This is a genomic window from Stieleria tagensis, from assembly GCF_024129865.1.
Taxonomy (GTDB): domain Bacteria; phylum Planctomycetota; class Planctomycetia; order Pirellulales; family Pirellulaceae; genus Stieleria; species Stieleria tagensis.
This window is the reverse complement of sequence record NZ_JAMYFE010000030.1, coordinates 115,343-173,013: the sequence shown is the minus strand read 5'-3', so window position 1 is coordinate 173,013 and position 57,671 is coordinate 115,343. Positions and strand designations below refer to the sequence as shown.

Here is a 57,671-nt window from a genome sequence, read left to right as displayed (position 1 = left end):
AGATCCACTGAGTAGGGAAACGTCACCGCCGCGTCTTCGCCTTTCTCGTCGACATTCAAATACGGGTCCCGCGAATGAACCGCCGAGTCGCCAGCGCAGGCGGCATAGTTGGTTCGGCCGAGCGCTGGCAAGCCGACACCCGGGTCACTGGGGCAGCGCAGCATCGGGATCTCCGTCGTGTACGGCGGATATTGAATCTGGTCTGGGTGTGGCCCCATCGCTTGCCACGGCGGAGTCTTGACCGATCCATCGGCATTAAACCCATGGGGATTGGAAATCTGGTCCCATAAACCTTGTTGCTCCAGAAACGGCATCAAGCCCACAAGGAACGACAGGCGACGGTTCGCAGAAATAGTACGGCCGGGTTCCGCGTCCCAAATGTCGCGTCCGCCCGGCATGTAAGTTCCTGTCCCGTGGGTCGGCAACTGTTTGAATCCAGAATGATAGTTGTGGATCCCTAGCCCCAACTGTTTGAAGTTGTTACTGCAGCTCATTCGCCGCGCGGCTTCGCGAGCCGCCTGGACCGCTGGTAGCAGCAGCCCGACCAGAATGCCGATGATGGCAATCACCACCAGCAATTCGACCAGCGTGAACGCTCGTCGGTTCTGGTTGTATGCAACAGCTCGCATTTCAATTTCCTAACGTAAGAGACCTAGACCTTTTGCCAAAACAGCAAAACGGTAATGCATTAACAATGGTGATCAATTGAACCGTTCGGCCGATCTCGGGTATCGAAAAATCCCGCTCGCCTTGACAAATTAAGCCTGCATCACCGATCGCCGGCGAGACGAATCCGGCTGTAAGAAAGAGTGCCGAAAAAACGACCGCCGAGAAGCAACTTTGCGAGGAATTTTTCTCTCCAAGTTGTCTCGCCGTACTGGCAAGTCAGCGCCACCTTTGTTGAGCAGCGCAATACCATCTCGCAAGTCTCCAATCATCCGGCACGCGCTAGCGTCCGGTTCCTCGGACCTGAATCAACAAAGCCGGTGTGCGAGGGATTTAGAGTGTTAACGAGATCCTTCGCTGGCGCAGCGGGTTGCCAACAGCCAATGCCCCACGCGACAGCTCCACTTCAACACTCACGCGATCGGTTGTGATCAGAACACACGAATAACAAACGTGCTGTTCCTGCCATTGAACCTGCCGTCGGCTGCACGCTTGGAGTGCAGTTCATGACGACGCTGCTACGAATGGGAGCGTCATCCATGCAGATCGATTCAGCCCTGGGCCGCCGATGAAAACCGCCCAGAAAATTTTCAAACATTGCAGGGGTTTTCACAGCGATCACTAAGGTTGCTCGCGTCATCGTTAGCCAACAACAGGGCCATCGTGTTGTTCCGTTGATGATGCTTTGGACTCGGGCGCCACTGACCGTTGCCGCTAAATCACGGCGGGTGGAATGCTCCCCTCCCCGGCGTTCGGAACAAGCGTTGCTTCAGGGACTCGGCGAGCGATCGAGAGCGATTCGTCTTTCTTCGGCTGACGGCGATGACTGCGTCAACGCGGTCCGCCGCACAGGAACGACTCCACTCTCATCGTCGACTTAACAAACAGACCCATTCGGATGACCCAATCCCTTAGGAATCAAGTGTGAAACGTTCAGACGCGAGAAATGGCTTTACGCTAGTTGAACTGTTGGTTGTGATCGCCATTATCGGCATCATGGTGGGACTGTTGTTGCCGGCCGTTCAAGCCGCACGCGAAGCGGCTCGCCGGATGCAATGCTCCAACAACATGAAACAGCTAGGCCTGGCACTGCAAAATTACCATAGCGCCTATAAACAGTTCCCGGCCGGTGCCGTTTGGTTCGAAGGCTACTCCGGAGGGGCGCCCAACGGCACCCGCACCGTTAGTGCCGCGATTTTCCTGATGCCATTTATGGAAATGACAGCTCTGTACGAAGGGTTCGTGAACGACGCAAAACAAGCGCCTCCTGGTTCATCGCCTTGGGAAAGCGAGACCCTTCGAAATGCGGGGCCCCAGTCGTCTTTTATCTGCCCGTCGGCGGCAAATGCAGACACCCCGGAATACAACAACATTTCGAAAAACACCTATGTGTTCTCGGTCGGTGACGAAATGTGGCACAACGCCCGCACCAACTCGCAAGAGGCGAGCACAATCGCTAGGGGAGACTATCGCAGCATTTTTCTCCCCGCGCTGCCAGAGAAGTTCAACGAAACCAGACGTCGTTTCCGCGACATCCTGGATGGAACCGCTAATACGATCGCAATGAGCGAAGTCGCTGCGACGCCGCGCGGATTTGCGACGGTCAAAGGCGACGTGGCGGCATTCAATGGCATTTACAACGGCGGCACCGGCAAACCAGGACCCTGTTTAACAGTGCCGCTCAATGCAAATAACCCCTACGAATATGAAACCGGCGCCGATTGCTGGCGTGGTTTGATCCTGGGGGATGGTCGCACGATCAATAACAAGTTCACGACGACGCTGCCGCCCAACGCACCGTCTTGCGCCTACGGTGGAAACAACAACAGTTGGGGAACGTACTCGCCATCCAGCCAACACCAGGGCGGGGTGCAAACGCTGATGTTTGACGGCTCGGTTCGATTCATCACGGACTCGATTGACAGCGGTGACGTCAATGCCGCGCAAGTCACCACCGGCAACAGCCCCTATGGCATCTGGGGCGCCATGGGTTCGCCACAGGGCAAGGAAGTCACCGAACTGGAATAGCCTGCCGTCAAAAAACGACTTCGAGGGTCACAAGTTGTCACCGCGGTGACATTTCATCACTTCACCAATTAGTTCACATGCCCATCAGAGGCAATTACAGGCATCAGAATGAGTAACAGCAAGCGTTCAACATTTCGACTTTCACTTGCCCTTGGAATCTTGGGAGCCGCGCTGGCAGGGTGTGGATCTGGCGGCACCCCGGATGGTTTACCAGAACTACATCCCCTGACACTGTCGGTCAATCAGGGCGGAGCGCCGATCGAAGGAGTCAGCGTTCAAATGATTCCAGAAAACCCCTCCAACAGCCGCTGGGCTTGTGGCGGCGCAACAGACGCCACGGGCAAAGTCATTGTCAAGACACTGGGGAGATTCGAAGGAGCACCCGCGGGAAATTACAAAGTCACGTTTTTCAAAACGTTTGTTGAAGACATGAATCCCGGGGTGGCAGCTGACGACCCCAGCAGTTCAAAAGTTTACAACTCGTACTTGCTAATCGATCCGAAATTTGGATCGACTGAAACAACGCCAATCGAAGTCAACGTGGCTGGCGGCGAGACAACAGTGCCGCCGATCGAATTGGGGCCGGCCGTCAAAATTAAGCAAGCAAACATGTAGCATCTCGCTCTCGCAAAAGAGAACTCAGATCCAATCGACCAAGCCCGCCGCTCCTGGGAGACGCAATGTTTCCGACGATCGGGGGCGCGCGTGCTGTCGTGTTGACGCTTGCCAAACTGTAACCTCGGCGCCACTAGCGAAAATTCCTGCGTCGACTTCGGCCTGCTGATCACAGGTAGGTGTCGATCAAATCGATTGGATTCCAGAAAATCGCGTCCTAGCGTGATGCACCGTGTCGCCGGCTCTTTTCTTTGCAACACAACGAGCGATCCGCTGGCGGTTCATGATCGCTATCCACGCCAGCGGATAGCCCTTCATCGCCAAGCACTCTAAAGAGCGCCACACACACTCTCTCTGGCCGCTTAAACGTCTGCTGCTCCCGCAAGATCAGATCGTTGATTCAGTCAACGCGCGTCAACTTGGGTTGTCGCCGCGCAAACTGGGGTTGACGCTTCACGCACGAAAGCTGGCGGATCGATGGCGAATTCGTTGCTTTGGGTGTTTGGTCTGGGCATTGCATGATTGAGATTCAGCGCATTCACCCTGGCGCAATTCCAATTCGCGATCGATGGACGGACGAAACGCTCGCTATCAACGTTGCTTCCACGCCCAACGGAGACTCGTGCCATGATTCAACACCTAATCTCCCAGCCGAATTCGGTCAAGACTCACATCAATCGAAGTTCGCCATCATCCAGTGAACGACACGCCTTGTCGCAAAATTCGATTCGCCGCAACGACAAACTGTGCGACGACGAGGAATGGCAGATTCTAAAGCTTGCGTTGATCATGTTCGCGTGTCTGATCCTGCCTGGGTTTGCGATATTGCTGTATCTCGTTTTCAACTTTTGGCAAATGACCTGATTGAAGGATTGGATGAATCACTTAGAAACACCAAATACCGAGCGTTCTCTTCTGCTGCCAATGCGTCCGATTGACAGATGGATGCGCCCGATCGCTCGCTTCCTGCACATCGAAGCGACAAGTGGTCTGGTATTGGTCGTTTGTACGATGATTGCGTTGATCGCGGCAAGCTCACGCTGGGCTGGTCCATACATAGCGTTCTGGCAAACCTCAATCACGATCGGTTTTGGTGATTTTCAATTTGATCATTCGCTACGTCATGTCATCAACGATGGTTTGATGGCGATCTTCTTTTTTGTGATTGGACTGGAGGTCAAACGCGAGCTCGTCCATGGATCGCTGTCAAATCTGCGGCAAGCCTCGCTGCCGATCGCCGCCGCGATCGGCGGCATGATCGTTCCCGCAGGTTTGTACCTGTCAATACAATATGGCCAGCCAGGGATGCGTGGCTGGGGAATCCCGATGGCGACCGACATCGCGTTTGTCGTCGGTTCGTTGGCATTACTCGGTTCACGGGTACCGCATAGTTTGCGAATATTGTTGCTGTCGCTAGCGATTGTCGATGACATCGGCGCGATCCTCGTCATCGCGATCGGTTACACCGAATCGCTGGACGGGCGATACCTGATGCTTGCAGCGGGCGCGATTGCGGTCGTGCATCTTTTTTCGCAAATCGGTGTTCGCAGATTTCCGCCGTACATTGTGATCGGCGCGATTGCCTGGCTGGCCCTCCACGAATCCGGTGTTCACGCCACGTTGATCGGTGTCGTCTTGGGTTTGATGACTCCGGCGAGACCGGTGTTGGTGCCGGAGCGGTTTCGTGAGTATCTGCACGAGAAGCAGGAGGTGTTCAGCGAACAACATTGGGATCGGCGCAGCCATCGTGCCGGCGTAGTACAAGAGGTTCAACGACTCACGCGCGAAACGGTTTCGCCGCTGGAGTATCTGGAGATGAGGCTTCATCCGTGGACGGCGTATGTCATCATGCCACTTTTCGCGCTTGCCAACGCAGGTGTGCTGATTGAACCTGCAAACCTGAGCGATTCAGTCGCAGTCGCCGTCGTTTTGGGGTTGGTTGTCGGCAAACCGGTCGGAATTGTTTTATTCAGTTGGTTGGTCGTCCGTACGGGCATTGCTAAATTGCCCCAAGGGGTTAGCTGGCCGGTGCTGATGGCAGGGAGCTGCTTAGCCGGAATAGGGTTCACGATGGCATTGTTCATTGACGGACTCGCGTTCGGAACCGAAGGACTTGACACTGCCAAGACGGGGATTCTGGTCGGCTCGGCAATCAGCGCTGTCGCCGGGATCAGTCTGTTGCTATGGGCGCTACCAAATCGGACAGTGATACATTCACCAAAGTGAGCGTTCGCAGGAGGTTGGCGATCACGACCTAACCCGCAATCAAGCGGCAGCGGAACTCACGGGAATTTTTTCGAGAGCGGGGGCTGGCGGTGGTATCATGCAGGCGTCTCGCTGATGCATCACCCCTCTGTGAAGAAAGATCGAATCCCTTATGAATCAAATTTTGGTCGGAAGCCAACTCTCTTATACGGTTAAGTCGCCGACGACGTTTTTGTTCAACATTTCCGTCGCGCAAAATCGACACCAATCAACGACCAGCGAATCGATCGAAATCCTTCCGTTTCACAAGATCGACGAGTGCGCCGTTGGGGCACTGGGGAATCGCCTGTTTCGAGTGTCCGCAATGCCCGGTGAGATGACGGTTCAGTACCGTGCCACAGTGGAACTGCATGCCGAAGAAGTCAATGCAGCTGATTTGAATGAAGTCGACTACCAAGACTTACCCGCGGATGTCTTGGCATACCTCAACCCAAGCCGCTACTGCGAATCAGATAAATTGTATCGATTTGCTGGCGAAGAATTTGGCGACTTGGTCCCCGGCTATTCTCGCGTGACGGCGATTTGCAATTGGGTATTCGACCAAATCACGTACGTTCCTGGTACGACCGGTCCGACGACCACCGCCTGCGATGTCTTGTTACAGCGGACCGGCGTTTGTCGTGACTATGCGCACGTTGCGATCAGCCTGTGTCGAGCGATGGGCATCCCGGCACGCTACGTTTCCGGTTATGCAGCAAATCTTCAGCCAGCTGACTTTCATGGTTTTTTCGAAGCCTACTTTGATGGCCGCTGGTTTCTATTCGACGCCACGCGGCTGGCGCCGATCGGAGGTTTTGTCCGCATCGGAACCGGTCGCGATGCAGCGGATGTCGCATTTGCAACGATCCGCGGTGACGTCGAAAGCACTGAGGTTGGCGTGTGGGCCAACCAGCAACAAGGCGGTGATCCATTGCTTGACTCGGACAACGTGCAAACGGCAATCAGTTCCTCTTAGGGCTTTGATTGATCAACCCGCCGAATGGCTCGGCATCGAACCGATTGTTGGCCACGTGCGTCTACGAATCAGAACACTCACGCTCAACGCCTGCGTTCGAAAATCCATCCCTTTCGCCAGAAGAACAGCAGCATCCCCACCGTGACGACCAGCATTGCGATCCACAGAATTGCATAGGAGTACTGGTACTTTAATTCTGGCATGTGCTCGAAATTCATTCCGTAGATGCCAGCCATAAAGGTCAGCGGAATGAAGATGCTCGCCATGATCGTCAGCACTTTCATCACTTCGTTGGTCCGGTTGGCGACCGACGACAAATAAGTGTTCATCAGTCCGGTGACCATTTCGCGATACATTTCCGCCACTTCCGAAGTCTGGATGCAATGGTCATAGGTGTCACGAAGGTAGACGCCGACCTCTTCGGAAATCAACTTGTGATCGCCGCGAACGAGTTCGTTGATGGCTTCGCGCTGCGGCCAAATCGCGCGACGCAAATTGATCAATTGATTCTTCAGCCGGTTGAGTTCCCCCAGCACGGCCGGTGACGGGTTGTCGATCACGGAACTCTCAAGCGCCTCCAAGCGATCTCCCACGACTTCCAGAACCGGGTAGTAGGCGTCGATGATCGTGTCTGCGATCACATAGGCCAAGTAGTCGGCGCCACGCTTGCGAATCAGCCCCTTGTTGGCAACCAGTCGCTTGCGAACCGGGTCCAGGATGTCACCATATTTTTCCTGAAACGTGATCAAGTAATCCTTGGCGATCACCATGCTGACTTGTTCCATATCAACCGTTGGCTCGCCTCGATCGTCATCCTCGCCCATCCGCACCATCCGTACGATGACCAGCAATTGATCGTCGTAGGGCTCGCTCTTGGGACGCTGTGGGACGTTGACGATGTCTTCCAGCAGCAAGGGATGTAAGTTGAAGATCGTTCCCAGTTTTCGCATGATCGTTCGATCGCCAAAGCCTTGAATATCGACCCAAGTCATTTCCTGGTCGTTGAAGGCCTCGGTCAATTCATCGACCGTGTCGACGGTCGCGGTCCGGTGCGTTGTCCCGGAATAATGGATCGATGAAATCCTGGGCGGCGGTGCTTCTTTTGGAATGACCAACGTGCCCGGGCGCGCACCGACTTTGGTGTGCTTCTTGAAAAATTGTTTCGCGTTCAATCGTCTGCCCGTTGTTTCGAGGGATAAGATTGGCCAAGGATGCGAGATTCTGGAATCTTAGGGCTGTACTTCACCAAAATAGGTTGCCAGAACATCATCCCATTTTGGGGCGGATGTTTGCCGCAATAAGACTTGATTGATTGGCTCGCGCAACGGACTGTCGCTTGGCAGGGCAAACGCATAGTGTTGCCGCTCGAACGAGCCTGGCAACACAAACGCTTCCCCGGAATGGTTCTGATAGGTTTGGTATTTCAGGATCGCCGCATCGTAGACAACCGCGTCGCAGTTGTTCGCCACCAAACTAGCCAACGCGGAATCCACGTCAGGATGCTTGGCGAACCGGATGTGTCGAGAACGCAGGTAGTCCGCCGAGGTGGATCCGTCCACTGTCGCGACTTTTGCCCGGGATAAATCCGAGGGGCCGCTGATTCTGGCTCGCAACTCGGTCAGCGTCAGAGCAGACGTCACCGCTGCGGTGAACCCGGCGATGATAAACAATCCCGCGAACATCCATATCAACCCAATCGTGCGGCCCCCAAGTGTCCGTGGGACTTTGTCGCCGTAGCCGACCGTGGTCAGCGTCACAGCAGCCCACCACATTCCGGCGGCGATTCCTTTCACCCACCCCTTGTCGAACTGTTCACGGTTGTATTTTCGTTCAAACAGATAAATCCCGACTGCACTGACCAGCATCGCCAGCAGCAAACCAGCCACGATCCGCAAGAAGGTCTTGGACAGAACGGCGTCGATGATTCCCGACCAACCTGATCGCCGTTGTTTCGCTGCGACGGCGATCCCAAGCCCTGACGTATGAAACGAATGTGTAAAGTCCATTCGTTTCTCGCGGTCATAATTCATCGTGATTGCGGCAGCGGCGAGGGTCACCTCGGAGTGCTCGACGGCATCGAGCATTTCGGTCAGCGACATTTCTTTGAACTCGAGGTTGATCTGCTGATCGGATTCGCGCTCGAGTTCGGCCTTCACTTCCCGGAGCAGGTCGATACTGATTCCGATCCACTGGCCGTTCTCGTTGCGCATCGCAAACGGTGGCACTTCACGGGTGGCCACCACCAGCGTGCTAGGAAGTTCCGATTGACCCCACGTCGATTCCGCAGACACTTCGTCTTGGCTGATGGCCCGAGAGTTCATTCCCCACAGGCAGATGACGAACACGATGATCGGCCAGCAAGAAAAGAACCGCTTCACTTCATTCTCCCAAGTATCGGTAAACCAGCGCGTCCCACGCATCGCTCTCGCGATATCGCAGAAGTTCTTCGTTGAGCGACTTTCGCAGTCCACTTCCAGGCTGCAGCGCGATGGCGTATTCCTGAACATTGAACAAAGCCGGCAAGACCTCAATGCGATTGCCAAATTCCTCGCTCGTCAAATACTTCAACAATGCAGCGTCATAGACCACTGCATCCGCCTTGCCATCGTCGACCGACCGGATGGCCTCGCCAAGTGTGTCGTAACCGCGGAAGAAAATTCGACGCTGCCGCAGGTAGTCCGCACTCGTGCTAGAGGTCACCGTTGCGACTCGGACATGGTGTAGATCCGTGACCCGCGTGATCCCGGTGTCCAGTTGTTGAACGGTCAATACCGATGTGATGACGCCTGTCAGGATTGATAGAACGAGGATGCTAGAAAACATCGCTAGTGCTGCAAGAATACGTCCCATCGCACTGACGGGAACGATTCCCTTGTGCCCAAGCAATAGCACCATTGACCACCAGACACCCATTCCAATGCCCTGCCGGCGTGGGCCGCTAAACATCGTGGTGTTCCTCTTCCGTTCGAACAACCAAAACAGCAAACCGCAAACCAAAATGACGCCAACCATGACCGATACCGTTTGGACCAATCGACTGGAGACAATGCGGCGCAACAGGATCGAAGGACTGCTACTGACACGCTTGCCAACGGCAATCCCCAGACCGGTCGAAAAATGAGGGTGACAGAAATCAACGCGTTCATGTCGGGCCGACGTCACACTGATCGCCGCGACCGCCGCATCAAGTTCACCTGACTCTAACTTCTCAAGCATCTGATCGAGCGTGAGCTCCTGGAATTCAAACTCCAGGTTCAATTCGTCTGTCAGGTGTTTCCACAGTTCGATGCTAATCCCATTCCACGATCCGTCAGCGTTCTTGATCGCAAAGGGAGGGCTCTGCTTCGTTCCGACCTTCAGGACGACCCTGTCGGTGTTCGCCACTGCATGATCGCCACCCACGCCCGACGTCTGTTGCGCTGGAAGAACGGCGCACTCACAAATCGACACGAACGACAGGAACGCGAAAATGCCAAACGTTGATGCGCCTTTTGTGGCAATGATTGGCGACTCCTTTCAAACAGAAAACGTGTCTCGTAACGATGGTTGACACTATTGTAGCCGATTGGCTATCGGCCGCCCTACCAGGCCAGACTCCGCACTCGAGATGTCTTGCAGTGTTTTTTTAAGTGGTGTTCCTAACCAACATGACCTGATTTGACGTCAAACGGCATGTCGTGCGAGTCGTCACGCTGCGTCGCGGTGTTCCTCGAATTTTTCGTCCTGACCCAATTGAAGGCCTAGGTCCGCCGCACCGGACATCGAACGGATGTGGAGATCACGCTGCGGGAATGCAATCTCGATCTTTGCCGCTCGGAACGCCTGGTCGATCGATGTGTGCAGTTCGTGAATGACTTGCAAGCGGTTCTCAAGCGACGGCAAAAAGGCTCGAAGCACCAGATTCAGCGAGTTGTCACCGAATCCTTCGAATGTCGCAAGCGCCGCGGGATCTTTCAACACGATCGGATGGTCATTGGCTGCTTTGAGCAACAATTCGCGTGCTTGTTCCGTATCCGAACCGTACGCCAATCCGACTTCGACAACGATACGATTGACTTTGTCGGACAACGTCCAGTTCAGTAGACGACCGGTGATAAACTCTTTGTTGGGTACCACATATTCCTTGCGGTCCCAATTGGTGATGGATGTCGCTCGAATTCGAATTCGCGAAACAACACCGGTCACGTCATCGACCGTGACGATGTCGCCGACTCGTATCGGACGCTCCAACAAGATGATCAAACCGGCGACAAAGTTCGCAAACATTTCCTGTAATCCGAACGCCAAACCGAATGTCAACGCCGTGGCCAGCCACTGGATTTGTGACCATTGCAGGCCGATGGTGGAACACATGGCGATCGTCCCGACCATCACGATCCCATAGCTGACCAGGGTGGTGATGGCGTATCTGACCGACGCATCGAGCGGTAACTGTTGTAGGACCGACATCTCTAACAGGCCGGGTCCGTTTCGGAACAGGATGATCGTGACGACTACAATCAGGATGGCAAGTGCGAGATCCGCAATCGTTACCGAGCTCGCTGGCGTATCATCTGCCGCGCTGTCGGTCGATGCAGTGGATGCTGGCGTGGTTCCCGCTGCATCGGCCATCGGCGACATTGGCAGTTGGGAAACGCTTGTGGCGGCCACGGCATTTGAATTGCCCCAAAGCGAATAGTTTCCGACCATGCTAAGAGCCGGTAAGACCTGAATCCAAATCATCCACAATCCGACCACGGTCACCGCCATCATGCCGGAACTAATCAGGTTGCGTGATTGCAAGCTGTGGGCGGAGATGTCGGCTTGTTTACTTTCTGTCACAATGCCGGCGACCGGGTGAGACTCGCCACCGGTTTCGCCGGCCAATTTGGCTGCGGCGGCGCGCTCGCGCGCTTGTTCCATGCTCAGATGACGGCGGCGCAGCAACAGCATTCGATACAAGATCGAACGCATCACAACGAGCGTCGCAACAAACATGCAGGTGGCAAACAATCTCCAAAACAGGGTTTGTGCCGTGTAGAAGTAACCGGCCGCGGCAAGGGCCGCCAATGACATTGGCAACGCCACGCCGGTCAAGGGAAACATGTACTTCACTTTGGCCACAAAACTCGATGGGTTCGCCGAGAAATATTCGCGTAGCGAACCGGTCGGACGCAACAGCCGAAACGCCGTGAACCCGAGAACGCTCATCCCTAGAATGAATGCAATCCGTTGCAGGTCGCCGCGTTCGTGAACCCCGTCGCTTGATGCGAGTGTGACGGTGACGAAGGCGATCGGCAAAGCCATGACGGCACAACGTCGAAGTTCCCGTCGAAAGACGCTTGTCGTTTGGACCGGCCAACGAAAGTGAGACTCACCGATACCCTTGTGTCGACATGCCTGACGTATCAATTCGATCGAGGCCCACAGGATGCCGACAATCTTGGTTGCTTGGCCAACGGCCGCCGTGAATTCGGAATCTCCGGCGCATTTGTTCAAACGCCAACCGATGAACAGGCACGCCAACGGCAAACCGAGCGAGACAATGCCGGTCAACCACAGTCCACGTAACGTCGGCGCAATCGAACGACAATTTGCTTTCTCGGCGGACTCGCCGACAGTGGTGATTGTCCGGCGGATCGAGCGGCCTTGGAACACCAACAGTCCGATCAGTGAAAAGCACAAAACGTACAAAACGGCATAGCGTTTGACGTCGCTAGCCAACAGCGCCAGTGCTTCCTTCCACTTCCCTGTCGAAATCAACCATCTGTCGGATTCTTGGATTTCGATGCCACTGGTGATTGCCGGACCACTGCGAATCCACAGCACGCGCTGGTCGATGTAGTTCTCGTATTCCGCTTCCAACTTGATGATTTGTTGGTCGACCGTGTCGAGTTCGATCAGAGTGTCAAAATATTGGCCCGTGCTGCGAACCAGATCATCCAGGTACTCGCGTTTTCGCGTCAGCAAATCGCCCGCGGCGGCTTTGAGAAAGGCGACGTTTCGCGATGAGTCCTGATTGGCGTCCGCCAAGATTCGTTCGATCGCTTTATCGGCTTCGGCAAGCTCTTGCTGGTCCTCTTCATATTCGAACAATTGATATTGCGTGTCGTTGATCAATTTTTGACGTTCTGCGACGGCCAGCACGCGTTCGCCGACATCGGGTAGAGTCGTCATCTGTTTGCGCAGCAATGCTCCGACGGAACTGGTCAGCCCGACCGAATCAACTTTCTTTTTGGTTTGAGCGAATTGGCGGAGCAGGTCCTCGTGCGTTTCGGTCGACGACGTCAGATTTGCATTTGTTTCCGCAAGCGCTTCGGCGATCGCCTTGGAGTTTTCAGCGAGCTGTTGATTTTGCTCGGCGAAAACTTTCAGCGCCGGATCCGCCGAGATGGCTTCTCGTCGAGCCTGGCGGACAGCTTCCTCAGCCGCAGCTTCGCGGGCCGTATTGATCTGCTGCTGCAGCAACGCGACAAGCTTCTCGGTGTAGACGATGTTCGCGCTGGCTACTTCCATTCGCATCCGGACTAAGTTGGCGGCTTCTTCGGCATCAAACTTTGCCAGTTCGGCCTCCAACGCCGGCTTTTCTTTTTCCAACGTCATTCGACGTGTCAGCAGACGTGCGATCAACGATTCGCTTTGCGGCGTCAATTCGACACCTGCCAATGTTTTTAGTTGTGATGCCGCATCGGCAACCTTCTCTTGAATGACAGCCAAGCGGGCGCGAATCTCTTTTCGCCGTGGCGCCCGAGACTGCAGGTCGGCTTCCGCGTCTTGGCGGGCTTTCTTGAATCCTGAAAGTTGCAACTCGGTCGCTGGCAACAGTTGCTCCATTTCTGGAAGCGGCAGCCCCGGCTTGGACGTTGGTTTCTTGTCCTTGAGTTCGGCCAGTTGCTTTTTCAGGTCTTCGGCGCGACTGGTTACGGTTTCACCGTCGGCAATAAACGCTTTCAAGCGGGCGTCACTGTCCGCGGCAGTTTGCAGATTCTTGATCGCAGCTCGAAAATTTTCATTGGCCTGGACTTTCACTTCAGCAGTGACGCCGGCCGTTTGGTCCAACTCGGCAATTTCACGTTCGATTTGCTCGATGCTGGTTGGGTGTCCGGTGGTGACCTCGTAAGCGACCGTTTGCACCACGGTTTGCTGCGGTGGGTCGGCGGTTGCGTTCCCGACTGCCGTGAACGCAACGAACAGGGTTAAAACGACGAAAAACAGCGTCGTTGTTCGCTTCCGAGTATTCAACTTTGGCCTCCAGCCGTTTTCATCAATCCGTCCGTGATGACCTCATTTTTGAAGTCACGCTGATGCTACTGAGCGTGCCAAGAATGATGCAAGACAGTTGTGCTAGACAACGGAGCATCGCTGACGCGTTTGGAAACCAGCGCTTTCGTGATTCACTCGGCCGCCCCCGGGAGGTGGTGCAGCTTCGCCCACGGCTTTGAGCTAGCACGAGCAGGCCTGTCACCGCAGCGGCAGGCCAGCGGCCGCAACCGTGGAAAACCGTGTGGCGAAGATTTTGACTCTGGTAGCGGTCTTTTTACGCCAACGGCGTTAAACAGCGTAGCCTAGGGTCAGGTCTTGTGAGTGCAGCGAGCAAACCGCCACCCTAGGTTGCGAGCTCCAAGATTTCCTTTGAAAGCAAACGAACGTCGCGGGCGGCCAATCACTCTCCAGTGACTTGCTAGCGAATCAGCCTCTTCACACAACTGTGTGGTGGCGATCAACGAAAATCCGAAAACTTTACGTTTTCCACTCAACCATTTGGGGAATTGCCAGATAACGCAGTGTAGAAACCAACCGCCTACGGAGTGTCTCCGATGCCAAGTCCTCTTCAATTCATGCAACGCTACCGGCAGTTGCAGGTGAACGTCATCGAAGATGACGATGTCGCACAAATGTGCCGCGAGGTCCCCAGAACCATCTCGGTGCGTAAGTATTTCATGATGAACTGGAGGGAGGGAACTGACCAGCGCACGGATTTTAACTTTATGACTCGCGGCGGTCGGCGTCATCGCTGGTATCAGTCGCACAAAGAACAGATCAAGACCGCGGCGATGGGCAAGGGGTCGCCGTCGGACTACGAACGGGCGCTGGAATGGGCGGTGATCTCTGGCAAGATTGCCTCGCCGACTCAGGTCAACATTCAAACGTTCTGCGACAACCGACTGGGCATCGACTGTTCCGGTTTTGCGACGAATTATCTGATCGCATGTGGAAAGAAACCGAACACACCATCGACCGCTCGCAATACGAACGCCGCCTCGTATTTTTCGGCTGCCAACGCGGTCAATGATCCGAATGACGTCCGCCAGGGTGATTTGCTGGTCTGGATGGAAGGCAATTCGGTCAAACGCGGACCGGGTCACATTGCGGTGGTGCAATCGTACGTCGCGCAATCGACGCCGGGTGGTAACATGCGAGTGTGCGAAGCAACCGGGGCAGCCGCCGCGAACCCGAAACTGTTGGATTCGATGTATGAGGTGGAGGAGATTCTGGATCCCCAGCGGGGGCGATCGACGATGATTCTGGTTGTCAAACGCCATGGACACTCGGGAAGCCGTGTTGCTGTGATCCGACCGTGAACTCTGCGATTGGGATTGGATCACCCCGCTCGAAACCACTCCGTTTACTTCCCGCCAATCCGACGCAAGGAATCATGTGAATCGTCCCCTTTTCGAGAGACTCGCTTGCGAGGACACGCCGCTTGGTCCGCTTTGTCTTCGCCGGCGTGAATTACTTTCTCAACCCGGAACCATCGTCACCGAAGTGACGTTGAACCACGAGTTCCTGATGAGCAGCTTGAACACGGATTCCGAGCGTGCCATTTCCAATCGCGCCGTTGAAATCCATGGCGGTACCCAGCTCACCGCGATCGTCGGCGGACTGGGACTCGGCTACACCGCGCACGAACTGACCAAGCATTCCGAGGTGGCTTCGGTCGATGTTGTGGAATTTTTACAACCGGTGATCGATTGGCTATTCTTTGCCATGGACCCACAGGCAAATTAAGCAAACAGCTGATTTTGCCAGCGTTTTCAGTTCGCCGAAAGTGTTTTATCGGCGCCGCTGAACTGAAACGAATACAAGTCAGCATCCTTGATCACGACCCGCAATCGAATGGGTTTGCCAGAAAGCGGCGACACATCGCTCCCGTGCTTCCAGGTCACCACACGTTGTGTCTCATTGCCGATTTGTTCAATTGCTGCGGAGAGGGCAAAACCGGGGATCGGTTTCCCCGAGGCATCTTGAATTTCCACACGAATGCTGCCGGCAGCGGACGTTCCAAAGTTGATCGACAGCTCTCGACCGGTAAACGTCACCACTTTCGTCACCAGCTCGCCGCCGCTAAACGGGGCCTGGGCCGACGCGAATCCATCCACTCGCATCGAGTACCGATGCAGGTGCGCGGTCGGTTGTGCATAGTCCTGGTTTAGGTAGACCGACATCTCGGTGGCGCCCGTCTGCACAATATTCAGAGCAGGATAGTTTGTTCTGGACACCCAGTTTTGCGCACCGATGCCGGGACGAACGAATCCCTCCAGGAACGTTCGGTCATAGAAATGCCCACCGCGCGAAGTCATCAAGACGGCGTCTGAAGTATCTTTGAAGTACTGGGGAGAAACGTTGATTGCTTTAGCTTGCACTTCGGAAAGCACTTGACGCCCCGGCATGAAGCGAGCTGCAACCGAGACGTACAGATGTGGAGCACGGAAATAGGGATGTGTTTGGTTGGTGTAGAGATGTTCGATCGGAGCTTCACCGCCGTGGTGCCGGTATTCCATCAACGTCGGGGGTGACCAGTTCACAAAGTCGTCGCTGGTTGTTCGGCAGATGCGGCGGATCCCGTCCGCGAAGACTCGGAAGTAACACAGGTACTTGTTTTCCGACGTAGACCAAAACGCGAGGTTCTGTGAATCAAACATGTAGTCGTACGGAACCATGGATGTGGTCATCACTGGTTCCTCACGCATCCTCTGCCAATGAATGCCATCGGCCGATGCCATCGCGATCAAACCGCTTGCCATCGTACCGCCGATTGCCTTGAATCGTTCCTCTGCTGGTACGCCCGGACGATCATCAAGCATTGGGCAGAAGTTGTGGGTGACCGGCGCCGCATCAGCCAGCACGATGTTGTTCTTTGTGCTGCCCTGGAACTCATAGAGATTCAATTCGGGCTTTGTCCAGCTGACTCCGTCACTGGATTCGGCATAGCAATAGGATTCACCCGAATTGCCGTCCGCTCCGCCGACGGGGCTGCCACGATAATACAACCGATACAGATCGCCTTCCTTGATCACCGTGCAGTATCCACAAAATGGACCTTCCCACGGTTTGTCGAATGGCATCACGATGCCTTCGTCTCGCGGCCGATTCAGCACCAAGCGAACGTTGTCGAGTTTGTCGATCAACAGATGGTCGACAAACAATTCACGACGACTGCCGATATCGATCACGTCGTCACCGGCCCGTAGTGACGATCTACAATTGATTGTCCAGGACGCGAGTAACAGTCCAGCAACAACGATCAAACCACGCATCATCGAACAACCTTTTTTAAGATTCCGATCGCCAAGTCCTCGCCTCATTCAATCGCAGCGCGGCGCAGAAAAAAGGTGAGACGACGGTCAATTTCCGCTTGCAACAATTGGGTCAGCGGGTACCGCCAGGCATTCTAGCGTCCATTGCCCAGCGACACTCAGTTCCGCTAATTGCACATACCAGTAGACCTGGTTTTCTGAGCGACGATTGGAGTTGGGTGAGTGTCGTCTGGGTTTTTATTCGCCCACCGAATTTATTCCGGTTGGTTGTGTTCGTTGTCGAGGTAGAGATCCAAACGATTCTGCGATGTCATCTTGGCGTTCTTGATCGACAATTCGTCATCGGTTTCTAGCGATCGAAGGCGAAGATCGACGGTCTCGCCGGGGAAATGCCCCAGTTGCCAAAAGACTTCGACCAGGTCTTCGCTCAATCGTTTCTTCCACTTTTTGCCATAGCGATCTCGCGTTTTCTTTGCCAGTTCCTCCATTGGAAATTGGTCGATGCCTAGCAGTTCATATTGTTTGGAATCGAAGGTCACAACGACACGATCATCCTCAATTTCCATTCGAGTGAACGGAGAGATCTTCGGCGGTTCTGTCTGCTCAACGCCAAGCGTTGGTTTCAGGCTGGGATACGCTCGGTGGCATTGTTTGCAATTGTTCGCTTCTGGCTTGTTGGTTGTCGGGCAGTAGGGCAAGTAAAAATAAAGTCGTTGTTGATCGCGCGGATCAAGTTGCAGATACGTTTGGATGCTGCGAGGTTCTTCGCGAAGCACCCGGTGAATAGCCACCAGGTCGGCAAAGTCGTCTGCGTTGACGCGAGGTTGATCTGCCGAGACCAAGCGTTTTTGCAGTTCATCCCGGATCGACTTTAGTTTTTCGAGTGCGGCAGGCGACGAGTCGGCTAGGTTAATCCAGTCGGAGAGCAGGAACGAGCGCCGAACCGCGGACCAAGACGGTTCGGCTTGTACGCCGTGCTGCCAACACCACAGAATTTTTTCAAGCGCGGCCTCGTGTCTACCATTCCTCGTGTCTTCCACCGCGGCCTGTCGAACATCGCTAGGATCGCGGTTCTGATCATCCGACGTTGATTCACGTTTCATCTCGATGCGTGCCACCCACTGGCCTCCCGCCTCGATTGTGACTTGGTTGTGATCCAGCTTGATCGATGCGTCTTCAGCATTCAGTTCGATCGAATACTCTCCGGCACGTAGCCGGGCGGTTGCCCCGGCTTGAGAGACCGTCAATTCGTCGACCACCTTGCCATTTTGCCGAATCACAATCGGCACTTGGTTGTCAGCGTTGCTTTCGATTCGCAGCGTACCCTTGCTGGTTTCCAGATAGACGACCGCACCGGCAAAGGCAAACAAGGCCAGCACGGCGGTGGCGACCAACCAGCGAGGCAGACGGCCGATGCCTGAACCGTTGTCGGTTGCCATCGACACCGAATGGTTCGTGGAGCCCGCGACGAATGCCGCGGGCAGTTCCGCGGGCAGTGCGGGACGATTCACCCCATCCGGTTGCTGCAAGTGGGCGTGCCAGTCCTGGAATACCGCTGCGACTTCGGCTGCGGTTTGGTAACGATCATCGGGCGATTTCGAGAGCAATTTGGTGACGATCCGCTCCAACCACTCAGGGACTTCGGCGTTGACGCTTTGCAAAGAACGCGGCTGGTCGTTGACGATTCGGTTCAGGACGCCCATCGTGGTTTCGGCACGAAAGGGGCTGCGGCCGGTGAGCATGAAGTAGATCAGACTGCCGAGTGAGAACAGGTCGCTGCGATGGTCGATCGCATCGCCATGTGCTTGTTCAGGCGACATGTATTGAGGCGTGCCGGCGATCACACCGCTGCGCGTCATGCTGGCATCATCGACGGCTCGAGCGAGACCAAAGTCAGTGATTTGAACACGTTCAACGCCATTCTCTAGCAGCACGTTGGCGGGTTTGATGTCGCGGTGAACCAATCCTTGGTCATGGGCGGCTGCCAAGCCTTCGGCGATTTGAGCCGCGATACGAACCGTTTCGATGACGCTCAGTGGCCCCGAGTCACGCACCCGAGCATCAACGCTTTTCCCTTCGACGACTGGCATGACCAGATAGGGAATGCCATGGTGTTCGTCGACGGTTTGAATCGGGACGACATGTGGATGCACGACGGCCGCGGCGCTTTTAGCTTCTCGCGAGAATCGTTTGCGGGCCGCGGCACTGCTGGCCAACTCCGGCGCGAGCACTTTGATCGCGGAATGACGGTTGAGCGACGTGTCGTAGCCTCGCATCACCACGCCCATGCCGCCACGACCAAGAATTTCCATGATCTCGTAGCGGGCGAAGCGACCGAGCGATCCGGCGTGATCGGTGGACTGCAGGATGGAAGAACAGTTGTCTTCCACCATTGGTTGACTGGACCACGCCGTTGGTGAGAGCGGCTCAACGCCCAGCAACCGTGTCGCTTGATCCCAATCGAAGTTTGCTTGGGCAAGCGTTTCGAGTTCCGCCTGGCACTGCGAGCATGTCTCGATATGGGATTGGATTTCTTCCGGCTCAGCCGACGGGTCTTCGTCAAGAAACGCTTGCAATTGACTGCGGTCATAGTGAAAACGAGCGATCATCGGAACCAACCTCTTTTTTCAATCGGGCCATGACGCGACAACGGGCAACGCGCACAGAGCCTTCGGATTTCCCCAGTTGCTTTGCAGCCGCCGAGATGGACAGGTTTTCAATGGCGGTCAACCAGAATGACTGCCACACGGTTTCGGAGAATTGATCGCGAAGGTGGTCACAGGCTCTCAGCAACTGCTCTCGTTTGACTTCCACATCCCAGAGCGTCGCGGTGTCCTGGGATGCGTCACGCTGCTCCAATGCTTGACGCACCTGGCTATCGCCTGAGCCAATATTCAGCTGGGGCTGCCGTAGCCGATCGACCGCGGTGTCTCGAGCCAGTTTGCGGAGCCAGCCGCGAAACGAACCCGCCGCAGCGCAGTCAAACGATTCGACTTTGCGGCTAACGATCGCAAACACTTCCTGCGTGATGTCTTCGGCGTCGGCATCTTGCAGCCCACGCGCTCGAGCCACGCGATAGATGATGTCGTGGTACAGACGCACGAACTCATTCCAAGCTTGCTCACAAGTGGGATCGGCAAGCTTGCCAATGAAAGTCGGACGTGTTTCTGGACCTTGCAAATCAATGTTCTCCTACCAGCAACCCGAGCGTAGGAGTCCATTGTTACAGGGAAATCAAAAACTTTCTTGTTTTCACCTTCCAACCGACCCAGGCGATTCCCTTGAGAGAGTCGCGGCGATGGAGCGGCACGGATGGTTCGGTGGAGCCACAAAAAAAGGACTCTGGCCAAACGACCAAAGTCCTTTTCTCGCAATGAGTACCGAAGGAGGGACTCGAACCCTCACTGGATTGCTCCAACTGGATTTTGAATCCGGTGCGGGGAGGGCGGCAAAGCATTACGGAGAAAGACTTTGCGGCAAGACCGTTTTGCTTGTTGCAACGCCCGTTGTAACACGGAGCCTCGGAGGCGGATTGCCCGCTCCCAGCGGGCAACCCGCCTCCGAGGCCTGCTCGCACAAGGAAAATGGCTGCTGGCCAAGGCTCAGCGTTCTTTGTCCGGGCTGTCCGGGTAGTTTTCCTTTTCTTCTCCCCCAAAGAACGACTCCCGCCGTGCCCGGAACTGTCCTACCACTATCTGGCAAGTCCGGTGCTAAACGATTCATTGTAAGATCTGCAAGGCGAACGTGGTGGGGTCAACCGTGTCACTATATCGCTGACTTCTTAGATCAGGATTCAAGACTATGGATACATTTGCCCTTTACTGTGACGAATCCGGAAACTCGGGCCCTAACTACATTGATAAAGATCAGCCATTTTACGTTTTGGCAGGGTGGTTTATCCCAGAATCGTCTTTGGTGTCAGTATCCGTGGAGCTTGAGAAAATCCGCGCGGAATACGTTCCTGACAACCACGTGGGCAAGACGCCTCTTGATGCTGGCGAAGCTAAATCAACGACACTTCTTCGAACAAACCGAGGGCTGCGACGACTGACATCATTGTTTGAATTCATGGGGCGCAGCGGATGCCTTCCCATTTTTCTGGTCGCCGAGAAGAGATACTGTGTCGCCGCCAAGATGGTGGAAACCTTTTTGGATCCCGATACCAATGAAAAGTTCGCGATGCGGTTCACCGGTGACACGGTCACCAAGAATGAAATCGCGAACACGCTCTATGACCAGTTGTCACAGGGAATTCTTGACGATTTTGCGAACGTCTATCGAAATCCGTCAACAGACTCCTTGCGTGAGATCCTGGATCGAATCTGCGACTCAGTGAGGTCGGGTATCAATTCGGAACTGGCCGATGCTCTCGCAGGCGCTTTGCCGCGAATAGATGAGATCGCGCGACCAGAAATTGAGTCCGCCAAACTCTGGAACGGAGCTGCTGGCACGCTAAACCTCCCGTGCCTTGTCAGCTTTCTAATGCTCGTTGAACACAATGCGCAGAACTGTTCTGTGAATATTTCTAAGCTTGTTCACGATGAACAGGCTCACTACCAAGCAGGCTACGAAGCTGTTTTTGACATGTTCTTGACGGCAAAAGACAGTGCGATTTCCCTTCCGCATACAGACGTAAGCATCGCAAAAATTAAGAACATTCCAATGTTTGAGATCGCCACTAGAGTTAACCCGATCATGCAATCCGCGGACTTCTTGGCTGGAACCGTTAACTACCTATTCAAAAAGATCACGAACGGCACCGACTTAACAGACGTCGAACGCAATCTAGCTGAATTCGTCCTTCCTGCGCTGGTCTTACCTGATAATCCAAAGTTAACGTGGCCGATTCTATCGCAACGGACGATGACCAAGAGTTTTGCGGCGATACGAGGGCTTCTTGGCGATGAGTCGGTGTCTGACACGCAATCAAGTGCACGACGCCCTATCGTTCCTGAGATGCCAGTCTTTCCCGTCGTCGATGGCGATACGAAGCCTCACAACGGGCAACGCGTCAAAATTGATCTCCCATTATTTGTTCCAATAGGCGACAAGACGGACTCTCCGCTGTTTATCCGATCGTTTGAAGACAACGCTGAACATGGTTGTTTCGTTACATTGTTCACACGGGAGCAAACCGCAGAGGAATTTCTCTCTGCGTGCCGTGATGAATCTTGGACGGAATCATTCCATGTAGAACGGTTTGACGTACCACAGCTTACGCAAATTTTGGAGCTGCTGGACTTCTATGCCAAGCACACAGATCTCGTATACGTTTTTGATTCGCCGTTGCTGGAGCCTAAGCCAACAAGCGTTAAACACCTACGGGAAGGCTTGTCTCAAGTGATGTCGAGAATCGAGCGAGCCTTTTTGTCTGGCGCAGGCGACCTGATCTTCCAACGACACCAACATGGTGACGTTGAGTTTGCTTCGCTACTTGCATCGTCCGGGCAATACGTTGCTCGAGTACTTCCTGACGGCAATCTTTACACCGGCGAAAGCCGAGAAGAAGTCGTGCAGAACCTGCTTGACGGCGAGGAACTTTCGAAATGATCCTCAAACTATGCGGCGAGGCGGCCAGTCAGTCTGGGTAGTCGTTCAATTGAAGGTTTTACACGCATACCATAATCATGTGATGGAGGCATATATCAGGAGCGTGGGCACGCTCGTGTTGAGATGTGCGGTGTGCTCGCGACGCAAACTCAGGCGGCGACTCTAGTTTCTGTTTCAAGCGTTTTTCAATTCCAGCGAAAACGGTTTCGGCGTCGTCGCACAACAAGTAACCGATCATTGCCCCGACGTCCACGAAAGGACTAGCGATTCCCGTCACGAACTTATCGTTGACATCATTCATATAGCGGTAGAGCTCACCTTTAGTTGGCAACACCTTCGCCTCGACAGCCAAGGCCCATCGCTGATTCGATGAAGTCGCTACAAAGGCGATGTCATTCGATGGCGGTTGCGCAGATGCCTCGGATCGCGATTCCATTTCCGGCCATTCATGATGGGGTGTGAATGAAGCGAACCCATCGGTTTCTCTCGCGTAGAGAACAATTATCTGTTGGTGGTGGTGCCTGACCAAATCTCTCTCCAATTGCTCCAACGGTTGCCGCATGTCGATTCCTGAAAGATAGTCAGAATACAACACGTCAAAGGCACGCCAAATCCAATTAAGTGCCTGGACGGTAATCTCGCCAGCCCATTGAATTGCCAATTCGTGACTATCCGGATCGTTCGGCCAAACGATCTCGCTGAAGGTTGGGTTGCGCGTCACTTATTCTTACCCGCCAACTGTGCAGCGTTGACGATCGACGCGGCAAGATCGTCGGCATCTCGCATTGCTTGTGTCTGAGTCCAGTAGCGATATTCATCTGGTTTGATGATCGTTAAGTTCTGCACATATCCTTCGCTTCCAGTGGATGAATGGAGCAGAAATGCCACCCGCTGAAACCCAATGCCGGATGCACTGGAAGCGCGTCCCTTCTTCTTCAATACATCGCGATGAAACTCGGAAAGCTGATCCAGCAACCCGCTAGCAGATGCTTCTTCGTGTTTTACAAGTGGACGCTGCTTCTTTCCGAGATGAATGGTAATCATGCGACAGGGCAGCAATCCACCACCATTGGGCTCGCGATACACGGTCGCTGAAACATGCTTTGCTCTGCCAAACGTACTCTTCATCACTTTGATGAATGTTTCAGCGAACTGATTGAGCTCCAGCGTATCGCCGTGTCGATGCGTTGGCTGACGCGACGGGCCTGGAGTCTTCCGAATCGCATCGTGCAAACTCAGATTCAGGAACTCATCGATGATTATTTGATCGGCTTTGGTCAGTGAAAGCGCAGAGCGAACTGCTTCGTCGATTTGTTCAAAGGAGTCGAACTGATGAATGTCCGCCGATAATTCGGGCAGCGGTAAATTTAGCAACTCTTTCACCGGAACTTCTGTAATGTAGTGTCCGAGCCGACTGCTCGTCATAAACAGAAAGTACGTAGCGAAAAGACTGTTGTAAGCAAGGCACGCGGCGTCGATATGGTTTGCGTTCGTTGTCATGTCACGAACAGTCACATACGTCTTCTTGCATACAAGTCCCCATTCTGGGTCGCTCGAGCGAACACGTGCAGCCCGAAAACGATTGCGAGAAGAAACAAAACTACCTTTGATCAGGAGTTGCGGGTTCTTGAATGCAGAGAAGTCAGTGGAGTAATTGTCGGTAACCAGTGGCTCGTCCCAAGGTTCGCTCTGATTCGCGTCCATTTCCAAAAACACATCGTCGGGGAAATTCGCTTCATCAAAATATCTTTTACCCCGCAATTCCTCCTCCACTCTTTGGCGACTTCGTCCAGGAATCACGCCAAGACATGTCTTCACCTCTCCCGACCTCTTTAACTTCGCCAGCGTTGAATAGCGTTTCAAGCGTCGAATCAATTGCAAATCACGCTGTCCACCCAAGGCTAACACCGACCAAATCAACGGATCGTTTGCAGCCTCCAAGTGTGTAATTCGATTGACATCGCTTGGTTCGATCGTAACGACGACAGATGAATCAGCCAGACGCAATGGCTTTGGAGTAAAGTAGTAGAACTGGGAATCAGGCTTCGGTTGGTTGCGACCAGCAACCATTACACAGGATGGACCGATCACATCCGCAAACATTTCGCGCCGAAGTGCTGACAGGTTGGTGACTTCCTCAACGGTGAAAGACTCAAAGAGCTTCTTTCGTATTTGAAGCGCTGGATTGCCACGCTGATAAAGCCAAGGCGGAGCTGGCTGAACCATAGCTACTCGACCTGAGCTTTTGACTAACTGCAATCCCTTCGAGATGAACAAAGGACCTATGTCGAGATTTGATATCGTCCAGTCGTTTTGTTCTGCCCAAGCTTCGGCCCGAGACATCTCGACCACCTTTTCTTTTCGGCGCCCGGATGCCGGACGAACAACCGCGATCGATTCCGACGTGTCGCGTGTTGACCCCTCACCCCATGGTGGGTTGCCGATTACGAGATCGTAGGATTTCGCATCGACCGCAGTGTTCAACCCTGCGGCGTCTTCGTTAAAGAAATCCGCCTGGAATAGTCGTGTACCTCTTAAACGCGGGAACACTTTTTCACGCGTCACGTAATGCTTGGGGTCGATCGCGTCTGCCATCGCAAGGTACAGACTAAAGCACGCAACCCGTATCGCATCGGGATTGATGTCGACACCAACGAAGTTGTTGGCAAGTATCGGCTTCAAGTCACTGACTAACGGATCACGTCCGTTCTTTTGACGCCAACGATGAATCAATCGCTGGAACGCCTTAACCAAAAAAATACCTGACCCACAAGCTGGGTCAAGAATCTGCAGGTCCCATTTCTTTCCTTTCCATGGCAAGACAGCATCTAGGACGTAGTCGACAAGTTGAGGCTTTGTGTAGTATGCCTTGTTCGCAAGACGATCCTCATTCAAAAATTCTTCGTAAACGCTGCTGATGAATTCTAGCGGGATCGTGTCGAACGAATAACTTGGCCACAGCAGAAGTTGACGATCCGTCGTGTCGACTGTTCCCGATACCATATCCGCCAACAACTTAAGATGATCGTCCGATACTACATCTTTTTCTGTCCGCCAAGCCGCATCTCTTTCAGCGTCGGTTTGGTCTGCTTTTCCGGGAAAAAGGTCGCCGTTAAAACGTCCATCCATCCAGCGAAACAGAGCGTAGGTTTCTTCCTTGTCCGACAGAATCGACCCTAGATTCGCGTGAACACGCGACAACGCTCCTTCGCATCGGTTCGACAGCATCGTTTTACTGAAGAACGGATTGCCACGACTGTCTTTGCGGTGGAATAAAAACTGCGTGAATATGATTCGAGCAAGAAGGTCGTGGCAGAAATCACGTGGTAGTGATTGCGCCAAGAGCTCGCCACGAACATGCTTCAAATTCTTCAGCAGAAGCGAATCCGCGCGCCCATCCATCGGAAACTGGCTTGGTAGTTGGCTTTGCAAGCTGCCTGTAATCAAGCTTACCCAGTGGAGAAGCTGGCGAATGCGTTCTTGATCCGAACTCGGAGACCCGCCTGTGTTCCCATCATCATTGTGTTCGCAAACTATTAGCGATGACTCGTCTTGCTGCGGGTCTTGTAAGCAAGACCACGCCATCAAACGATGCGGCTCCAATGTTACAAGTATTGAAGCTCGCGAAAAATTCCATGCAAGCCGTTGAGCTTCGCGAAGAGCTTCGTCGCTCGCTCCTGATGGGAACTCGCACACGATTGCAAGCGGCGAGACGCTCGTATCACCAAACGGCTCAGTAGTGAGAATTCCGGTATTTACCTCAATCGACGGAAAATCCCGAGATAACGATTTCCCGATTTTCTGTTTCGCAGTCTGCGCACAGACGCTCGCACCTTCGCCCGTAGGGTCAAGGATTAGCTTTGGGGTCGGCCATCCCAGCCACTCTGCAGCTTGTTTAAGAAGCACACCATTGCCAACGAAATTGCATCACTCGTGTTGTTGCGGACGCCCGCGACAACTCTCCAAATTCTAGCGAAATGAGGAACTGAACGGGAGACGGTTGCAATTGTGTTCCTGAAGATGTGGAGCGTTGTCGATATTTGACGATATATGCAGGCAACCGGCTTCGCAGCTCGCCAGCTGCCACCGTGTTTGTGTGGCAGCAAGGACTAAACGCTAAACAGATTGCCAGCATGCACCGGCGGCCGACGCCGGAGCGAGGTTTTGGCGTGTCTTGCAACGAAAAAAACTGGGGGATTCCTAGCCGTTGGTTTGATGCGCAGACCCCGAGCAAAACTACTCCGGACCAATCACGGCTGTTTTGGCGAGCGGCGTGGTTGGGAATGCACCGAGTATTTCAAAACACATGATCGATGAATCGAAAGATTCAAGCGGCTGGAGGGGGCGTCTCTCGGACTACGCCCCTCCGGTCGTTCGCCTTGTTTCCCTATTCACTGGAACAAGGTCAATGACGAATGATCCTCTCTCCGGTCGCTCTGACCAATCCGGCCACAGCGCCGCGTGCGAACTTGCCAACATGGGCTTTCGCGTTTTCCCGTACTACCCTCTGCTCGACACGACTTGCTCGTGTCCGGGTGAGTGTCATTCACCAGGAAAGCATCCGCGAATTTCTCGATACCTTGATCTAGCGACCACAGATCTAGAACAGCTCGGAAAGTGGTGGCACCGCTGGCCCGATGCGGGGGTAGGAATCTGCCCGGACAATCAACTCATTCTGGATATTGACGGACCAAGCGGGCACGCCAGTCTTGAAGCAATGCAGCGAGAGCATGGAATGAAACTGCCGCCGACGTTCACGTGTGTTTCGGGCAGCAAGGAGCCACACCACTATCACCTCTACTTCCGCTTGTCAGATGGAACGCGAGTTCTGAACAAACCATTGTGCCAATTCAAGGGGCTCGAAGCGTTTCAATGCATTGACGTTAGATCTCGTCGCGGACAAGTCGCGGCACCCGGCACACTTCACCGCGACGGGAATTACTACCAATGGGATTGCAGCGGCTTGTACCGATCACTCGGGAAACCCGATCGAGTGACAGATCTTCCGGAGGCTCCCGCTTGGCTTCTTTCGGCTTTGGGAGGCGTGCTGATTTCTGAGTCGCCACGGCACCTCTCAGTTCAAGGGAAGCCAAAGGAAATGCCTTCGCGTGGTTACGGAGACATGAACCTGCCACCGGAAAGCAACGATTGGTATCTCAACGTTATCCGAAAGCGGTGGCCTATCGTCCGAGCGGGGCAAAGGAATTGTCTGCAAGTCAAGCCAGTTGCCTACCTAATAGCAAAGGGCATCCCGAGTGATCGAATCCGCGAGATCATGAATGCTTGGTTGAATGGGTTTGAGGGGGTATTCAGCAGTTCAAGCGAGCAAATCATCAATGAACTCGACGACTGTATCCTCCGAACCGAACGTGATTTTGAAGAAGGAAAGATCCACTCCATTACGGACCATTCCAGCAAAGCATCTACCAAGAAAATGCATCCGGCTCTCGAAGGCCTTCTTCAATCCACTGAAGAGCTAGAAAAATTATTGGCTCCAGAAGCAGAGAAACACTCCAACGAGTTGAGTGTTTCCCAGCTATCCGAAAAGGTCGAATGGTCCACGGGCAATCGAGGCTTGCCGTTTGTGCTTGCCGTCATGCTTCACTATCAATACCGCGTGGCGCAGTTCGGCGAGACTGAAACGATCCTCATGACGCATCTTCAGTTGCAAGAGATCCTTGAGAAGCGATTCCTGCTCAAGATCCATCGGAAGCAGCTTTATCAGCTGGCGGACCAATTCATCTCCCGCAAGGATCAACACGGCAAAGAAAAACGGGCCAGCGTCTTCGAACTCTTGAAGCAGACCAAACGTGGCTACACCGGGAAGCCAAGCGAGTATCACGTCACAGGACTGCCACCGCTGTCGTGACAAGGACAAATTTCATTCGCCAATGTACGGGCGAACAATCTTGTGAGGGAAATTTCTCGTGTGATCCAATTTTGTTACACGCTTCGGGACACCCGTTTCGAAAGCTGCAACACCTAATTGGAGAAACCATGAAGACCGCAACCATGACTACCGTCGGTGAACGTGTCACCAAATCAATCCTGAACACGATCCACTATCACCTCGCCGATCCCGACTTCGATCAAGACGAGGGAGAGATCAAGCTCATCGATCAAGACGAATCCTGCCTGTACTTCGGACTTTTTGAAGCGGATGAGGAGACCGGCAACCTCTCTGGCGAACCGTCCATCATATGGACCGTTGAAGTCTTCGCCGACGTTGAAGGAGGACGATGATCATGAAAAGATTCATCGCCTACTATCGCGTCAGCACCGACCGCCAAGGTCGATCCGGTCTTGGACTCGAAGCCCAAACCGCCTCGGTTCGTGACTACGTCACAAGCCAGGGGGAACTCATCTCCGAGTACACCGAAGTCGAAACCGGCAAACGAGCCGACCGACCGCAACTTGCAAAGGCTCTTGCCCACGCACGACGGATCAATGGGACGCTGGTCATCGCCAAGCTTGATCGGCTCGCCCGAAACGTAGCGTTCACCGCAACACTGATGGAAGCCGGGACCGACTTCCTCGCGGTCGACAACCCGACAGCAAACAAACTGACAATTCACGTTCTCGCGGCAGTCGCCGAGGACGAGGCACGACGGATCTCCGAGCGAACGAAAGCGGCCCTGAAAGCCTACAAGGCCAGGGGCGGCAAGCTTGGGTCCAACCATCCCAAGTGCCGTCCGTTGTCACAGGAAGCCGCAAAACGCGGGCAACGGGCAGGCGTTGCCGCTAACCAAAGGCTTGCCCGCGATGCCTATGTCGATTTGGCTCCGCACCTCCGAGAGCTTCGGGAAGCTGGCAAGTCGTACCGCCAGATTGCATTGGCTCTCGACGCCGAAGGGCACACGACCCGGCATGGACGCAAGTGGAACCCAGTCCAGGTGAAACGAGTCCTCGATCGAAGCCGCAAGGAGGGTCAATCATGAGAGCCCAAGTTGTCACTTTCCATCCCGACGCCGTCAGCGGCATGACGTTGATGGACGACGGCACACTTTGCCTCTGGAGCGAAGGACGGTCATCAAGCATCGACGTTTTCAAAGACGGGAAAGGGAGGGACACGACCGTCGACGCGGACGAGCCCCTCATCACCGTAATCGACGGAGACGAGGACACAGAGTACCGCGACATGACGCCTTTCGAAGTTGCGGTTTACGACGCACTCCGAGGCGTGGCATGGTCTTGCGGCGGAGCAACGTGATGAAACCGGTAACGCTCTATCACGACGACGACGTCACGTGTTGCTTGTCGTTCGACGATGGCACATGGCTCTTTTGGCGTGAAGACTCACCGATGATCATTGCTTTCCCCGGCACAGAACCGGAACCGTACGAGGAAGGTTCCGTCCCCGAGATCGAAGAGCTGATGAATGATCCTTCCGCATTGTATGCCGTGTTAGATGAGCGGATGGACGACACGCGGGAACGCTACGTCAGAATGGTCCTCGGCCTCGATTGAGCTCCTCGTCCTGAATACACCTTCGATGCCGGACGCTTCAATTGCGACTGATGGGCGAGTCGCGTCTCAAGTAGCTGCAGGTGATCAATAGCGCGTCTTCGACGCGCTATTGATCACCTGCATGCCACGTTACGCACGAGCAAATGGATCACTCGGGGGACACAGGGTCGTTATGACTGTTTCCAAACGGCTTCGTCCGTTTTCCAACGCGATCCGACCATACTCAGTGGTATTGGTAGAGGGGGGAGGGAGAAATCAGATTTCCTACCCCCAATTCTATATCCCCTATTGGGAATAGGCATTTCTGGACCTGACCGGTAAATCAGACGGGGCTCTGCCAGTACATTGGGTTCCCCTACGTGCAGGTATTGTGGTGAGGACGTCGAAAGAGAAACCGAAAGTCAGCATTCGGCCAAGTCGCGGTGAGCAAACAAACCGTGAAAGTCTACCGACGCAGGGCGGGTTCGCCGCAGTGCCCGCAGGGATCACCGCCTGGATTCTCGACGCCGCAAACCTCGCAAAAACGGCGATCGCCCGGCCCCAGCATCCGGCACACTTCATTCGGCTGATTCTGGCACCATCTCTGCCCATTCAAATCGCTGGCCTGTCCTCCGCAGTCGCGGCAGAAGTTGGACCGTGGGTAAATTGGTCGAGGTGTAGCCATCAAGAAATTCTCTTTTTTTGGGAACCACCAGAGTTTAACGAATTCCGGGATTGTCGTCGCATTGAGCGAGAGAAATCTCTGCGGGTGGGACCTAGATCCCATGCCGACGGCTGAGTGACAGACAGATTCACGGTAGAATAGGCATCCCTGGGCATTCGTTCGCCAAGTTCGAGGAGCAGCCAGCTCGGAGTACCGATCTCAATTCAACTTCGTCAGCGAAGAACGATTCGTCACCAGGGACCCTACGCAATGGAACCAAACATCCTGGAACGGAGAACTGAAGATCGATGAAGCCATCTGGACAGGGGCTGCGGCTTACAGACGCAGAGAAGCAAGACATCATCCGACACCTGGATTCCGGCAAGCCACTACCGGACAAGTATCGGTTCTTGTTGTTCGAAGACAAACGTGAAGTCGAATTGGTTTGGAATGGCAAGACCAACGAGGTGTGCAATGTCGTTCTGCCGTTTCAGACGATCGAGCAGGTCGATGAACCGCGAGCGGAAAGCGAAGCCGACGCGGTCGCCGAGTCCGGGGCCGATTATCAACCGACGCTATTCAGCTTGGACGAACGAGGTCGCCAGCTACGCGGCTGGACTAACAAACTGATCTGGGGCGACAACAAGTTGGTCCTCTCGTCGCTTAAAAGCGGTCCGATGCGAGAGGAGAAGTCCGTATTCAACCGCATCGTGGGCGACAGCCACTTGGAGTTGGAGTTCGCCGCATTTCTAGAGGGCTGTGACGACGTAACTTCCTTTGCCAAGAATTACTTCGCTGTCCACTTCAAGTTGGATTACGTCAACGCCAGCGGCAACATCTCCAACTACTACCCCGACTTCATCGTTCGTCTTGTCGACGGTCGCGTGTTGATCATCGAGACCAAGGGGCTTGAAGACCTGGATGTTCCATTGAAGATGGCTCGCTTGAAACAGTGGTGCCAAGACATCAACGCGGTATCCAACGAGACCAAGTTCGATTTTGTCTTTGTCGATGAGGAGGGCTTTCGGAAGTTTTCTCCGATCTCGTGTGAGCAGTTGCTAAAGAGTTTTACAGATTATAAGTGACGGCTTTTGTTTCATCGCGTACTTGCTTGGCCTAATGCCCAGTTCGGAGAAAGCGAATCGGATCAGCCAGTCGACCGACTGGGCGATGTCGCCTGCACAGCACCCCATGCCGTGTTTAGGTTACTGCCGGGCATACGGTCTTGGATTAGCGGATCTGACCGGCAAACCTGGGTGAACGGACTCACGAGTGGCTAGCGCCTCGCCTTGCGTCGGCGCTGCGGAACGCAGTGCCGACGCAAGGCGAGGCCGACCAATGTATTCTGCGGCAGGCCCGTCTGTTCGGCACCGACGACAATCGCTTCGAGGGTGGCGTCCGAGAGTGGAAGCCGCAAAGGTCGCCGCTTCCCCGTGGGTTTGCCGAGTCCAAGCTGGACCAGCGATTTGATGATCCGTGGCAGTTGCTTGTCAATCGCGGAAGCCAATAGCTCTTCGTTCGTCGTACCGTCTCGCTCGCGTTTTTCGACGAAACGCAAACGAGTTTGATCGGCAAGGGTGTACACGCGGTAGGATTTGTCGGACATCGAATCGCTCGGGACGTAGTGACGGCACGGTTCTCCACCATTGGAATTCTGCCTGCCCCGCCCAGCAATATGTCCACCTGCCAGTCCGTTTTCGCGACCGTGGACTGGGGCGGAGTTGCGTCATCGATCTCAAATGGAAAAAAATTATTGACTTGACATGAGCTTCCCGGTATGCTTTCTCCATAGGCAGATCTTGGCCGGCGGTGATTTGACAGAGCCGCTCGTCCAAGAGCTACAGAGAGATCCATCTGACAGAGTACGGCGTGAACCCCGTTACCTGATCTTGATGCGACTCACTTTTTCGGTCTGCCCTTTCATTTCAGAAGTGATCCAACCCGAGACACTTCCGCAACTGCGGGAGAGGTCTGTCTTGTCGACACTTCGCTGCTCCTGTGTTGCGAAAGCGTTTCACACAGGATTGCTCAAATGGGCATTTTTGATCGGGTTGATCGTGCACCCAAGACCGAAGCACGCAAATCTGTCTTCTCAATCGCCGAAATCCAAGCCTTGTTGGCACCATGGTGCCTGACCAAGATTCTTGGAAAGTTTCCTTTCAACGCTGCTATGGCGTTCGAAGAGATCCCCGATTTTCAAGATCGTGGCATCAAAAAGGCGAATGCGATCGGCGATGCTCTAGGGCATCGAGGCTTCGGATTCTATCGTGAGCAGCCGAGTCGCAAGCACTGTCTCGCGTCATTCGACAACGCATCGCTGGTGCTGCAGTGGCACTCCGACCATGAGTCGCTTGCGGCTGAAGTCGGTTACGCAACTGCTCGCGATCTAAAGCTCGCGTTGTTGCGATTGGAATTCGAGGACCTGGACTCGGACGATCAGTCCGAGACGGCAGCCGAATTAGGTTTTGATTCTGTGGACGAGTTGGTCAACGCGATGAAAAGCGTCGACGGACCGTCCCTGAAATAGCTTCACTACGAGAAAGGCCGGACCCGCTCCATGCGGGTCCGGCCTTTCGTTTTCTAGGAGGCTATTTCATGCCCAAATTAAACAAAAAAGATCAACCCAAGTCCCCGGAGATTGTTCGGGAGTTTTTGGAAAGACACATAGTCACGAGCTATCGGGGCGAGTTTCATCTCTACAACGGTAAGTTTTATGAACTGATGTCGAAGGGAAGCTTTAGAAGCCTGGTCGCTACCTTCATTGTGGGCCGATTCGGTTCCGATGCAGCAACGCATCGGATGACAACGGAGTGTGTCGGCCTGCTGGCCGATTTGACACACCTCGAAATCAAGTCTCAGCCAACTTGGCTCAGTGATGCGTCTGGAGAGATTGCCAGTGTGCTTGTCGTGGACAACGGTGTGCTTGACGCATCACCGATGTATGACGGTGGTGATCCTCGTCTCGTTCCGCATACGCCAGATTTGTTTGCTACATCGAAAACCGAACTAACTTACGAACCAAAAGCAAAATGCTCCAAGTTCGATGAGTTTCTGGATTGGTTTGCGTGTGGCGATAGCGGTCTCGTGCTGCTGATCCTGCAGTTTATGGCGTACGTCGTGTTGCGGCGACTCGATCTGCAACGCTTTGTCGTGCTTCGAGGTTCTGGATCAAATGGGAAATCAGTTCTGCTGAAAACCCTGCAACATTTGGCAGGGGCGTTGAATTGTTCGGCACTCAGTATCGAACGGCTTGGAGGTAGGTTCAACCTTGCTGCACTAACAGACAAGTCGGTGAATGTTGCGGCAGATGCAAACGAGATCACCAAGGTTGCCGAAGGCAATTTGAAAATGTTGGTGGACGGATCTGAACTCACGTTCGAACGGAAGCATCAAGACCCGTACAACGCTGTCTGCTTCACGAGGCTGATCTTCGCGTGCAACGTCTTTCCTCGGTTTCGCGATCGATCGGACGGCCTCTGGCGGCGACTGCTGGTAATTCCGTGCATAGCGCGTGTCACCGGAGGTGACGTGCGGCGTGGCATCGAGCAGACGTTCAACATGGCTGGCGTGTTGAATCGGGTGTTGGAAGCTGGGGCGAAACTTATCGCCGACGGTGATTTCTCAATTCCTCAATGCGTCATTGACGCGAACGACCGCGAGAGATTCGAAGCCAACCCGGCGATGACGTTTCTACGAGAGCATCTTGTGGAAGAAGCCGAAGCATTTTGTGGCACCGATGAACTATATGCCGTGTACGGTTCGTGGTGCGAATCGTGCGGATACAAACCGCTCCACAAGATCAACTTCGGCAAAGAAGTCGCGGCGTTTTCGCGTCAGCTTGTGGCTGCTGGTTTGGCAAGGACTGGCAAAAGCAAGGACCGACCGCGTCGGAACGGGTACTGGGGATACGCCCTTGCACCGTACGGGAAGGACGATTACGTCGACCAACGCAATTTGCAGCGACAGCAAGCGATCAAGGACACTGCCAAATCCGCCGAGCGAGAGGCTCGCAACACGGAGTTGGCTAAATCGTTCGGTGAGCACGATCGTGAGCTGATCGATGAAGTTCGTGAAATGGCTGGCGACCCTCCGCTCGTAAATGACGCCGACCAGGAGGAGGCCGCCGATGAGTGACTCGATTCCTAGTGTCGACGATCTGCCTCCGCTGCTGATCGACATCAAGCAGGTGGCCAAGCTTCTTGGTGTGTCGGCGAAATCCGTTCAAAGGATGAGGGACATGGGCAATCTGCCTAAGCCTAAAAAACTCGGACGCAGTATCCGTTGGCGTTACGAAGACATTCGCAAGTTTGTCGAGCGGCTTTGATTTGAAGCCCAAATTCTTGTGGGGCAAAAATCGGGCGATTCCACTGTCCGGTTTTTGCCCCCAATTCCCCCCTTTCATTTCCCAACATTTCGGAACAATAGCATGCCCTCAGTTTCAATTTTCAAGCCAACCGTAACCCGCAATGGCGAATCCACAAAGAGTGGTGTTTGGTGGATGGCTTGGCGTGACGAGCATACCGGCAAACCGATACGCAAGTCGACCAAAGCCCGCGACAAAAGTGTTGCCAAACAGATAGCACGCGAGACAGAACGCAACCTTGCCCTGGACCCGTATGGGCTGGTGGTCAAGAAATCGAAACCAGTTCGCTGGTGCGATTTGCGAGACGAGTTTGTCGAGCATTCAAAATTGGCAAATCGCCCGGCGACCGCCGATGCCTACGCAATGTCACTGAAACAGTTCGACCCAGTGGTCGTTCAAAAGAACGTCCATGAAATTGACATCGCGATTCTTCAGAATTTTGTCCAGGCTCGTCGGAAGATGATGACAAAAGGAGTGCCGATCTCAGTTGCGACGGTCAATAAGGATTTGCGGGCCGTCCGTGCGGCACTGAATTTCGCACGCGAGCGTGGATATATTGAATCCTGCCCAAGCTTCAAATCAGTGACACTTCGCGAAGATCGCCCATCGCCAGTTGTGATTCCGAAAGCCGACAGAGACAAAATCTATGCGGCCTTGGAAGCAGACGGCCTCGAACTTCGCGTCCGTCCGAAGCAGTGGTGGTTCGTCCTGTTGGTGATTATCGAAGCATTGGGCGTGCGCCGCAAAGAGGCGTTAGCCATCACGTGGCGAGACGTCGATTTTGAACGCGGTGAAATCACCATCCAAGCAGCGACGAGTAAAGGTCGGAGACATCGAACGTTGCCGATGAATGAAAAGCTCGTGGGTGTGCTTCGTCAGCATCAGCCGTGCGAAGCCGAGATCGATCCTGACGCACACTTGCTGCCGTGGGATAAAAAGTCACTCCGTTCGCTTTACGATGACTGGCACGCCATCGTCGCCAAGGCTGACCTTTTATCGAAAAAGAAGGTCTTGCCGAAGCACTTCCGTAGCACGTGTGGCAGCGAGTTGATCGAAGCCGGGGCACCGACCGTGGTGGTGAAGGATTTTTTGGGACACGCTTCGGTAACTACGACCGAATCGTTCTACATCAACACGGGGTCAAGCCTTCGAGCCGCATCAGAGGCGAGAGAGAAGAGGGACAACGAGCAACGCGACAGCCGGAAAGAACCGGATTCGTTGTAACGCCTGTTGCAACGCGGGGAGTCCATTGATGTCCGCTTGTGGCCGCCGGTGGCCTCTCGACTGACATCGCGGCAGCGATGGCATTAAGCGAACCGAATGGTTCGCGGTTTTGAAGAAACCTTCCCGAGACCACTCGTGGCCATTTCTGACCACGAGTGACCGGGAAGTACCGAAGGAGGGACTCGAACCCTCACTGGATTGCTCCAACTGGATTTTGAATCCAGCGCGTCTGCCAATTCCGCCACTTCGGCCTGGGTCGGTCGCGGCGGCATCGTGTGCCGGCGACCTGTCAGGTGAGAGATTATTCAACACAGATAGGGTTCGTGCAAGCCGCTGTGTGGGCGAGTTTTTTGACCGCCCCACCGGCTCCCGCTCGCCCCCCGATACAATTCACTTCGCCGCGTCAACTTGCCACCACTCCCTCAGAGCGACAGAATGGAGCAAGGCGACTGCCCGTCAGCTCGATGAGCGGGAAAATTTGCTGCTAAGGCAGATTGCTGTGGAATAGTTTCGGAGCGGTTTCTGCGGGGCTGGTTTTTCCCCCTCTCAGGGTTTTCTGCAGGGCATGCGCGCCTGGAAGATGTGTTTCCTGGGCCCTGTAGGCAGAGGATTGCCGATTCCCGCCCGACCGTTTCCCCAACCGACAAAGGAGTTGTCTGCGATGACGATTGCTGATGAACTAGCCCGACTGCAGGAGCTTCGCGACCGCGGAGCGTTGACCGAACCGGAATTCGAAGAGGCCAAGCGCAAGGCGCTGGCCGGTGATTCGCAACCGCCACGCGACTTGTTCGGCAGCGGCGTGGTGCCCGGGCAAATTCATGGCGTCAACGAAGAAACCTGGTGCACGCTGATGCATCTGTCGCAATTGCTGGTCGTCTCGGGACTGGGGATCATCGCGCCGATCGTGATGTGGATCATCAGCAAAGACCAGTCAGACTTGGCCCGCCGACATGGCAATCGGATGATGAACTGGTTGCTCAGCAGTCTGATCTACTTGGCCATCGCCGGTGCGCTGTGTTTTGTGTTGATCGGATTCCCGCTGGTGCTGCTGATGGTCGTGCTGGACTTTGTGCTGCCGATCATCGCCGCTGTCAAAGCCAATCAGGGCATCCTGTGGTCCTACCCGATGGCGATCCGCTTCTTCGACGAAGACTAACAGTCCGCCAGGTGAAACCTGGCGATTGCCCCCATCACTACAACCACAACTTCATCCGCCCGTCCAACATACCGGGCAGCGCTCGCGCGACCATTGTTTTGACTTGCTTGTCGTGATACCGCGTGCTGAGGTGGCCGGCGATGACCAATTCGTTTTCGAACCGATCGGCTCGCTTGCGATAATCGTCCACATGCATGTGTCCATGTTTGTGGATCATCTCTTTACGATGCTCCGGGGCGACAAAGGTCAATTCGCTGACCAGCACCTTGGCCTGAAAGAATTCCGGGTTGTTGTCCAATCCAGGCGGTGACGTATCGCCGGTGTAGGCGAACACGGGCACCCGATGTTCGGTCGTGATCTCCGTTCCGCCCAGTTTCAACTCGCGAATCTCCGGGCCAGAAAGTTCGGTGAACTCGGGTTTCAATTTGTGTCGCCGCTGATAGACGACGAAGCCCAGGGAGGTGATCGTGTGACGTGTCGGCACGGCGACCACCAAGTACTCGCGGCCACATTCGATTTCGTCGCCGGCGTTCAGCCCGACCAATTCGCAGGGCATCGCGCCACGGTCCAGCCGACGGAACTGTTGCAGCATGTCCCAGGCGTCATCGACCGCCGAATCCGGCAGGTAGATCACCGGCGGATCCATTTTCATCATTCGCCGGCGAGAAACGTACGACGGCAACGATGCAATGTGATCCAGGTGGGCGTGCGAGATGAACAGGGTCGGCGTGCCCATGAAATCCCAGGGTTGGGCACCGACGTCGAACAGCAGCTTCAATTCATTGACCCGCCAACAGGTCTGTACCGCCGCGCGAGAATATCCCTCGATCGTAAGTCCGTCGTGGTGATGTGAGATCAGGGGAATATTTTCGACCATCGTGTTGAGTCAACGTTCTCTGGGCTGGATGTGCAGTTTGTCAGCGGTGGCCCGGATCTTCAACGAAGCTTTGTCCAGGATCAAGCGGACGAGTTGCCAAAGCGTCTGGTCGACAGCCGAAAACGAGACCATTTGCTTGAGCGCCGGGTTCGCAGCCGGAGCGAATTCGAACGCCACTCCGGCGCGATCGGCCAGCCCCTTCAAGACCGCGCCGACAGGCTGATTGCGAACATTCATGGTGAACGTCCGCGTGTCCGATTCGAGTCGCTGCAGCGGATCGGTCGCAGCATGGGCGGCAACGTTTGCGGCATCATCGCTCGCGCCGTTGTCGGCCGCGACCAGCAATTGCTCGCAATACCATTGATGGCTGCTCGGCAAACCGTCCAACAGCACGTCACCGCGATTGTTTTTTAATTCCGCATCGGGATCGATCTTTGACAACGATTCTCGCAGCGAGGATTGGCCGGCAAATCGGTACGCACGACGGAACGGGCGGTCGATCAGCGAGGTATCCGAGAGCGAAACAAATTGTCCAACGATCAATTTGGTGGCGATGCGTGGCGAAATCTGGTGCCATCGATTGGCAGGCCACAAGTCATGCGGCAACGCCTCGGCAGGCCCACTGCTGGCGACACTGCTGGCCTCACTGCGAGGCGGATCAGCGGAGTGTCCAGCTACGATTTCCAGGGCCTCGGTGGGCGTTGTCAGCATCGGCCAATCCACGTCGATCGGGTCATCGCTGGCCGGTGCGGCAGCCCCGCGGTGACCCGATGGGGCCGTTGATCCATAAATTTCCTGGCAGATCGCTGCCACCCAGGCGGGCCGACCGATCAGGATGCAATTGCCCAGCGGATAACAAACACAGTCCGCTGAACGGGCGATGGCGAGCACCGAGGCGTAGCGGGTCGGGCCAAGCGAGCCGGGAGAAACTGCGCGATCTGGGTTAACTTTGCGATCAAGCCAGTAATTAAGATGGCGTTGGGGCGTGCCTGCCGGAGCGGTCACGCTTTGGATCGCGAGGCGCAATGACACTCCGTCAACCAGTCCACTATGCGGTTCTGTCAGCCGCTGAACGAAATCGCTGCGGCTGTCCAGCCGGTCTGGCGCCCAGGAGGTGGCCGCGGCCGTGCCAGCTGGCCGAGTTTGCGCCGCTGCGGTGTTCGCCACCAGCAGAACCAGTGCGATGGCCAGTGCCGGAGATCTCCGGCCAGGGTGACGGCGAGCGGTCTGGGCGGTGTTGATCGGCATTTGACTGACTGCGACGGAGGGGGGATCTGGCGATGGGGTTAGTTGTGAAGCACTCCGAAGCGAATTAGACTCATTCGAAGAGTTGCCCCAAGATCCGCAATGCCTAGTATACACGCGACCTGCACCACGCTTTCCACCTTCGACGGACGCCACTGTGACTTCACCTCTTGTGCGAACGACCCGTTTGGCAACTGCCTATCGTCGCCTGCTATCGAGCGCCGACGCACCGCAGTATGCCGCCACGGTCAACGAGCACTATTCGCCGACGACCCTGGCAACCCTGCTGGTGCGTGGGGACGTCGAACTGCGCCGCGCTTCGGCAATGGCGTTGGGACTATTGGGAAACAGCCGATCAATCGAACCGCTCGGGCGTGCCTTGAATGACCCTGACCGCGGCGTGCGACTCGTTGCCGACGACTCTTTCCGCGGGCTGTTGCTGCGAGATTCCGCGCCGACGCATCACCAGCAGTTGCTCAAAGTGATGCACCTGACCGATGGCGGCGAGTTTGCTGCGGCATTGGCCCCGTCGATGATTTTGTCGGAGCAGGCCCCGATGTATGCCGAGGCCCATTTCCAACGAGCGTGCTGTTGGCACGGTTTGGACGATCACGCCAAAGCCGCACAGGCTTACGTTGATTGCCTGTGGCGATGCCGGTTTCACTACACGGCTTGGCAGGGATTGGCCCGTTGCCAAATCATGGCCGGACAGTACCGCGGCGCACTGAATTCGTTGCAGCGCTGTTTGCAGATCGTGCCGGATTTGGAAAGCGCGCGTTTGCAGTTGCGTGCCCTGCGTCGGCGGATGCGTCGCAGCGACGTCTAATCAGCCAATGAAGCCGCACTCGCGTGCGTGTGATCGCCTTATGAGTTCCTACAACGACCTGTTTGTGGCGACGATCGCCTTGATCGGTTCTGCATTGGCCGCCGCGATCGGCGTCGGGCCGTGGCAGCCACCGTACCATCTGCGAACGTTCGCGGGGATTGTCGACCGCTATGGCAAAACGACCGCCCGCGCTGTTTGGCTGCTGATTGCGGTGGTGTCGTTGCTGGCCGGGATCGCGATCGCCAACGGAATGCGTCCCGGATATGCCAAACCTGGCCCACGCCTGATCGACGGCGGCACCAACGCCGTCAAATAGGTCATCGACATGCCTGCCCTGAACTAGACGCCGGGGTTGGCTTCTTGGATCGCATGGTCCATCACTTCGATCGACGAATCGATGTAGCGTTCGAAGTTCTTTTCGAAGTGCACCATCGTTTCTTTGTCGGTAAAGAAGTACATGCGGTTATGAACCGGGTCGATGACGCCCCATTCACGTTTGCCGGGCACGATCTTTTTCTCTTCGAAGAATCGCACCACATCGATTTCATTCAGCATCGGTGTGTACGGGATCGGGTCAGCCAGGAACGTTTCCATCGCCGGCTTGTTGGCGAATAGATACAGCTTGCCCAAGTGGATCACGCCCAGTTCCGGTTTGCCGGCCACCCATTCGCTGTTGTTCACGACCGAGACCGGGCAATAGCCTTGAATCGCAAGGTCAGCTTTGCCAGCGGCAGTGGTCTTGGCCGGACCAGTCGTGCCAGCACTGCTTGTGTCAGCACTCGGCGTTGGGTTTTCCGATGCAGCAACTGCGTCGGCTGGCGACAATGTCATATCGTTGGTACGAGCACCTGCAAGCGAAGCATTGGTACCCTGGGATGCCGCGGTGGTTTTTGCTCCGGGCAATACAAATTGATTGTCTCGAGAGGCCCCTTGGTGGGGCGCCGTCTTGGCCACGGCGGATGCTCCCGGACCGGGGATTTGCACCGGCAGCGACTCGGTGGTTGCTGCAGTGACCGTGTTGCCGGCGGGAAGCATGTTGTTGGCGGGCAATTCGAAACCCGCATTGGGTGACGAGCTGGCAACGGCAGCGGCCGGATTGGTGGTCACAGCGGGTGCAGTCATGCCGGCAGCGGCGCTGGGTGCCGCAGCTGGAGCGGCCGAGTGTTGGCCGCTGGCCAACATCGTTTTTTCGTGGGTGTAACCCAGATGCGTGTCGTTGAGCATGGCGATGTAACGATCGGGCTGCTGGGGGCTAACCGAGTGGGACAGCGCCTTTCCGTCGGTCGTGACGATCACATCGGTTGGGTATTTTGTCACCTTGAACATCTGCGCCAACTTGGAATTCTGTGCCCCGTGTACTTTGACCGGGATGTAATTCTGGTTGATGGCCTTGGCGACAGAATCGCTGCGAAACGCACCGGCTTCCAAGCGTTCGCAATAAACGCAATTGTCAGTGTAGAAGTGCAGCAGCAGCAGTTTCCCCTGCTGCTTGGCTTTGGTGTGAGCATCGCGAAGCTTGCTCTCCCAGGCAATTTGGGCACTGGATGTTGTTGCCCCAAGGCTGGAAAGCGTAAGGACAAGAAGGTAGATCGCGGCGTGTCGCATCCTGCGTTCCTGTATCGATCCGGAAAGATTGGCGTAGGTGAAAGGCATCAAAACAACGCCTTGTCAAACTTGATCGGCTAGCCGTAGCTTGCCGCTTAAGCCGAAAGTACAGAATAGGCTGACCTTGACGCCAGAGCGGAGTTGGTTAGCTCAATTGCGGCGCTGAAGCGGGCGCCGCTCTTAAGATACCCGACCCCCCATTCTAGCGTAGTGATTCAGGCTTCGCTTGACACCGCCAGACACTCAGCTATATTTCACCGTAACGTTGGACGGCGGCAATCAGTGGCCCGTGTGTCACCTGGGCTGTACGTCCTCCGCCTACACAATTCAATGCGTCGCTCCACGACGACTCTGAGATCTGGCTTTTTTAAAAGCCGAATAGGTTGATTCGCCTTTTTCTCTCCGATCGGTTTGCTTGACAGCCAGCCATTGAACGCGAGCAGAAACTTGACGGTTCCCGGCGATGATTTTATCCAGACGTCTGGCTAGCGAAAACGGAAAGGAATGGACCTCTCTGCGACCAGTTTCGCAGCGTTTCCTAGATACCTAAACCCTGAAAGATCGCACCAGTAGATCGCACCAGCCAGAGGAAATGGCAGCTTGCAAGGCGACCGGTGTCGCCCGTGACAGTTCGATCCCATTCGTATGCTTGGGCATCCACCGCTAGAAACCCTGACAGGATTTCCCACAGCGACCGATGCGCAGACCAGAGAGCAGTTTTTAGTTCCGATGAATTTCGGATTCGTCGACACCGTGTTGTCGACTCACAAGACAAGTTGGTTTGGCCCCTCGCGGAATAATCTCCGCAGCTTCGCGAAGCGGGTCCTTTATCGTTCCATCCTGCGGATTCTTCAAATGAGAGCCGGCTCACCGCGGTTAACGCACGACTGAATGCCGGCCCTCTCTGGACAACACATGGCGAAAAAGAAACGGTCCCCGCGTCGCGGCCCAAGCTCCAACGGACAATCCGGTGGCGGCGGAGGCAATGGTGGTGGCGGAGGCAATAGTGGTGGCAGCAAGCCTCGCTCAAGACGGCGACGTCGTGGCGGTGGCGGAGGCGGCGGTAACGGCGGGCAAAACCAAATCGATCGCGAGCCAGCCGATATCCCCAGCGACGCGCCGCTCGAAGAGTGCGATGGGATCTTGGAATTGCATCCCAACGGCTACGGATTCCTCCGTAGCAGAGACAACAACTACTCCCGCGAACGCAGCGATCCGTTTGTTCCGGGGACCATGATCGAACGCTTCGGTCTGCGTCAGGGCGTCTTCATCAAAGCCATGATGCAACAGGCCAAACGACAGCAAGGACCGCGGATCCGCGAAATTTTGGATGTCGATGGTATCGCACCCGATGCCTACCCCGATGTCAAAGCGTTTGAGACGCTGACGCCAATCAACCCCGAAGAATGGTTGAAACTGGAATGCGGCCAACGCCCGGTTACCAACCGCGTGATCGACCTGCTCTCACCGCTGGGTAAAGGACAGCGAGCCCTTATTGTGGCTCCGCCCCGCAGCGGCAAGACGATCATGCTGCAAGACATTGCCAACGGAATTGCCACCAATCACCCCGATCTCAAAATGATCGTGTTGCTGATTGACGAGCGTCCCGAAGAAGTCACCGATATGAAGCGTAATATCGCTGGCGGTGAAGTCGTTGCTAGCAGTTTGGACATGGACGTTGAAAGTCACGTCCGTCTGAGCCAATTGGTGATCGACCGCGCACGCCGGCTAGCCGAATTGGGCCAAGACGTCTTTTTGATGCTCGACTCGATCACCCGCTTGGCACGCGCTTTCAACAAATGGGTAGGCCGCGGCGGACGCGGGGGTGCCACCATGTCCGGTGGTCTGGACATCAAAGCGATGGACATCCCCAAGAAATTATTTGCCACCGCCCGCGCCTTCCAAGAAGGCGGTTCGCTGACCATCGTCGGCACGGCGCTGGTGGACACCAACAGCCGAATGGATGACGCGATTTTCCAAGAGTTCAAAGGCACCGGTAATATGGAACTGGTGCTCGACCGACGCTTGGCCGATCGACGCGTCTGGCCGGCAATCGACATCAGCCAATCGGGAACACGTCGCGAAGAACTGCTTCATGACGAAGAAACCTATGAAGCGGTGACGATGCTGCGGCGAACACTCTCCAGCATGCATCCCTGTGATGCGATGGAACAACTGACCAAACAGCTCGGTCGTTTCGAAAGTAACGATGAATTCATCAAGCTGATCAGCGGCGCCAAGACGTCTCTCTAACCAGGCGTATCAGATCTAGCGTGATCGGCACTCAACAGAGTAAACTGCCGGTCAGCTGATCGGAGGATAAGCGAATTGGTGAGCGGCCTCACTGGAACTGAGGTACCCCGTAAGGGGCTGCGGGTTCGAGTCCCGTGTCCTCCGCTAAATAGAAAACGCCCCGCGAAACCTTGTGTTTTGCAGGGCGTTTTTTTTGTTCCGGAGTCGAAAGACTCGGCTCTACGACTGAAGTTTCGCTGCCTCAATGAGAGCTTCGACTTCCAAGACTTGCTCGTGCGGCACGCGATTACGCCGATATTTATTCGACAGGACTTCGTGCAGGCTCTCGAGATCTTCCAGCGGAATGACCGGAAACGTGGTCCACTCCGTTTCCGACTTCAGCCGGGACCGAAGCTGCCATTTTCCGCCGTGCCTGGAGGCGGTGACCAGACGAGTCTCACCCTCGTCGGTGTTCTCGCGCCATTCGTGTTTCTTCATGATTCTCGGAGCCTGAAGGGTCTGAGCCCCAAAATGCATCGTTCTCGTCCGCAGCACCCTCCCTGGCAGTCAAAAATCGTACCAATCCGGCGATTCACTCGCTAGCCACTCTCGCAGCCAACTCTTCTAAAGTGCCCTCACCGATCAAAGCTTTCGCGCGTGGAAGATAGGTGCCGCCAGCTTGCGGAATGGGCAGCGTTGTGAACAAACTCTTGGGGGGACTGGTGAGCCGGGTGACCGCATCCTGAGCCGATTCGTCAGGTTGAATCCGAACCGTGGAGTTGAGCTGTTTTTCACCGTATTGGTAGCTTCGATTGTAAATCGGTTTTCCGTCCAACAGCATCTGGCTGGTGACAGTTGCGGGAAGATAAGTTGCCTCGGCATCCCGGCTGACTTTCAAAAAATCTTTGAGCCTGATTTTGACAGGCGATCCAATCGTGCTGCTAAGTCGAATCTGAAGCATGCCGTTTGCACCGAGCGTGTACCCACGATGTTTGAGTGAGCTTTGAAGATGCTCTTTCACTTCCTGGGTGTGGTGTTTCAGCCCTGTGACATCCACGGTGGCGACCGCGTCCTGAGGAATCTTGATTGCATTTGATGTGTCAATCGACGCCGCACCGGCCAGTTGCTCGGGCCTCATTCGCACCCAATCAAGTGTGGCGGTCGTCCCGGATCCCGACAAAAAACCGATCGTATTCTCGTCGAACTGCAGTAACGGTTGACGATCAAACGGAAAGCTCCAAATTGGCAACCCGCTTTCTAGATCGACGATGCTTCCACCTGTCAAAACCAAGTATCGCTGTCCGATCCATGCCAGTCCCATTTCCCCGCTGTTCCCACTGGTCAGCCCGTAGGAATGTATGACTTCGCCACTGGACAGATCGTAAACCTGGCCACGTCCTACACCGGTCACAGCAAGCCGTGATCCCTGGGGATCGAATGACAAATTAATCACCCTCCAACCATCGGTCTGAAAACGATGGGTCGCCTGATAGGTCTCCGTATCAAATACAACAATTGTGTCTTGGCCGACTTTGGCAGCGACATGCTTTCCATGCCCGCTAAGCGTGCAGCCATGCCCGTTGGAAAACCGCGCCAAAATCGTTTGCTTCTGCAGATCCCAAAGCTGGATCTCTGCACTTGTTTCAATCAACAAACGGTTCGCGGGCAGATGATGCTGCTGTGCGATGCTATCCGAATAGGGTAGCCACGCGTGATTCGCGGATCCCTTGATGGTCGTTTCGTCTGGATTCAGCGGGACGCGCATGAAAGCAGCGGTGCCGTATTTACTGAGAAAGATCGCGGACTGTGCATTCTCGGTGATTCCCGCGAAATTCCAGCTAGTCAGGATGTTCCAGCGGGGAAGTGATCCATCCAATGGGACCACGGTCACGGTGTGCGCAGCCGACGCGAAATTAACAGGATCGATTGCGACATATTGCATGGCTGAATCGAACCTCGCTTGCATTGGGTTTCCAATTCGTTCTCCCGTGACAGAGATCGGTTTTGGCAGTGGAATTGATTTCCCATAGTTTGGAATCGGATCTGGGTTGAACGGAACGTTTGCAACGGGTGCGGTTTGCAAGTCAATCACCGCTGCCGCCGCACGCAATTGGTTCAAGTCGGGCAATACCGGAACCGCTTCTGCCTTCGTCGAGTTCATTCCACCGGCACCGGTTGGGGAGGGATCGACTGCGGGCGTCTCCTGTGACGACTTGGTTGCAACCGATTCATTGTCGATCACCGCTCGCAATCGAAGCTTGTCTACGGTGACCCATTTGTTCCAACTCTCGGACCACTTGTCGAACGTGATGAAGTACTTGCCGGGTTGGACGTTTAGTATTTCTCCTGGATGCCAGGCTCCGGTGGAGAAGATGTCGACTTTGGTGCCGATGGGAAAATCACCGACCATCGCCTTGTATTTCTGGTAGGCCTCGTGGAGGTACTTTTGATCGCGCTCGCTTAGTTTGGCGATTTCGATGGTGATTTCCTGGCCGTCAGTTTTCTGCAACTTGACATGCGTCTCATTCAGGTTGGTGATCGTCGCTTTGATCCGGAACTCGCCCGATAGATCGGTAAAGAATCGCTGCGAGGGGCCTTGCGCGATTGCCATCAAGGGAATCATCGATGCAAAAACGAACACGCGAATCGAAATCTTCAGCGTATTGGCAGCACCAGCCGTTGCGGGGCGATTCGTGTCGCCGCGACAGGTGGTTGCGAAACAAAGTGGTGAAATGATTCGATTCAGTGATTTCATTTTCCAGGACTCCTTTGAATGAACGGCCCATGGCAAATCATCTGGCGAGATTCGTCGTGCCGTGGACCAAAATCATAGCTGAAATAACAGGCCGGATTGGCATGCTGTTTGCCTCCTTGATCGGAGCAACTCCGATCGTCTCTCACAGCAACCAACGACCCGCACAAACCGGACTCACCGATGAAAGGAAAACTCACCGCGGCCTGTGCCTTTGCCGCCGCTCAATTTTTTGTAGTGAACTCAGTCGCAAATGCTCAGCAATCGAAAACTCCGCCATCGCTTCCGGATCAGACGTACATGCCCGTGGTGATTGAAAAGCCATTCGCTGAAACGATGATGCAGGATGCTGGTCAAAAAGAATCTGTGATGCAGCAGCAGAACCGGCTGCTCGAATCTCGCTACGACTTGAGTGACAACGCATCTGAACTGATGATGTCGGGCGGTCGCAAAGCAGTGCAGCGGGCAGTCCGCGTGAGACTACCCGATGGTCTTTCTTGGACCGAGTTGGCCGAGATGACACCAGCGGCGATCAAGCAAAAGAATTTATTTCCGATGGGTTTTCGCCCACTTCCGCACACCAAGCATGCAGTCGGCGGACAGGTTTTCCCGGAGGATCAGATCAAAGCGATTCAAGACGCAGAATCACGGAGTCTGGAACGGTTTGACGTCGATTTCGACTTGCCAACGCACCTGACGCCAGAATTTCCGCCCCCTATCTTTTTGTCAACACGGCCCGACCTGGGCGATGTTTCGCAGGGCAACGTGTTGTCGATCAAGAACTACTACAGTTTGATGAAAGGCAAACTGACTCCCGTCCAACTGGAAGGTTTGCGGTTGCTGCTAACGCCGTTTCCACAGCAGCAATTTAACCAGACGGAGGATCGTAAAGTGAAGGATCCCAGTTTGGGAGTCGCCTGTCTTGATTGCCACACCAACGGGCACACGAATGCCGCGTTCCATCTGAATCCTGACACGCGACCGCAGGCGGCGCGTTTTCGGTTGGACACCGTCAGCCTGCGCGGCATGTTCAACCAGCAGATTCATGGATCGAAACGTTCGTTGCGCAGCGTCGAAGACTTTACCGAGTTCGAACAGCGCACCGCCTACTTTGATGGTGACCACGTGATCGCCGCCAAAAAGGGTGTGCACCTGCCTAACCGCTCCGATGCCGTTGCCATGATGGCTCAGATGCAGAACATGCTGGACTTTCCATTGGCGCCAAAATTAGATGAATTCGGCAAGCTGATTCCAGAGAAAGCGACCGAGTTGGAACTGCAAGGGCAGGAAGTGTTTTTCGGAAAAGGTCGCTGCGCTGAATGCCACGAACCGCCCTTCTATCTAGACAACAAGATGCACGATTTGCATTTGGAACGGTTCTATGCACCGGAAAAAATTCAGGGGCAATACAACATCGCAGACGGCCCGATTAAGACATTCACTTTGCGTGGCATCAAAGACTCGCCACCGTATCACCACGACGGTCGCCTATTGACTCTGGAGGACACGGTCGAATTCTTCAACCTGGTCACTCAAGTGAAATTAGGTGACAACGAAAAACAGGCGCTCGTCGCCTTCCTGCGCTGCCTGTAGTGCCGATCAGCCCGTGCCCCTTTTGGCCACCACGCGCCGAGCGAGTGGCACGGGTTGTTCTGTCCTTGGAGAACTTGCTCTGAAAATTTGCGCCATCTCCCGCGAATAAACGTGCCGTTGATTTCGGTCGACGATTTCCCTGTTACACTTTTTGTCGCTGTCGCCAAGCCAAAAGACCAGCTGGATCGGATTCCAGGGACATCAGGCAGTGCTGTCGGACGAATCGTTGCGCACGTTTTAATTTCATGGGAACCAAATCATGCTCCAGCGCAAATGTTTACATGAGTCACTAGCTGTGTCGAACATCGCCTTGATGTTCATTGCAGTGTGGACTCTCGTTTCGCCGTCGATTCTGCTGGCCCAAACCCAGGACCAGGCACAGAAAGTTCGTTTAGGAGCAAAGCTCGCTGAACTACGGCGGAAACATGACGTGCCGGCGATGGCAGTGGCGGTCGTGAATAAACAAGGGCTGGTGGAAGCCGAATGCTCGGGAGATCGAAAGCGCGGTCAATCAGACAAGGTTGAATTGACGGACCGATTTGCGATTGCTTCCAACACCAAATCGATGACCGCGACGTTGGCGGCTGTGTTGGTGGAAGCTGGGAAAATCGATTGGACAACAAGCATTGGCGAAGTTTGGCCGGCGGCCACGGATGACCATATTCACCCGCAGCTGAAAGCTGCCACGCTCGACGATCTGTTGTCTCATCAAAGCGGTTTACCGGCCAACATCAGCGACAGCTCGGCACAGGAGTGGCCCAGTTTCTTTCGCGAAGAGATCGCCCCTGCATTGGAACGACGTCGAATGCTCAGGATCGTGCTTCCTAAACCGCCCACGAATCCTCGCGGTCAATTCTTGTACTCGAATTTGGGTTACGCGGTTGCGGCCGCCATGCTTGAGACGCGCGCGGGCGAATCCTACGAATCGCTGATGAAAAAACATGTGCTCGGCCCGCTACAAATGCAATCCGCCGATTTCCGCTCTCTGGAATCAGCCAAACGACTGACACCGCCGATGTTGTGGGGGCACCAAGCCGATGGCACGCCGATCGATCCCCGATTGCCGGGGGCGGAGAACCCAACGGTTTACGCCTCGTGCGGAACGATCCACGTCTCGATTGAAGACTATGCGAAGTACGCGCGGTGGCATTTGGCCGGTCAGCCGACTCCGGTGCTGAAAACACGCGATGCATTCGATCATCTGCACAAGCCGCTTGTCGATTCGGCCCCTGGCGAACAGTACGCCTGCGGCTGGATTTGCGCGCAAACTCCGCTCGGTCCGGGATGGAACCACGCGGGAAGCAACACAAACTCGTTTGCACTGATTTGGATTGTTCCCGAATCGGACTTCGCAGCTGTCGTTTGCACCAACTCTGGTCAACCGCAATCGTTTGCCGCGTGCAACGACATGATGAATCATCTCTTTACAACGCATGCACCGGACGCAGGGAAGGTGACTCCGGAACGTCTGGTAGGCCGATACCAGCTCGCCCCGACTTTTATTTTCGACGTGAGCTATAAAAACGGACGGATGATGGTTGGGATCACAAACCAGCCGACGCAGGAGGTGTTCGCAGATTCGCCGACAAAATGGTCTTACCGTTCGGTCGACGCCACGCTGGAGTTTCATCTTCGATCCAAAGGATCTGCTTACGCACTGACACTCCATCAGAACGGAGCCGCACAACGGGCCAAACGGATCCGCGACTAGCGATCAGGAATCACCGCTTTCGAGGGTCTGGCGAAACGACCGCCATTTTGCGATGCGACGACTGAAATTTTCGACACGCTTGCTACTGTTGGTCGTGGCCTTGGCCGCAATCGGTTTGATGTTCGTTCGTGATCGGATCAACCATTACGAGCGTGTCGCGCGCGATGTCGAATCGTTGAAGCGAATGCATTTCGTCGTGGACATGGAGACTGGAAGCGACCACTTCTTTGCCCGTTTTGCTCCAGAATTTGAGGGGTTCCCAACCTACATTCGCCTCTATGCAGATCCGTTGGCTTCCCAAGAGACAGACGAGGTGCTTGAAATTCTGAAACGCAATCCGTCCATTGAGAAACTGATGGTCCACGTGACCATCAGCGAGAAGGATGCAGCCAGGTTGCTGCCATTGCGGTTGCAGAGCCTGGGGATCTCCCAGACAGCAATCGGTGACAGACTAAACGTAAAAGCATCACCAACTCTCGAGTGGCTCTCTTTTCACCGCACCCGCCTAAACGACAACAGTCTACAGTCGCTCGGCCCGTTGCCTTTGCTAAAACATCTTGACCTGACACGTACCCGAGTCTCGGACAGGTCGATCGAGTACCTGGCTAAACAACCATCGCTTAAAAATGTCATTCTGCGGCGATGCAAGGTGACCGCCGAGGGAGCGGAGAGGCTTCGTCATCTACGGCCGGATATGAAGGTCCGGTGGGAACCGCTCACTCGGCGAAAGTAAACGACTGGTGCGTCCAGATTTAAATGACGCACCGCTAGCTACCTATCAACGGCTGATGAATCATCCGGTTTAGGCGGCGGGCGACGCTCGTTTCTGAGCGGTGCTTGGCTGAGCGAGATCGATCATCACGGCGGCCGATTGTCGACGGAACTGGTTGAATCGATTTCGAAAGTAAGACCATGCCAAACGTGCGGTCAATTGATTGGGGCGAAAGAATGCGGTCACCCGGTAACGCACGCGGTCGTCGGCAAATCGCACCAGCTGGAAACGTTCTTCGCCTTGCTCGGGGTGCGCCGGCAACGTTCCAAATGAATAACCAAATCGGCAGTCGCTCGACGAGCATTCGTCGATGACGTCGATAATCCGGCACGCCGCCAAGGCCCACAATCCCATCACGTTGGCTCGAATGGCGATGTCGTTTCCAGCCACAATCGCCGTCGTTGATGGCACGGCTTCCACCCAACCGACACGAAAGTGCTGCCACGACTGCATCGCAGAGCGCGCGGCTTGGAAACATTGTTCCCCGCGCCCGAGTTCAACTTCAAAGCGATCGTAGTCATAGCCGCGCGGAAATCCGCCGGACGTGCGTCCCACGTCAGGGTAATTGAAATCCAGCTTGGATTGCCGCGCTAAAAACTTGGCAACGGTTGCCGCCGATGGCTTGATTATTGACAGCATTCAAACCCACTCAACTGATCGATACCTGTTTGTGATTTCAGAGTTCGTTTGACGAAAATTCAGAGCAAAACGCATGCCGTAATCTAGACGAGGGATCGAGGAGAATACCGCGTAAAAAATCATTTCGCCCCCGTCTGTCGGGCCGTCTGGTTGCAGCCCTGTGTGCGTTGGGCCGAACCGACTGCGTTTGGAAGTTAGCGTTTTCGATGACAGCCAACGGGCGTTGCCCCCATGCAATATCATGCAACGTTCCCAACCCCTCTGCCGACCCACGAGACTTGAGCTGCCCCGCCATGACCATTCGAAATGACCGATTCTTTGCCGCTGGTTTTATGGTTCTGATGCTGACGATTGGGGTGTGTGGATCCAGCGTCTTGCGGGCCGAGCGGCCGAACGTGGTGATGCTGCTGGCCGATGATTTGGGTTACCAAGATGTGGGCTGCTACGGGGGGCCGGTGCAAACGCCGAACATCGACGCACTTGCGATCGGTGGAACACGATTCAGCGATTTCTATTCGGGATGCGCTGTGTGCTCGCCGTCACGAGCAACCTTGATGACCGGTCGGCATCACATTCGCGCAGGGGTCTACAGTTGGATCGATGACAAAAGCCAGAAGTCCCACTTGTTGTTGCGCGAAACGACGCTTGCCGAACAGTTGCGGTCAGCCGGATATTCGACCGCACACGTCGGCAAATGGCACCTCGGTTTGCCCACTGAAACAGTCGACAAACCGACACCCGATCAGCACGGATTCGATCATTGGTTTGCGACCTGGAACAATGCGTCGCCCAGCCATCGCAATCCTGACAACTTCATTCGCAACGGAAAACCAGTCGGCCAACTGCAGGGCTATGCCTGTCAGCTAGTTGTCGACGAAGCGGTGGCTTGGTTGGATCAACGTGAGACGGCCAAAAATGAAACGCCTTTTTTTCTGAATGTCTGGTTCCATGAACCGCATGCTCCCATCGCAGCCCCCGAACAGATCACCAACCGCTATGGCGCCACCGATGACAAAGCCGCCATCTATTCCGGCACGATCGACAACACCGATCGTGCGATTGGTCGATTGCTGCAACGCTTGGATGAATTGGATGTGCGAAAAAACACTCTGATCATTTATGCGTCCGACAACGGCAGCTACCGTGATGACCGAACCGGCGGTCTACGCGGTCGCAAGGGCGTCAATTGGGAGGGCGGAATCCGGGTGCCAGGCATCTTCCATTGGCCTGGTGTGATCCAGCAGGATCAAGTTGTCGATCAACCCGCCGGGCTGGTCGACGTGCTACCAACACTTTGTGGGTTGCTGGACATTGCCCCTGTGAGTGAACTGCCTTTGGACGGCAGCGATTTAACGCCTCTATTGACCGGACATCCAGAAGCATTCAAACGCCATCAACCGCTGTTCTGGCATCTGCAAAAATCTCGTCCGATCGTGGCGATGCGTGACGGTGATTACTCTCTGGTCGCTGAACCCGACTATGAATTGTCGACCAGCAATCTGTTTGTCGAAAGCTGGATCCCTAAGATTCGCAGCGGCGGCTACCAAAATTTCCAGTTGTTCAATCTGCGGGACGATCCCAATCAAACGACGAACATCGCGGACGAGAACCCCGAGCTGCTGGGCAAGATGAAGTTCGAATTGCTGCGGATCAATCGCAGCGTGATGTCCGACGGAATCGATTGGTCGTCGCAGTGATTTAAAACGCTCCCCCGCCGCCCATGCCGCCTCCCATTCCGCCGCCACCACTGCGATCAAAACGAAGTCCGTCTTGAATTTGCTGCTGCACATCGTTGCTGACGATTGGCTGCGTGCGATCGGATTCCACCGTGTAGTGATAGTCGTGGTCATAGGCATCACTGCCGAAGCGTTTGGCGGGAACGGTCAGATCCCAGCGCAAGATTCCGGTCGGCCGCCGCATTCGCAGGTACTTGGCATCATCGGAAAGCGGTCCGAGTGAATTCCCGTCGGCAATCACATTCACCGCCGCCGAGTCATCCGAGATGGGGACACGGTCATACAACCGGATCGCAATTTCGGTTGCGTTGTAATTCGACACGACCAAACGGTAGGAAAGCTTGGTCAGCCGGTTGCCACCCTGAATCGCTTCTTCTCGGTTCAACAACTCCCGGCGTGTTCGCACTTGCCGATCGGCTCCTAAACCGACCGTCAATTCTCCCCCAGCCGCTGTCGGTGGCAGTGTGGTCTGGCCAACGAACTGACCATCCAGAAAAACCATTGCTTCGCCACCGACCAAACTTTGCCCCGTCTGATTTTCGAGCACGGCTTCGCGATGGGCAAAGCTGCTTAGCAGTGGCGTGACCACTCGGTAGATCGGGCTCGACATCTGGGTATGAAAAATCATGACCGTCTGTTGCTCGGATTGATCGGCGATCCGCAGCCGCCCGGGCACTTGGTAGGTCTCGTCGGCCAGATTGCTGATGGCATCGTCGGCCATTTCGCGTTGCACACCCTGTCGCTGGTTGATCTCTGACACCTGACGAGCGGCTGCCTGTGTGTTGAGTGCGACGTTGCGCTGCCACAGTGCCGCATCTTCCCAACCCGGCAGTGCGTCAAAAGGCGCAGACAAAGGATTGAAATCGATTGATTGTTCGGTTGTTGCAGCACTGGAATGCGCTGTCGTCACCCGCAATGGGACCAAAAGCGGACTGGCTGCTTGCAGATTCGGCACGCCGGTACAGAACGACAATTGAACGTCTTGCCAATCTTCTCCACTGTGCTGCGACACGACGCCTTGAAGTTGAACGTCAAACTTGTCTTGCCCTGCTGGATCCGAGGTGGCCTGTACTGTGTAGCGAGGTTCCCAGGACACGTCATCCACCCAGTAGCTGACACGCAGGCGTCCGCCCCGGGGGGCCGTCACGCTCAAAACGGCATCAAACGTTGGGCGTGTAGCGGATTCTTGCAGCGATTCGGTTTGCTCAAATTGCTGTTGTTGCCGCTGTTGAGTTTGCTGTAAATCCCGGCGTGCGAGATGCAGTTCCTCTGCCAACTTGCGCCGTCGCTGCATCACAAAGTCTGATAATTCGGTGATAGTGGCGACGTCCAGCTTGGATTGATTCAAGCTTTGATTTGTTTTTTCACTCGAGAAGGTCACCAATCGTTCGAGTGTTTCCAAGTCTTGCTCGATGACCGCCACTTTGTGCGCCGCGTCTTGCATCGCAGTCATTTCAGATTGTCGTTTCTGCTGTCGCGGATCAGGCTGGTCCGAGCTTTGTTCAGGCCGGTGGGGAACCACTTGCAACGAATGCACGCTGATCGACGAATCGGATTCCCATTGCAGCGAACGGTCACGATACGTCGGTGGCAGACCGCTGATGTGAATGGTTTGCAGATCGGGATCGGGATTCAATTTCAACTCCCGCGTCACGTTGGCTTGCTGTCGAAACACCGTCACCGACGTGACCTTGCTGTCGACCGGTGTTCCGAGCGGAATCTCATTGGCGGCAAAAGTCGGGCCACTGACAAGCAAGTAGCCGGCCACACTCAGTGAACCCAAGACAATGGTTCGGCCAAGACAACAACGAATATCCAATGACATATTTGACACCTAGAAGCTTGTCGGACTGTTGCAAAACGATACATGCGATGTGCATCACTTCACTGCGATCGAGAGTGTGATCGCAGTGTTTTGCCGGTCTAATCGATGAAACGCATTCGGCATACCAATTGCGTTGTCATCGACCGTCTTCGAGTTCAAAAAAGTGTCCGCAGGAACTGTTTCTGATGTTCAACTCGCAATGGAATCAACGCCCCCACCGGCAATCGAACCTTCGCTTCAGAGGCGTGTGTCCAGTCGTGTTGGTTTTATTTTTGATAGCGGGATCTGTCCGAGTCACGGCGCAATCGCCATTCAGACTTGGGCAGTGGCTGGACTATGACAGTTCCGTTTCGGGTGATGTGACCAAACCAGGTGGTGCGGTGGTGTCGTTTCCCTGTGACCCGCTGATGACCGCTCGGCAGGAACATCAAATCATGCAGGTGCTACAACGTGAATGCCAGCCCGACTGGAACCCAGGAACGACCATTAAAGAACTGGCGGAATCACTCAGTCAGCATCTTCCTGTCTCGATTGATCAACGGAGTCTGGAAGAGATCGGACTGGACATCGACGTAGAAATTGATTCCGTCAGATTGTTCGATGTGGGCGCCTTGGACCCTCACGCTGCGACGTCTGAGAAGCAGAAATGGTGGCAGCAAACTGGCACAATACATGCAAATCAAAAACCGCGTGGCGTGATGTTGGTCACTGCTGTCATGGAACGACTGCATTCAGTCGACCTGACCCTGCAGATTTGCGACGGTCGGCTGACGATTCTGACCCTCGAATATGCCGAATCAAGGCCGGTCACGCGCGTCTACGATGTCACACCGATTTCGACCGATGACCAATCTCTGGCCGAATTGATCATACGGATGATTGATCCTGCTGGCTGGGAAAAACTCGGCGGAGAATCGACGATTCAACCGATCGCAGTTCGAGGTCGACGGTGGTTGTTGGTCTCGACGATGACGACGACACATTGGAAAGTCCAACGTCTGCTTGATCGAATCAACCGCTAACAGACGGGACGATTCAAATGGTTCTCCCGGATCTGGCAATGTTATTGATGGAGTTGCTCGTCGATGGTTTCGTTTTGCGCACGCGTTCCCAATGCGCCCCACAGACCATAGGGACTGGGGCTACCGGCGGCCCGAGGTCCACTGCCATCGTAGATCACTGTGCCCTGATCGCTGTCACCGGATTCGATGGAGTCGGTCATGAAGACCACCGCGCCGTCACCCATGACCACATGCCCGCCGCCCTGATGACGACTGGACATCGACAACATCCCGATGCCAGGTTCTGTCGGTGACGAATCGGCGCTGGCCAGACAACTTTCGCGGTTCGGTGGCAAGATCGTGTTGAAACCACTGTAGATTGGCGCGCCGTCGGCCCAGCGGGCGCCACGTTTTTGACCGTCACCGCCCAACGAAGATGGCCCACCCTGGGCGTTAGACAACCAGAATCTGGGACGCTGGGGATCAATTTGACTTTGACAGGTTTGCGGAGCGTCGTGAATCACTGCCCAAGGATTTCCATAGGATGCCGCAGTTCGATTGTCGCCATCAGCCAGATCTGTCGCGATCTCACCTGCCATGATGGTGTTGCTCAGCCCGTCCAACACATCGTCAAAACGCATCACTTGGCGAGGTATGAAAAAGCCACGTCCTGAAACGCCAACTTGATCTGTTCGGTCGGTCAGCCATTGCCGGCTGGTTTCATCCCAACGTGTGGCTCCGGTGTTCAACCAATCGGTGGCGTCCCCCAGACACAACGCCACGTTGGTTCGCCCCAGCGAAGGACTTCCTTGGCCCGGATCGGAGGGACAGCGAAAGAGAGGAATGTCGGATTGCCAGGGGACGAACTCAGCCGTCCAGGGCGGAGGTCCCATGGGTGCAAATCGGCTGCCACGATGACCGGGCGAACCGCCCGCTTGGATGGATTCCCACATTGATTGTTGTTCGACAAAGGGCAGCAGGCCGACCAGAACGCTTAACCGATACTGATTTGTAAACGATTGACGACCACGATTAGGATTTGAACCGAATGCATACGTTCCGCCCATTTGCATCGGCAGTTGTTGATAGGCCGAGTGATAGTTGTGGATCCCCAGCCCCACCTCGCGCAGGTTGTTGGAGCAACTCATCCGCCGCGCCGCTTCGCCAGAACTGCGCACCGCAGGCATCAGCAATCCGACCAACACGCCGATCACGACGATCACCACCAAAAGTTCGACCAATGTGAATCCGAATCGGACGGTGTTGCGGTGCATGATCAGTTCTCTGGGGATGGGTAGACATCAAACGGGGGTTCGGCACACGAATTTTCATGACGCGGAGGGTGAACCAGTTCGTAAATCGCCAACGGCACCAGCCAGCTGGCCCAGGCGTTGATTCGATAGGTCCA

48 protein-coding genes and 2 tRNA genes (2 of these 50 running past the window's edge) are annotated in these 57,671 nt (G+C 55.0%); 28 read left to right on the top strand and 22 right to left on the bottom strand.

Annotated elements, in window-relative coordinates:
- Positions 1–629 carry the 5' portion of a DUF1559 domain-containing protein gene (locus NHH03_RS06315; RefSeq protein ID WP_253154908.1) on the bottom strand. Its footprint begins 619 nt before the window's first position, so the window shows 629 of its 1,248 coding nt (coding positions 1–629); it begins with the start codon at positions 627–629; the stop codon falls past the left edge of the window.
- A 961-nt stretch (positions 630–1,590) separates the two neighbouring features.
- On the opposite strand from NHH03_RS06315, the gene NHH03_RS06310 reads away from it, so the two are divergent.
- The 5 genes from NHH03_RS06310 to NHH03_RS06290 all read left to right on the top strand — a co-directional run bounded on the left by NHH03_RS06310 (position 1,591) and on the right by NHH03_RS06290 (position 6,529).
- Positions 1,591–2,694, top strand: a complete 1,104-nt coding sequence (locus tag NHH03_RS06310) for a DUF1559 domain-containing protein (protein ID WP_253154907.1) — start codon at positions 1,591–1,593, stop codon at positions 2,692–2,694.
- A gap of 108 nt (positions 2,695–2,802) precedes the next feature.
- Positions 2,803–3,309 (top strand): carboxypeptidase regulatory-like domain-containing protein, encoded by a 507-nt coding sequence (locus tag NHH03_RS06305; RefSeq protein WP_253154906.1) that lies wholly within the window; start codon positions 2,803–2,805, stop codon positions 3,307–3,309.
- 627 nt (positions 3,310–3,936) lie between these two features.
- Entirely contained in the window at positions 3,937–4,173 is a 237-nt protein-coding gene (locus NHH03_RS06300) for a hypothetical protein (protein ID WP_253154905.1), read from the top strand.
- 12 nt (positions 4,174–4,185) lie between these two features.
- Positions 4,186–5,535, top strand: a complete 1,350-nt coding sequence (gene nhaA / locus NHH03_RS06295) for a Na+/H+ antiporter NhaA (RefSeq protein ID WP_253154904.1) — start codon at positions 4,186–4,188, stop codon at positions 5,533–5,535.
- A gap of 151 nt (positions 5,536–5,686) precedes the next feature.
- Positions 5,687–6,529: a transglutaminase-like domain-containing protein gene (locus tag NHH03_RS06290; RefSeq protein WP_253154903.1), complete on the top strand. Its 843-nt coding sequence runs from the start codon at positions 5,687–5,689 to the stop codon at positions 6,527–6,529.
- A gap of 83 nt (positions 6,530–6,612) precedes the next feature.
- On the opposite strand, the gene corA is transcribed toward NHH03_RS06290, so the two are convergent.
- The 4 genes from corA to NHH03_RS06270 form a co-directional block, all read right to left on the bottom strand.
- Complete coding sequence (gene corA, locus NHH03_RS06285) at positions 6,613–7,701, bottom strand: magnesium/cobalt transporter CorA (protein WP_253154902.1); 1,089 nt, start codon at positions 7,699–7,701, stop codon at positions 6,613–6,615.
- 57 nt (positions 7,702–7,758) lie between these two features.
- Positions 7,759–8,907, bottom strand: coding sequence for a transporter substrate-binding domain-containing protein (locus NHH03_RS06280; RefSeq protein WP_253154901.1), 1,149 nt, complete (start codon positions 8,905–8,907; stop codon positions 7,759–7,761).
- Between the two features lies 1 nt (position 8,908).
- Positions 8,909–9,913, bottom strand: a complete 1,005-nt coding sequence (locus NHH03_RS06275; RefSeq protein ID WP_253154900.1) for a transporter substrate-binding domain-containing protein — start codon at positions 9,911–9,913, stop codon at positions 8,909–8,911.
- Between the two features lie 303 nt (positions 9,914–10,216).
- Positions 10,217–13,750 carry a mechanosensitive ion channel domain-containing protein gene (locus NHH03_RS06270; protein ID WP_253154899.1) on the bottom strand — a complete coding sequence of 1,178 codons (3,534 nt, stop codon included), beginning with the start codon at positions 13,748–13,750 and terminating at the stop codon, positions 10,217–10,219.
- A 575-nt stretch (positions 13,751–14,325) separates the two neighbouring features.
- Here NHH03_RS06270 and NHH03_RS06265 point away from each other — a divergent pair.
- Positions 14,326–15,090 carry a CHAP domain-containing protein gene (locus tag NHH03_RS06265; protein WP_253154898.1) on the top strand — a complete coding sequence of 255 codons (765 nt, stop codon included), beginning with the start codon at positions 14,326–14,328 and terminating at the stop codon, positions 15,088–15,090.
- A 76-nt stretch (positions 15,091–15,166) separates the two neighbouring features.
- On the top strand, positions 15,167–15,517 hold the full coding sequence (locus tag NHH03_RS06260; protein ID WP_253154897.1) for a hypothetical protein: 351 nt from the start codon (positions 15,167–15,169) through the stop codon (positions 15,515–15,517).
- A gap of 26 nt (positions 15,518–15,543) precedes the next feature.
- Here NHH03_RS06260 and NHH03_RS06255 read toward each other — a convergent pair whose 3' ends face one another.
- From NHH03_RS06255 to NHH03_RS06245, 3 genes are all read right to left on the bottom strand, one after another.
- Complete coding sequence (locus NHH03_RS06255) at positions 15,544–17,049, bottom strand: hypothetical protein (protein WP_253154896.1); 1,506 nt, start codon at positions 17,047–17,049, stop codon at positions 15,544–15,546.
- Positions 17,050–17,300: 251 nt separating this feature from the next.
- On the bottom strand, positions 17,301–19,655 hold the full coding sequence (locus tag NHH03_RS06250) for a serine/threonine-protein kinase (protein ID WP_253154895.1): 2,355 nt from the start codon (positions 19,653–19,655) through the stop codon (positions 17,301–17,303).
- Positions 19,633–20,226, bottom strand: a complete 594-nt coding sequence (locus NHH03_RS06245; RefSeq protein ID WP_261364111.1) for an RNA polymerase sigma factor — start codon at positions 20,224–20,226, stop codon at positions 19,633–19,635. The genes NHH03_RS06250 and NHH03_RS06245 overlap by 23 nt, the downstream gene beginning before the upstream one ends.
- 621 nt (positions 20,227–20,847) lie before the next feature.
- Between NHH03_RS06245 and NHH03_RS06240 the strand changes: the two genes are divergently transcribed.
- A complete protein-coding gene (locus tag NHH03_RS06240; protein ID WP_253154893.1) occupies positions 20,848–22,596 on the top strand; it encodes a DUF3800 domain-containing protein in 1,749 nt (582 codons plus the stop codon).
- A 58-nt stretch (positions 22,597–22,654) separates the two neighbouring features.
- On the opposite strand, the gene NHH03_RS06235 is transcribed toward NHH03_RS06240, so the two are convergent.
- Both NHH03_RS06235 and NHH03_RS06230 read right to left on the bottom strand, forming a co-directional pair.
- The gene (locus tag NHH03_RS06235) at positions 22,655–23,317 is read right to left on the bottom strand and encodes a hypothetical protein (protein ID WP_253154892.1); all 663 of its coding nucleotides are present in this window, start codon (positions 23,315–23,317) and stop codon (positions 22,655–22,657) included.
- Positions 23,314–26,502 carry an HsdM family class I SAM-dependent methyltransferase gene (locus NHH03_RS06230; RefSeq protein ID WP_253154891.1) on the bottom strand — a complete coding sequence of 1,063 codons (3,189 nt, stop codon included), beginning with the start codon at positions 26,500–26,502 and terminating at the stop codon, positions 23,314–23,316. The genes NHH03_RS06235 and NHH03_RS06230 overlap by 4 nt, the downstream gene beginning before the upstream one ends.
- A 400-nt stretch (positions 26,503–26,902) precedes the next feature.
- Here NHH03_RS06230 and NHH03_RS27845 point away from each other — a divergent pair, with 400 nt between their 5' ends.
- The 6 genes from NHH03_RS27845 to NHH03_RS06200 all read left to right on the top strand — a co-directional run bounded on the left by NHH03_RS27845 (position 26,903) and on the right by NHH03_RS06200 (position 31,791).
- Entirely contained in the window at positions 26,903–28,465 is a 1,563-nt protein-coding gene (locus tag NHH03_RS27845) for a bifunctional DNA primase/polymerase (RefSeq protein ID WP_315861424.1), read from the top strand.
- Positions 28,466–28,593: 128 nt separating this feature from the next.
- The gene (locus NHH03_RS06220; protein WP_253154889.1) at positions 28,594–28,839 is read left to right on the top strand and encodes a hypothetical protein; all 246 of its coding nucleotides are present in this window, start codon (positions 28,594–28,596) and stop codon (positions 28,837–28,839) included.
- A 2-nt stretch (positions 28,840–28,841) separates the two neighbouring features.
- Positions 28,842–29,534 carry a recombinase family protein gene (locus NHH03_RS06215; RefSeq protein WP_253154888.1) on the top strand — a complete coding sequence of 231 codons (693 nt, stop codon included), beginning with the start codon at positions 28,842–28,844 and terminating at the stop codon, positions 29,532–29,534.
- Positions 29,531–29,806 (top strand): hypothetical protein, encoded by a 276-nt coding sequence (locus tag NHH03_RS06210; protein ID WP_253154887.1) that lies wholly within the window; start codon positions 29,531–29,533, stop codon positions 29,804–29,806. The genes NHH03_RS06215 and NHH03_RS06210 overlap by 4 nt, the downstream gene beginning before the upstream one ends.
- Complete coding sequence (locus NHH03_RS06205) at positions 29,806–30,063, top strand: hypothetical protein (protein ID WP_253154886.1); 258 nt, start codon at positions 29,806–29,808, stop codon at positions 30,061–30,063. The genes NHH03_RS06210 and NHH03_RS06205 overlap by 1 nt, the downstream gene beginning before the upstream one ends.
- A 951-nt stretch (positions 30,064–31,014) precedes the next feature.
- Positions 31,015–31,791 (top strand): hypothetical protein, encoded by a 777-nt coding sequence (locus NHH03_RS06200; RefSeq protein ID WP_253154885.1) that lies wholly within the window; start codon positions 31,015–31,017, stop codon positions 31,789–31,791.
- A gap of 191 nt (positions 31,792–31,982) precedes the next feature.
- Here the strand turns inward: NHH03_RS06200 and NHH03_RS06195 are convergent, their stop codons facing one another.
- Entirely contained in the window at positions 31,983–32,312 is a 330-nt protein-coding gene (locus NHH03_RS06195; RefSeq protein ID WP_253154884.1) for a hypothetical protein, read from the bottom strand.
- A gap of 426 nt (positions 32,313–32,738) precedes the next feature.
- Between NHH03_RS06195 and NHH03_RS06190 the strand changes: the two genes are divergently transcribed.
- From NHH03_RS06190 to NHH03_RS06180, 3 genes are all read left to right on the top strand, one after another.
- A complete protein-coding gene (locus NHH03_RS06190; protein ID WP_253154883.1) occupies positions 32,739–33,233 on the top strand; it encodes a hypothetical protein in 495 nt (164 codons plus the stop codon).
- 68 nt (positions 33,234–33,301) lie between these two features.
- Positions 33,302–34,840, top strand: a complete 1,539-nt coding sequence (locus NHH03_RS06185; protein ID WP_253154882.1) for a DNA primase family protein — start codon at positions 33,302–33,304, stop codon at positions 34,838–34,840.
- The gene (locus tag NHH03_RS06180; protein WP_253154881.1) at positions 34,833–35,030 is read left to right on the top strand and encodes a helix-turn-helix transcriptional regulator; all 198 of its coding nucleotides are present in this window, start codon (positions 34,833–34,835) and stop codon (positions 35,028–35,030) included. The genes NHH03_RS06185 and NHH03_RS06180 overlap by 8 nt, the downstream gene beginning before the upstream one ends.
- Before the next feature lie 114 nt (positions 35,031–35,144).
- On the opposite strand, the gene NHH03_RS06175 is transcribed toward NHH03_RS06180, so the two are convergent.
- On the bottom strand, positions 35,145–35,390 hold the full coding sequence (locus tag NHH03_RS06175) for a hypothetical protein (protein ID WP_253154880.1): 246 nt from the start codon (positions 35,388–35,390) through the stop codon (positions 35,145–35,147).
- 42 nt (positions 35,391–35,432) lie between these two features.
- On the opposite strand from NHH03_RS06175, the gene NHH03_RS06170 reads away from it, so the two are divergent.
- Entirely contained in the window at positions 35,433–36,293 is an 861-nt protein-coding gene (locus tag NHH03_RS06170) for a tyrosine-type recombinase/integrase (RefSeq protein WP_253154879.1), read from the top strand.
- Positions 36,294–36,460: 167 nt separating this feature from the next.
- Here NHH03_RS06170 and NHH03_RS06165 read toward each other — a convergent pair.
- A tRNA-Leu gene (locus NHH03_RS06165) sits at positions 36,461–36,544 on the bottom strand.
- A 410-nt stretch (positions 36,545–36,954) separates the two neighbouring features.
- Between NHH03_RS06165 and NHH03_RS06160 the strand changes: the two genes are divergently transcribed.
- Entirely contained in the window at positions 36,955–37,449 is a 495-nt protein-coding gene (locus NHH03_RS06160; RefSeq protein WP_253154878.1) for a DUF4870 domain-containing protein, read from the top strand.
- A gap of 37 nt (positions 37,450–37,486) precedes the next feature.
- Here NHH03_RS06160 and NHH03_RS06155 read toward each other — a convergent pair whose 3' ends face one another.
- Both NHH03_RS06155 and NHH03_RS06150 read right to left on the bottom strand, forming a co-directional pair.
- Positions 37,487–38,326 (bottom strand): MBL fold metallo-hydrolase, encoded by an 840-nt coding sequence (locus NHH03_RS06155; RefSeq protein ID WP_253154877.1) that lies wholly within the window; start codon positions 38,324–38,326, stop codon positions 37,487–37,489.
- A 9-nt stretch (positions 38,327–38,335) separates the two neighbouring features.
- Positions 38,336–39,574 carry a hypothetical protein gene (locus tag NHH03_RS06150; RefSeq protein WP_253154876.1) on the bottom strand — a complete coding sequence of 413 codons (1,239 nt, stop codon included), beginning with the start codon at positions 39,572–39,574 and terminating at the stop codon, positions 38,336–38,338.
- A gap of 184 nt (positions 39,575–39,758) precedes the next feature.
- Between NHH03_RS06150 and NHH03_RS06145 the strand changes: the two genes are divergently transcribed.
- Positions 39,759–40,397: a HEAT repeat domain-containing protein gene (locus NHH03_RS06145; protein WP_253154875.1), complete on the top strand. Its 639-nt coding sequence runs from the start codon at positions 39,759–39,761 to the stop codon at positions 40,395–40,397.
- A gap of 40 nt (positions 40,398–40,437) precedes the next feature.
- A complete protein-coding gene (locus NHH03_RS06140; protein ID WP_253154874.1) occupies positions 40,438–40,713 on the top strand; it encodes a hypothetical protein in 276 nt (91 codons plus the stop codon).
- A gap of 23 nt (positions 40,714–40,736) precedes the next feature.
- On the opposite strand, the gene NHH03_RS06135 is transcribed toward NHH03_RS06140, so the two are convergent.
- Complete coding sequence (locus tag NHH03_RS06135) at positions 40,737–42,050, bottom strand: thioredoxin family protein (protein ID WP_253154873.1); 1,314 nt, start codon at positions 42,048–42,050, stop codon at positions 40,737–40,739.
- Between the two features lie 867 nt (positions 42,051–42,917).
- On the opposite strand from NHH03_RS06135, the gene rho reads away from it, so the two are divergent.
- Positions 42,918–44,255, top strand: a complete 1,338-nt coding sequence (gene rho, locus NHH03_RS06130) for a transcription termination factor Rho (RefSeq protein WP_253154920.1) — start codon at positions 42,918–42,920, stop codon at positions 44,253–44,255.
- Between the two features lie 61 nt (positions 44,256–44,316).
- A tRNA-Ser gene (locus tag NHH03_RS06125) sits at positions 44,317–44,399 on the top strand.
- Positions 44,400–44,474: 75 nt separating this feature from the next.
- Here NHH03_RS06125 and NHH03_RS06120 read toward each other — a convergent pair.
- Positions 44,475–44,732, bottom strand: a complete 258-nt coding sequence (locus NHH03_RS06120; protein WP_253154872.1) for a hypothetical protein — start codon at positions 44,730–44,732, stop codon at positions 44,475–44,477.
- 94 nt (positions 44,733–44,826) lie between these two features.
- A complete protein-coding gene (locus NHH03_RS06115; RefSeq protein WP_253154871.1) occupies positions 44,827–46,989 on the bottom strand; it encodes an SHD1 domain-containing protein in 2,163 nt (720 codons plus the stop codon).
- Positions 46,990–47,169: 180 nt separating this feature from the next.
- On the opposite strand from NHH03_RS06115, the gene NHH03_RS06110 reads away from it, so the two are divergent.
- From NHH03_RS06110 to NHH03_RS06100, 3 genes are all read left to right on the top strand, one after another.
- Positions 47,170–48,579: a cytochrome B6 gene (locus NHH03_RS06110; RefSeq protein ID WP_253154870.1), complete on the top strand. Its 1,410-nt coding sequence runs from the start codon at positions 47,170–47,172 to the stop codon at positions 48,577–48,579.
- A 313-nt stretch (positions 48,580–48,892) separates the two neighbouring features.
- Positions 48,893–50,290 (top strand): serine hydrolase, encoded by a 1,398-nt coding sequence (locus tag NHH03_RS06105; protein ID WP_253154869.1) that lies wholly within the window; start codon positions 48,893–48,895, stop codon positions 50,288–50,290.
- 52 nt (positions 50,291–50,342) lie between these two features.
- On the top strand, positions 50,343–51,023 hold the full coding sequence (locus NHH03_RS06100; RefSeq protein WP_253154868.1) for a hypothetical protein: 681 nt from the start codon (positions 50,343–50,345) through the stop codon (positions 51,021–51,023).
- Positions 51,024–51,092: 69 nt separating this feature from the next.
- On the opposite strand, the gene NHH03_RS06095 is transcribed toward NHH03_RS06100, so the two are convergent.
- The gene (locus NHH03_RS06095) at positions 51,093–51,701 is read right to left on the bottom strand and encodes a DUF1990 domain-containing protein (RefSeq protein WP_253154867.1); all 609 of its coding nucleotides are present in this window, start codon (positions 51,699–51,701) and stop codon (positions 51,093–51,095) included.
- Positions 51,702–51,994: 293 nt separating this feature from the next.
- Between NHH03_RS06095 and NHH03_RS06090 the strand changes: the two genes are divergently transcribed.
- Positions 51,995–53,398, top strand: coding sequence for a sulfatase-like hydrolase/transferase (locus NHH03_RS06090; RefSeq protein WP_253154866.1), 1,404 nt, complete (start codon positions 51,995–51,997; stop codon positions 53,396–53,398).
- A gap of 1 nt (position 53,399) precedes the next feature.
- Here the strand turns inward: NHH03_RS06090 and NHH03_RS06085 are convergent, their stop codons facing one another.
- Positions 53,400–55,262 (bottom strand): DUF4139 domain-containing protein, encoded by a 1,863-nt coding sequence (locus NHH03_RS06085; protein ID WP_253154919.1) that lies wholly within the window; start codon positions 55,260–55,262, stop codon positions 53,400–53,402.
- Between the two features lie 185 nt (positions 55,263–55,447).
- Between NHH03_RS06085 and NHH03_RS06080 the strand changes: the two genes are divergently transcribed.
- Positions 55,448–56,284 carry a hypothetical protein gene (locus tag NHH03_RS06080; protein WP_253154865.1) on the top strand — a complete coding sequence of 279 codons (837 nt, stop codon included), beginning with the start codon at positions 55,448–55,450 and terminating at the stop codon, positions 56,282–56,284.
- Positions 56,285–56,325: 41 nt separating this feature from the next.
- Here the strand turns inward: NHH03_RS06080 and NHH03_RS06075 are convergent, their stop codons facing one another.
- Positions 56,326–57,537, bottom strand: a complete 1,212-nt coding sequence (locus NHH03_RS06075; protein WP_253154864.1) for a DUF1559 domain-containing protein — start codon at positions 57,535–57,537, stop codon at positions 56,326–56,328.
- Positions 57,538–57,539: 2 nt separating this feature from the next.
- Positions 57,540–57,671, bottom strand: the 3' portion of a protein-coding gene (locus NHH03_RS06070; protein WP_253154863.1) for a DUF2306 domain-containing protein. 531 nt of this gene lie beyond the right edge of the window; 132 of the gene's 663 nt are visible here — the last part of the coding sequence; the start codon falls outside the window, past its right edge — the gene reads right to left on this strand; the stop codon is at positions 57,540–57,542.

Bases quoted from the DNA above. Each gene is read 5' to 3' on its own strand.
- NHH03_RS06175 (WP_253154880.1), bottom strand. From the start codon at position 35,390: ATGCTCGACAAACTCGTCTCGCAAATCGCACCAGCGAACTGGTTTCGA.
- NHH03_RS06265 (WP_253154898.1), top strand. From the start codon at position 14,326: ATGCCAAGTCCTCTTCAATTCATGCAACGCTACCGGCAGTTGCAGGTG.
- NHH03_RS06305 (WP_253154906.1), top strand. From the start codon at position 2,803: ATGAGTAACAGCAAGCGTTCAACATTTCGACTTTCACTTGCCCTTGGA.
- NHH03_RS06115 (WP_253154871.1), bottom strand. From the start codon at position 46,989: ATGAAATCACTGAATCGAATCATTTCACCACTTTGTTTCGCAACCACC.
- NHH03_RS06080 (WP_253154865.1), top strand. From the start codon at position 55,448: ATGTTCAACTCGCAATGGAATCAACGCCCCCACCGGCAATCGAACCTT.
- NHH03_RS06100 (WP_253154868.1), top strand. From the start codon at position 50,343: ATGCGACGACTGAAATTTTCGACACGCTTGCTACTGTTGGTCGTGGCC.
- NHH03_RS06195 (WP_253154884.1), bottom strand. From the start codon at position 32,312: ATGTCCGACAAATCCTACCGCGTGTACACCCTTGCCGATCAAACTCGT.
- NHH03_RS06170 (WP_253154879.1), top strand. From the start codon at position 35,433: ATGTCACTGAAACAGTTCGACCCAGTGGTCGTTCAAAAGAACGTCCAT.
- NHH03_RS27845 (WP_315861424.1), top strand. From the start codon at position 26,903: ATGATCGATGAATCGAAAGATTCAAGCGGCTGGAGGGGGCGTCTCTCG.
- NHH03_RS06160 (WP_253154878.1), top strand. From the start codon at position 36,955: ATGACGATTGCTGATGAACTAGCCCGACTGCAGGAGCTTCGCGACCGC.
- NHH03_RS06180 (WP_253154881.1), top strand. From the start codon at position 34,833: ATGAGTGACTCGATTCCTAGTGTCGACGATCTGCCTCCGCTGCTGATC.
- rho (WP_253154920.1), top strand. From the start codon at position 42,918: ATGGCGAAAAAGAAACGGTCCCCGCGTCGCGGCCCAAGCTCCAACGGA.
- NHH03_RS06095 (WP_253154867.1), bottom strand. From the start codon at position 51,701: ATGCTGTCAATAATCAAGCCATCGGCGGCAACCGTTGCCAAGTTTTTA.
- NHH03_RS06140 (WP_253154874.1), top strand. From the start codon at position 40,438: ATGAGTTCCTACAACGACCTGTTTGTGGCGACGATCGCCTTGATCGGT.
- NHH03_RS06210 (WP_253154887.1), top strand. From the start codon at position 29,531: ATGAGAGCCCAAGTTGTCACTTTCCATCCCGACGCCGTCAGCGGCATG.
- NHH03_RS06220 (WP_253154889.1), top strand. From the start codon at position 28,594: ATGAAGACCGCAACCATGACTACCGTCGGTGAACGTGTCACCAAATCA.
- NHH03_RS06290 (WP_253154903.1), top strand. From the start codon at position 5,687: ATGAATCAAATTTTGGTCGGAAGCCAACTCTCTTATACGGTTAAGTCG.
- NHH03_RS06135 (WP_253154873.1), bottom strand. From the start codon at position 42,050: ATGCCTTTCACCTACGCCAATCTTTCCGGATCGATACAGGAACGCAGG.
- NHH03_RS06215 (WP_253154888.1), top strand. From the start codon at position 28,842: ATGAAAAGATTCATCGCCTACTATCGCGTCAGCACCGACCGCCAAGGT.
- NHH03_RS06240 (WP_253154893.1), top strand. From the start codon at position 20,848: ATGGATACATTTGCCCTTTACTGTGACGAATCCGGAAACTCGGGCCCT.
- NHH03_RS06120 (WP_253154872.1), bottom strand. From the start codon at position 44,732: ATGAAGAAACACGAATGGCGCGAGAACACCGACGAGGGTGAGACTCGT.
- NHH03_RS06075 (WP_253154864.1), bottom strand. From the start codon at position 57,537: ATGCACCGCAACACCGTCCGATTCGGATTCACATTGGTCGAACTTTTG.
- NHH03_RS06300 (WP_253154905.1), top strand. From the start codon at position 3,937: ATGATTCAACACCTAATCTCCCAGCCGAATTCGGTCAAGACTCACATC.
- NHH03_RS06255 (WP_253154896.1), bottom strand. From the start codon at position 17,049: ATGATGCGTGGTTTGATCGTTGTTGCTGGACTGTTACTCGCGTCCTGG.
- nhaA (WP_253154904.1), top strand. From the start codon at position 4,186: ATGAATCACTTAGAAACACCAAATACCGAGCGTTCTCTTCTGCTGCCA.
- NHH03_RS06105 (WP_253154869.1), top strand. From the start codon at position 48,893: ATGTTCATTGCAGTGTGGACTCTCGTTTCGCCGTCGATTCTGCTGGCC.
- NHH03_RS06155 (WP_253154877.1), bottom strand. From the start codon at position 38,326: ATGGTCGAAAATATTCCCCTGATCTCACATCACCACGACGGACTTACG.
- NHH03_RS06110 (WP_253154870.1), top strand. From the start codon at position 47,170: ATGAAAGGAAAACTCACCGCGGCCTGTGCCTTTGCCGCCGCTCAATTT.
- NHH03_RS06150 (WP_253154876.1), bottom strand. From the start codon at position 39,574: ATGCCGATCAACACCGCCCAGACCGCTCGCCGTCACCCTGGCCGGAGA.
- NHH03_RS06205 (WP_253154886.1), top strand. From the start codon at position 29,806: ATGAAACCGGTAACGCTCTATCACGACGACGACGTCACGTGTTGCTTG.
- NHH03_RS06190 (WP_253154883.1), top strand. From the start codon at position 32,739: ATGGGCATTTTTGATCGGGTTGATCGTGCACCCAAGACCGAAGCACGC.
- NHH03_RS06250 (WP_253154895.1), bottom strand. From the start codon at position 19,655: ATGATCGCTCGTTTTCACTATGACCGCAGTCAATTGCAAGCGTTTCTT.
- NHH03_RS06090 (WP_253154866.1), top strand. From the start codon at position 51,995: ATGACCATTCGAAATGACCGATTCTTTGCCGCTGGTTTTATGGTTCTG.
- NHH03_RS06185 (WP_253154882.1), top strand. From the start codon at position 33,302: ATGCCCAAATTAAACAAAAAAGATCAACCCAAGTCCCCGGAGATTGTT.
- NHH03_RS06085 (WP_253154919.1), bottom strand. From the start codon at position 55,262: ATGTCATTGGATATTCGTTGTTGTCTTGGCCGAACCATTGTCTTGGGT.
- NHH03_RS06200 (WP_253154885.1), top strand. From the start codon at position 31,015: ATGAAGCCATCTGGACAGGGGCTGCGGCTTACAGACGCAGAGAAGCAA.